We start from the raw sequence: 56,463 nt of genomic DNA, 5'->3' as shown, positions 1-56,463 counted from the left end.
TTCAGGTTTCAGGTTTCAAATATAACTAATTTTTTAGTTTAAACTAATTATTTAGTTGTTTAATTTTTAAATAAAAAAAGACCTCACGGTTTTTGAAACTTGTGAGGTCTTGAGTATGAATTCCGAATATTTACACCCAAACAGTCTTTTCTTCAATACTGCTTTTGCGAGTGCCCTCGGGCAGTTCAACATCATATTTTCCCAAATAGAAAAAACCGAGACATTGCTCCCCTTCTTCCAGTTGAATGAATTTGTCCATATATTTTATAATCCCTGGAGAAGCCCAATAAGAGCCAATTTCCATTTCGTGGGCAGTTAACCACATATTTTGGACAGCCATCGCGGTAGCTGCAATCTCTTCCCATTCGGGTAAACTTTCACCGGGATCGCGCTGCATACAGATGGCTATTACACAACCTGCTTTTACGGGGTTGTCCATAAATTTATTATATGTGAATTCTGAAAAATTCTCTGTAGTTTGTTTGTAGGTTTCTGCTATAAATTTTCCGAGTGCAATTTGTGATGTTCCGTGAAAAACCTTAAAGCGCCAAGGTTCCGTACGTTTATGTGTTGGAGCCCAATTTGCACTTTCAAGTATGGCTAAAATTTCCTCCTTAGAAATAGGTTGATTGTTGTATTGGGCGGGGAAAACCGCTCGGCGGTTCTTTATAGTTTTTGAGATCATTTATTTTTTAATTTGGCACGTGAAGATAGTAAAAGCCTTTTTGAAAAAAAACAATTTTAAGCGAATGTGGGAACATTAAAAATAATATTTTGTTGCACCAAAACATCAGTAACCATTTTCAAGTCGCCTGTGTTTGGCGCTTTTGAAATTTCATTAGAAAGCAGCGCTTCAACTTTATTTTTCATTGCATCGTTATGGTATTCCAGCAATAATTCGTTATCACCCAGTTTAACCAAGCAATCCTTTTTTCCAAAGTCAATAACCACTTGTGGATTCAACCGGAGTTGTGAATCATTTTGTGGATAAGCTCGCTGCAAGACTTTGTAAAGTGCTTCCAAAACCCTTTCTTTTGTTACGGAGGTCAAGCAGATTCTGTGGGCACAGTTCAAGATTACATCATAATTACATTTAAGGTTACAAACACCCTTTTTACCCCAAATAAGTTCATTATGTTGTGCAAAACTGCCCCAGCTTCCAGGGCCGGTTGGGCCATAAATTCCCACAGAGGGAACATTAAAAGCACCGGCAACGTGGGTAATTCCTGCATCATTGCCAATGTGGAAAAGTGCGCCAGCCATGGTCTCGCCAACCTCAACCATGCCTCCGGTGATAAATTCAACGTGGGGCATCAGCTTGCTAAAATATTGTGCAATATTTGGATCGTCTGGCCCCATAATAATTTTGCAATCTAAATTTGGGAAGATTTCGCGCAACTTTTCAATTAAAGCAGCATATTTTTCAGTGGGCCAAATTTTAAGCAGAAAACCAGCTCCGTGATGTACTACAAAGTAAGGGTTTGAAGCATTTTTATTGTTTTCAAAATAAGGATAGCTTTCCAAATGGTTGTCTATATCAATATGCAATTTTGAAACTGTATCAATATAATGCTGAATGGCGTGCTGCTTCACTTTTTTATGGGTTGGATATTTCAGCGCGTGCGGCAAATCATAGCCTCGAAAAGCTGGATAATTACCCAATTCATAAATATTATTATAATTGGATTCATCATTGCGCGCGTCGGGCTCACTCACAACTTTAACGCCTTTTAAATGTTTACCGAAAAAATCCACAAGCCTGGGTGAAACGGCAAAATGAAGCTCTTCCGAAACCTCGGCCAACTTATAAATGGCGGGAATAGCAAAGAAAATATCGCCCAAGCCACCATAGCTTTTATAAACCAAGACTTTTTTTAGTTTTTTGTTTTCAGATTTTTTTGAAGTATTTAAAATTTCTGAAATGGCGTTCCAAAAATTTTCAGGAGCTTGAAGCATTTCAGCTTTTGCCATTTCAACATTATCGGGATAAAAATCGAATGAAAAAGTGCCTATTCTATCATTTGAAAGTATTTCGCAACCTGAGAGGAATGCTTCTGCGGCAAGTCTTCCCGAGGGTTCGGGCCAAACAGGTTTACATATAAATTGCTTTGTTTTTCCAAGAATTTCAAGCACTTCAGTGTTTGGAACGGGTTCATGAAAAGTCATGTTTTTTGGCATTTCGCGGCGCAATCTATTTTTTCCGAAGACTTTAAAATTTAAATTGGGATGTTCTTCGGCATAGGTTACATATTCGTGACCACCTTTTAGAAAATTCAAATCTCCAAAAAATGGGATGGTACTTTCATCTTTTTCTTTGTAAGGTTTTAATTTATTCACATCAACGGTGGGTGGCATGATGAGATGGTTTGAAACAGCTTCTCCATAAAAATCAAAATGTGACTGGTAATGTTTTGGGGATTGAAAAACATTCAGCGCCGCATTGGAAAACAGCTTTCTAAAAAGATGGAATTTATCAGGATTGCAACAACTTCTGACGTTATAATCTACTGTGCACAAAATATTCCGGCGCACACAGAAGTTATAATCATATTCAACTTTTATAAAAGGAATTGGTAGCGAAAGTAAATATGCAATCAATTCCAATTCAAAATGGCAGCGTGAGGTGCTGTTTAAGACTACTAAATCTGCTTTTAAAATTTGGTTTTTTGTTTCTTCAAAATTTTTCAGAAAATCTACTGAAACGGAATAGTTTTTAGCTTCACCAAGCGTCATTAACTCTTTAATGGTAAGCTCTGCACCGCGTGGTGTTTCCAAAAATGTATCGTGAAGGAATAGAATTTTTTTCAAAATAGAGAAGGCTTAAAATAGGATTGGACATTTCAGAAAAGGCTTAAAGAAATGTCCAATCAATTTAAAAAACACTAACAAACAGACTATGCTTTTTCAAATATCAAAATGTCGGTTCCACTACCGCCACCACTTACGTCGCGTAGTTCAATTCGTGTTGGCAGTACGCTTATAATATCCCAATCGTCGTTAAACTCGTTAAAAGGAGTTCCGTTAAAATTCAAGGTAAGTTCATTGCCAGAGCCGTTTACGGACCAACTTCCATTATTGGTATTGCTTCCATTTGTTGCCACAACCTCATCACTAACTTTAAAATCGACGGTATAGCCATTATAGTCTGAAGTTTCATCATCACCGCTGTCTATGTAGCTTGCAACCTTCCAGTTTGTGGCAATTAAAATATCGCGAATTACTTGGGCATCGCCATAATATCCGTCATCATAGTAACCATCATCATAATAGCCATCATCATAATAGCCATCATCATAATAGCCATCATCATAATAGCCATCATCGTAGTAACCATCATCGTAGTAACCATCATCGTAGTAACCATCATCGTAATATCCGTCATCATAATAGCCGTTGCCATAATACCCATTATCATAATAACCGTCATCAAAGAAGCCATCATCATTAGATGTACATGATGAAAGTATAGCGCCAGTGATAGATATTGTTGAAACTGCAAGTAGTGCTTGCCCCGATTTTTTTATAAAATGCCTTCTTTCCATAATTTTTCACTTTGAGGTTGTTATAAATTTAGCAAAAAATAAATAAATACTTCTTTACTCCATTTATAAAATAAACATTTACTTTAGAAAATACCCTACCATCTTATCAAGAAAATTTATCTACGTGCTTTTTTCTTTTTATTCGTTTTTGAACCAACCCGAGACATGGCGCATCTAAATCCAATATAATCGGTGGCCATATATTGGGGAAGAAAACGTCTTTGGGCAGGATCAAGCCAATAATCGCCATCGCGCCATGAGCCACCTTTATAAACCCTTACTTCATCATCAATAAGCGTTGTTTTATTGGAGCTTTTGTCATATTCCCTTTGAATTACGCCAACACTATCCGCATACGTTTTTTGGACGGGGGCATTGTACATTGGGTATTCGTTTGAACTTCGGTTTTTGGCATTATACAATTTAGACCCTTGATCGCCATCTTTATAATTTCTGTTATCGCTTTTTGAAAAATTTATTCGAAGATAGGTTTCCCATTCATCAACGGGAACTTGAACCAGCTCGCCCGGCAACTGTCTTGGAATAAGTTTTCCTGTGGGAAGTGTGTCATAAATTATAGAGTCAACCGTAACTACGTTAAAAGTTCCATCAGCATTTCGGGAATCTTTTGTGTAAACATTTCCGCGGAAATAGTTGAAGTCATTATAATCATCTTCTACAATAGGCCTATAAACATCTGCGACCCATTCAGCCACATTTCCTGCCATATCATAAAGACCATAATCATTAGCTGGATATTGTTTTACTTGCGCAGTAATATCCGCATTGTCATCACTCCAACCTGCAATACCGCCGTAATCGCCATAGGATTGTTTGAAATTTGCCAATTGGTCACCGCGGGATTTTCGTTTTCCAGAACGTGTGTACTGACCGTTCCATGGATATTTTTTTCTTCCTTTATGAGTATTGTATTCTCGAATTCCGTCAAGGCCCAAAGCTGCATATTCCCACTCGCTTTCCGTTGGCAAGCGATATTCTGGAAGAAAAACACCATCTTTTCGCTGCATATATAAATCAGTATGTTTTGCGGCAATAATTGAACTATCTTTTCTAAGTTCAACCAAAATTTTGGAACGTTTTCCTCCGTTTAAGATAGAATCGTTTCCGCCGTAAGCTAAAGTTGGAGTTTTAATATAGGTTTCTGTAGAAAATATTTCGTTTCCGCTCACATTATATCGAGCATTTGGAGCCGTAAAGCTCGCCTCTTCAAGTAATTTTTCATTGACTCTATCGGTTCGCCATTTGCAAAAATTGACAGCTTGGAGCCAACTTACCCCAACAACCGGATATTCAGAAAAAGCCGGATGGCGGAGATAATTGTTGACCATAGCTTCGTTAAAACCTAGGGAATTTCTCCAAACCAAGGTATCAGGGACAGCGCTGTAATAAATATTTCTGTAGTTATCAACGTCTGGCGGGAAGACTCTTTTTATCCAGTCCAGGTATTCTGCATACATTAGGTTTGTAACTTCGGTTTCATCCATATAAAAGGACATGACGTGCTGCTGATTGGGAGTATTGTTCCAATCACCCATGGGATCATCCTGCACACGGCCCATCGTAAAAGTGCCACCTTCTATAAAAACCAATCCTGGGCCTGTTTCCTGCTCTTTGGTTTTTTTATTATAATCTCTGGCAAAACCACCCATACGACCAATCATTTTCCAACCTGTTGCCCGCGAACTGTTTTTGTAATCGCGTTTATTGGAGCAGGAAGCTGAAAAGATTAATAAAAAAATAAGAAGCAATCGGGTCATCAAACTAGTGGTTTTATGAGTGTCAAAAATAAAATTATTCCGCTTTGAAGCAAACTTATGATCGGTTGATTTTGAGGAAATCACACTAATGTGGGGATGTTCTTACCTTTTCGCGCACTATTGAAGTTGCAATAAAAACAATTTGTAAAAGAGAAGTCGAAAAACACACCTTTTTTGGAGTAACTTTAAAAGAAACCAAAGAGATAACACCCAAAAACAAAAAAAGCCTCTCCATTAGGAAAAGCTTCTCATCGGTCTATTTCTAAACCACAAGCCACCTTTAAGTGACTCAACACAACATCTTGTTGCGGTCTGGACGAGACTCGAACTCGCGACCCCCTGCGTGACAGGCAGGTATTCTAACCAACTGAACTACCAGACCAAGTTTTCAATCTAACTTTCGAAAGACCCCAACAACAGTTGGGCAAAGTGAAAATTTGTTACCATACATTTTGGAATTGCTCCCTTGCCGTATTAAGCGGTGGCAAATATACCACTCCATTTCATTTTCGCAAACTATTTTTTTAAAAAATAATAATTTTTATCCAAACTTCTGACGCTCCACTAAATAGGTTGTCAAAATCTTGTTGAAACTTTCATTAATGTCGGTCAGAACGTACTTTATTCTGTATTGTGCGCAGCGCAGTTGAAGCTCCTTAAAATATTCCTGCACCCCTTTTTCGTATTGTTCTTTAATATTATCCGCGTAAAGATTTATAAATTCGCCCGTTTCAACATCAACAAAACGCTTTGGACGATTGTTAAAATCAAAATTTACCTCCCGCTTTTTGTCGAAAGTATGAAAAAGTATGACTTCGTGTTTATTATACTTTAAATGCTGAAGTGCCTCAAAAAGTTTTTCCGCTTCGGCGTCACTTTGAAACATATCTGTAAAAAGGAAAACCAAAGAGCGGCGTTTTAGCTTTTCAGCAATTAAATGCAAGTGCTCGTATGTTTTGGTTTCGGTTTTTTCTTGGGAAGAAAGTAAAGCTTCATTCAACTTCTGAAGCAACATTTGGTGGTGTCGCTCACTTCCTTTTTCCGAAGCATAAAATTCATATTCATCACTATAAACACTCAACCCGACAGCATCGCGTTGTCGTTTCATCAAGTTCATAATTGCCGCGGATGCCAACACCGAAAAACCAATTTTGTTCAAAGAATTTATGTTGAACTGTTTCAGTTTTGGATAGTGCATCGAGCTACTATTATCAACAATCAAATGGCAACGCAAATTGGTCTCTTCTTCGTAGCGCTTTGTATAAAGTTTGTCCGTTTTAGCGAAAAGCTTCCAGTCTATATGCTTGGTGCTTTCGCCATTATTGTAGATTTTATGCTCTGCAAATTCTGCTGAAAATCCGTGAAACGGACTTTTATGGAGCCCAGAAATAAACCCTTCAACCACTTGTTTTGCAAGCAGTTCAAGATTTTTAAAACCCGTAATCTCGTTTATTTCTTTCTCTATATTCATCCAGTCACCCTGAGCGCAGTCAGAGGATTATTCTGCTTTTTTCTTCAGAATATACATAGCGGCCATATCTCCTTCAATTGTGTTGCCAGATTTATCTAGCATCCACAATTGGTTTTCGCCCACTTTATACTGAAGGGTTTGGCTTTCACCATTCAAAAGTACCTTTGAACCGGTTTCGTCCCAAACATAGGTTCCGTTTTCTTTGAAATCACTTTCGCCTTCCGTTTTGCCCATATAAGTTTGCCAAAGCGTAAAAGTGTTGTCGTTTCTAAATTCCAAAGTAGTTTTTATTCCCTCGCAATCCGCACACGGAATAGTGCCTTCGTAAACCCCAAGCCAATCCAACGAATTTTCTGAATTGTGCGAATCCATTTCTGTTGAAGAAGCTTCTACGTTTTCAATGTTTTCTTCGGAAGAGATTTCATTCTTCTCGCCATTTTTGCACCCGAATATAAACGTTGCAATAACAGCAACTAATACTATTGATTTTTTCATAATATATTATTTTAAAATTTTATCCACTATCCCGTATTCCACAGATTCTTCTGCGCTCATCCAATGATCGCGGTTAAAATCCTTCATTACTTTTTCAAATTTTTGGCCACAATTTTCAGCTAAAATCCGCGCGCTAATTTCTTTTGTTTTCAAAATTTCCTGCGCCGTAATTTCAATATCGCTGGCAACACCTCTTGCGCCACCGCTTGGCTGATGAATCATTACACGGGCATGAGGCTGAATAAATCGTTTTCCTTTTTCACCTGCTGAAAGCAAAATGCTTCCCATTGAAGCTGCCAAGCCAGTACAAATTGTTGAAACTGGGCTTTTTATTTCTTTAATTGTGTCATAAATTGAAAATCCGGAAGTAACATAGCCCCCCGGGCTGTTTATGTAAAATTTAATTTCGTCGTGGCTCAATGCATCTAGATACATTAAACGATCAACAACGTGGCGGGCACTTTTGTCATCAACCATTCCCCAAAGGAAAACCTTGCGCTCTTCTAATAATTTGCCATCTATTTTATCTTGTATTTTATTCGTTTTTTCCATAGTTTTCGGTGTGTCCCCTCGAGCGCAGTCGAGAGGTTTTTATAAGCTTGTTTTTCAAAAAGAGGTCTCGACTGCGCTCGACCAGACATTTTTACTAATATAGAAAAAGGCTCAGCAATACGCCAAGCCTTTTTGTTTTAATTTTTCTTTTTTCAAATATATTACAAAAGGGAATCAATCGCTTCTGCGTAAACGTTTTTAGGAGCAACGCCCACTTGGCGGCCCACTACTTCGCCATTTTGAAAAACCAAAACGGTTGGAATATTACGAACTCCATATTTTGCGGCAAACTCTTGGTTTGCATCCACATCTACTTTTCCTACAACGGCTTTACCGTCATATTCTTTGCTTATTTCTTCAATGATGGGCCCTACCATTCGGCATGGTCCGCACCAGGCTGCCCAAAAGTCAACCAATACCGGTTTGTCGCTTTTTAAAACCGTTTCTTCAAATGTTGCGTCTGTTATTTCTAATGCCATAATCTTTGTTTTTAATGAATGTCAAAAATAGTTAAATTTTACACGAAATCCCCTGCTCTTAATATATGTTTAGGAAATGATTGTATTGTTTATTTTTATTGTTGGTTGTTAGCTCTTGGTTCTTGGGTAAAGGAAGTTGTCAGTTTAGTTTATAACTTAACTGCTCGCGTTCCAGTTCATCCAATAATTCCTTTGAAATATTGATTTTATGTTTCCTGCTGGGCATTGTTAAATGGATTTTTTCCTCATTTTCATAAACCACAAAAAACAACTGCTTTTCACCTTTATGAGTTTTTACAAGGTTTTTAAGCGAATTGATCTTTTCATCTTTTAAATCGTTTAAAGGAATTGTGAGCGTAAGCTTTTTCCCGTGGGTTTCCATTACATCGTGAAGCAATTGAATGCTGTTATACTGAAGTCGCGGCTCGCCTTTTTTTCCAGTATCGCGATTTGTCCAACCTTCTTTCACAAAAACACGCCCATAAATGAAGGAATTTGGAACTAAGAAATGGCGCCATTTTAGATATTCTTCGCCAAAAATTTTGAAATCATAACTGTCCTCATAATCTTCAACAGTGAAAATGGCCCAGCCTTTTCCAGCTTTAGATTCGCGATGTTGCACATCACTAACAACGCCTCCAAAACACATTTCTTTATTGAGGTAATCTTCTAAATGATTAAAATGCGAAACCTTGCAATTAGTGAAACTTTTCATTTCAATTTTGAAATCATCCAATGGATGACCAGAAATATATACGCCAACCACTTCGCGTTCCTGTTTCAGTTTCTTCATCGTTCCCCATTCCTCACACGGGGGAACTTCGGGTTCGGGAATTTGCACTTCACTGGCATCGCCAAATAAACTTACCTGTGAAGAATTCTGCGTTTCTTGATATTTTGCTGCATAACGAAGTACTTTTTCAATAAACATAACGCCATCGCCATCGTCGTGCAAATATTGTGCACGATGCGTGTCAAAACTGTCGAAACCTCCAGCCAAAGCTAAATTTTCAAATGCTTTTTTATTTGCGGAACGCAGATCGATTCGCTTTGCCAAATCAAAAACAGATTTGTATTTGCCATCTTTTCTATGTTCAACAATGGTTGCTACGGCACTGCTGCCCACGCCTTTCACCGCGCCCATTCCAAAACGAACGGCTCCTTCATCATTTACGGTGAATTTATGAAACGATTCGTTCACATCTGGACCCAAAACATTTAAGCCCATTCGCTTGCATTCGTCCATAAAAAAGGTAACCTGCTTTATGTCGCTCATATTATTGCTCAGCACCGCCGCCATATATTCCGCGGGGTAATGTGCTTTTAAATAGGCAGTTTGATAAGCAATCCAAGCGTAACAAGTGGAGTGGGATTTGTTGAAAGCATAACTCGCAAATGCTTCCCAATCCTTCCAGATTTTTTCAAGTTTTTCGGCATCGTGGCCTTTTTCCGAAGCTTGGGCTACGAACTGCGGCTTCATTTTATCGAGTACCGCTTTTTGCTTTTTCCCCATTGCCTTTCGTAAAACGTCGGCTTCGCCTTTTGTGAAACCTGCCAACTTTTGCGACAGAAGCATCACCTGCTCTTGATAGACCGTAATTCCGTAGGTTTCCTTTAAATACTCCTCCATTGCGGGAAGATCGTATTCAATTTCTTCCTCGCCGTGTTTTCTACGTACGAAACTTGGAATATATTCCATCGGGCCGGGGCGATACAGTGCGTTCATCGCAATTAAATCCGCAAAGACCGTTGGCTTCAATTCCTTCATATATTTCTGCATTCCGGCAGATTCATATTGAAAAATTCCTACGGTATCTCCCCTTTGGAAAAGTTCATACGTCTTTTCATCATCGAGCGGAAAGTTGTCCGGATCGAGGTCAATGTTGTGCTTGTGTTTTACGAGTTTTACCGTGTCTTTTATAAGCGTCAACGTTTTCAAACCGAGGAAGTCCATTTTCAAAAGACCCGCACTTTCCACAACCGAGTTATCGAATTGGGTAACGTACAAATCTGAATCCTTTGCGGTTGCAACGGGAACGAAATCAGTAATATCACTCGGTGTAATAATCACGCCACAGGCGTGGATTCCAGTATTTCGAACGGAACCTTCAAGTATTTTTGCTTGGTTTATTGTTTGTGCTTCCAAATCGCTTCCTTCGGAAAGGTTTAAAAGTTCGTTCACTTTCGGAAGCTCATCGCTTCGGAAACGGCTTCGCAATTCCGCATCGCTCAAACCGAAAATCTTGTTCAGTTTGGTCATATTTGGAATCAATTTCGAAATCCGATCAGCTTCATTTAAAGGCAAATCCAACACCCTTGCAGTATCGCGAATGGAAGATTTTGCGGCCATAGTTCCGTAAGTAATAATCTGCGCCACTTGATTACTGCCGTATTTATTGATTACGTAATCCATAACCTTGCTACGGCCTTCGTCATCAAAATCGATATCGATATCGGGCATACTCACACGATCCGGATTTAGGAAACGCTCAAAAAGCAGATCGTACTTAATCGGGCAAATATTGGTTATGCCCAAACAATACGCCACCGCGCTTCCCGCTGCCGAACCACGACCCGGACCCACGGAAACGCCCATTTTTCGAGCCTCGGCAATGAAATCCTGTACAATCAAAAAGTAGCCGGGATAGCCAGTATTTGCGATTACACTTAGTTCAAAATCCAATCGTTGCTTTATTTCCTTTACCCGTTGTGAGGCAACTTCGGGAATTTCAAAATCCGTTAATGCTTCATAAGAAACTTCCAGCAATTCGGGGTAACGTTTTTTTGCACCTTCATAGGTTAAATGCCGCAAATAGGCATTTTCACCGCGCTTGCCACCGTCAATATCTTCAGTATTTAAAAACTCTTGTGGAATGCCGAAATTTGGCAGCAAAACATCACGGTGCAAACTGAAAGGTTGGATTTTTGAAATAACCTCTTCAATATTCAAAATCGCTTCGGGAAGATCCTTGAAAAGAACCTTCATTTCGTCCTGACTTTTGAAATAATATTCCTGGTTTGGCAAGCCATAACGATAACCACGACCACGGCCAATTGGCGTTGCCTGCTTTTCACCGTCTTTTACACACAGTAAAATATCGTGTGCGTTGGCATCTTCTTTCTTAATATAATAGGTGTTGTTGCAGGCTACAAGTTTTACATTGTTGCGCTTCGCCATTTCAATCAAAACATCATTGACGCGCTTTTCGTCTTCTTGCTCGTGGCGCATCACTTCCACATAAAGATCTTCACCGAACATTTCCTTCCACCAAAGCAATGCTTCTTCTGCCTGATTTTCACCAATATTTAAAATCTTTCCGGGCACTTCGCCGTAAAGGCTTCCCGTTAAAACAATGATGTCTTCTTTGTATTTTTCAACTATATTTTTATCAATCCGAGGCACGTAATAAAAACCTTCGGTGTAAGCGATTGATGCCATTTTAGCCAAATTGTGATAGCCGTTTTTGTTTTTGGCAAGCATCACAATTTGATAGCCGTTGTCTTTGTGATTTTTATTTAAATGGTCTTCGCAGACGAAAAATTCACATCCAACAATTGCTTTTATGGGTTGTGCCGAAATTTCTCCTTCGTCATTTTTTGGCAAATCTGCGAGGGATTTGTTATAATTGGAAACAGCCTGCACAAAATGAAATGCGCCCATCATATTTCCGCTATCGGTGATGGCAACTGCGGGCATATTGTTCTCAACTGCGGCGTTTACCAAATCCAACGTGCTGGAAGTGGATTGCAAAATTGAAAACTGCGAATGGTTGTGAAGGTGCACAAACGGAGCATCTTCCAAGGTGGCAATGTTTTCTTTTATTTCTTCTGAAGAAATTTTTTCAGTTTCCGAAGAATCCTGCATTTGCTTTCGGATTCTTTCCGAAGCTTTTTTGAGGTTTATGTGTTCAATTCCAATTAATTGAATTGTCTGCGGGTTTTCTTCGGAAAAATTTTCGAAGTAATCCGGCTGCACATCCAATTCTTCTTTCGTGAAAATCTGACGGCGAACCAATTCCAAAAAGCAACGTGTTGTTGCTTCAACGTCTGCCGTTGCGTTGTGGGCTTCGGCGAAAGGCTCGCTGAACAAAAATTCGTGAAGTTCGGTTAACGTTGGCAGTTTAAACTTTCCGCCGCGACCGCCGGGAATCTGGCAAAGTTGGGCGGTGGTTTCGGTACAGGTATCTAAAACTGGAATATTTGGAAGCGGATTTTCAATTCCCAATCGGAAAAATTCCGCGCCCATAATATTTACGTCGAACCCAACATTTTGACCAACAACAAACTTCGTTTTTGAAAGTGCTGCATGAAATTTTCTTGCCACTTCTTCCAAGGAAATTCCTTCGGCGGTTGCCAATTCAGTGGAAATTCCGTGAATTTTTTCGGCATCAAAAGGAATATTGAAACCTTCTGGCTGTACCAAATAATCCTGATGCTCAATCAAATTACCCATTGCATCATGCAATTGCCACGCAATCTGGATACAGCGCGGCCAATTATCGCTATCGCTCACGGGAGCATTGAAGCGCTTGGGAAGACCTGTTGTTTCTGTATCGAAGATTAAATACATTTGCAGTTATGAGTTATGAGTGTTGGGCTATGAATTAAGTTTCACATAAGTTTTAGTGAAGAGGTAAAAATAGAAAAACCTCCCGCTTTTGGGAAGTTAAATTATCACGAGTTGTTCACAATAAAAAACCGTTTCCGGGAGTTCCGAAAACGGTTTTCTTTTCTTCTTTTTCAAGATTATTTATTAGGATACTACAGCTTCAAAGTTCTTGGCACTTTGCCATGCAGTATTAATCGTGTCACGCTGGTTGGTCAAAATTTTCTGCGTTGTTGGCGGTAAGGTAGTGTCTTTAATCACTTCGTTATACTCTTCAATTGCAGCTTTTTCGCCTTTTTGGACTTCTTCTAAAATGGTTTCTTCATTATTTGAAGAAAACGCAGTTTCAATATCCATCCAAGTTCTGTGCATTGCCCCCGTGGCACTTCCACCTTTTTCAGGAGTTTCGCCATAGTTTTTAATTTCGGTTTTTAATTCGTGGCCGAAATCATATCGCTTTTGCGCTTGTTCGCTAAAGAACTGCTTCAATTTTGTGTTTTCCACATTCTCTGCAGCTTTTTTATAACCCTTTTCAGCATCATAATTTTTCTCTAACAGTTCGTTTAATTTGTTCGTCATTTTTTCAGTAAACTTCATCATCTTTCGTTTTAAATTATACAGTTGTTTTGTTCAACATCGTTCCTCTAAAGACAACTGTTCAACTTCATTCGGATATATCCTAATATACCATGAATAAAGGCGGTCAACGAATTATTAACCTAAGTTTAGTGGAAATTAACAGGGTTTAACCTTTAAAGCGGTTTTGGGGGAGAAATGTTTACTAATAAGCAACATCAAACTGGCCTTCGGATATTTCGGTTCTATTTGTAAAGAAAGAAAATGTGCCTTTAATAGTTTTATCGCCAAGGTTATGCTCAGTTATATTAATGATACCTTCCGAAGTAGTTTCAGGCCCATTGGCATCTTGATATTTAAACCTTACACTTCCGCCAGGAAATGTGTATTCCCCAACCTCGATCCCCGGTGGCACCGAAAGCACGATTGTAGCATTGGCGTTGCTTCCAGATATAATAATAGTATTTGTTGTACTTCTTGCAGACACAATTACAGGAATGAACTGATTGCCATCTACTTTCGCACTAAATGTTCCGGCATTTGTTGGGTCAGGAATTTCTCCATTGGAATAAGAAACATTATAAAATGTCCCGCTTGAAACATAAATAGTATCAATTCCCGGAAGAAAAGCGTTGAAATTAAAATTTCCGGAAAGGGTTTTGCTATTTTCGTTTAAATCTGAAATAGTAATCACTCCTTCGCCATTTGGGTCTGTAGTGTAAATATTTCCTTCAAAATCTTCATATACAGCATAATTAGGACGTCCTTCGCCAATGGCAAAATCACCGTCATCCAAACGGGAAATATGCAGTGTCAATGATTCATCATCAGTAAATCCCTGGATAGTAACAGTTCCGTCATCATTCAAAGAAGCGCGCGCATCTGCTGAAACATACAGCCTGTCATCAACTTTCGCCTGCAGGGCAACCTCATTGGTTTGAGTATCTTCGCAGGAAATAAGCGACAAAGTAGCTAAAAGTACAAATAGAAGATTTTTCATAGGTAAGCTGTTATTTAGGGATTTTGACAAATGTAAAATAAAAACTTTAATTGGTTGAATTTCAAAAAGAAAATATACTATCTTTGCCGTCCTTAATTATAACCGGGGTCGGGAACCCCAAAAATTAATTTAAACATGCCTGTAAAAATCAGACTACAAAGACACGGAAAGAAAGGTAAGCCTTATTTCTGGATTATCGCTGCGGATAGCCGTAGTAAAAGAGACGGTAAATTTCTTGAAAAATTAGGATTTTACAATCCAACAACAAACCCTGCACAGATTGACCTTGATGTGGACAGCGCTGTAAAATGGCTTCAAAACGGAGCACAACCTACAGATACTGCCCGTGCTATTCTTTCTTACAAAGGAGCATTAATGAAAAATCACCTTGCTGGTGGTGTTCGTAAAGGCGCTTTGACTGAAGAACAAGCTGAAGCAAAATTCAACGAGTGGTTGGAGCAAAAATCAGGATCTATCGATCACAAAAAAGCAACTCTTTCTGAAGCTAAGGATAAAGCGAAAGCTGAAAAACTTGCTGCTGAAAAAGCTGTAAATGAAAAACGTGCTGCTGATGCCGCTGCCGCTGCCGCGCCTGCTGAAGAAGTAAGCGAGGAAGCTGAAGTTGAAACTGAAGCTGCCGAAACTGCATCAGAAGAAACTCCTGCTACTGAAGTTGAAACAACTGAAGCAGCAGCTGAGGAAACTACTGAAGAAGAAAAAGAAGCATAATATTTATAACGATGCAAAAGGAGAATTGCTTCTACTTAGGCAAAATCGTTAAAAAATACAGCTTTAAGGGAGAACTGCTCATAAAACTTGATACAGACGAACCCGAACTTTTTACTGAAATGGAATCAGTTTTTGTGGAACAACGCAAAAACTTGATTCCATTTTTTATTGAAGAAAGCTCACTGCACAAAAGCGAACTGCTTCGCGTACGTTTTGAAGACGTAAAAAACGAAGAAGAAGCTAATGCTTTGATTGGCGCACATCTTTACCTTCCGTTGGAATTTCTTCCGAAACTTTCAGGCAATAAATTTTACTATCACGAAATAATAGGTTTTACAGCTAAAGACGAATCTTTCGGAAAAATTGGTGAAATTACCGGCGTTAACGACACTACTTCACAAGCGCTTTTTGAAATTGATCGCGACGGAAAGCAAATTTTGATCCCTATGATTGACCATTTCATCAAAAAAGTGGATCGGGAAAATAAATCTATTCTTTTAAATGTACCCGAGGGATTGATTGAAATGTACCTTTGAAAGTAAATTCCAAATGTCAAGCACCATCCCGATAGCTATCGGGAACAAATAAATCCCAAAAAGTAAATCCCAAATTCCAAAATCTTCAATCAGCAATCGTTAATCGGAAATCTAAAATCCATTGAAGCCTTTTAAATTCAAGCAATTCACTGTTGAACAAGACCGCTGCGCCATGAAAATTGGTACGGATGGAGTTTTGCTAGGAGCTTGGGTTTCTATTAAAAACAATCCATTTTCAATTTTGGATATTGGTGCTGGCACGGGAATCATTGCTTTGCAATTGGCGCAACGCTCCAATGCTGAAATGGTAGATGCTATTGAAATTGACGAAAACGCCTACGAACAGTGCGTTGATAATTTTGAAAATTCTCCTTGGGGCGACAGGCTTTTTTGCTATCACGCTTCTTTGGAAGAGTTTGTTGAAGAGATTGAAGAGAAATACGACATCATCATTTCAAACCCGCCATTCTATTCTCCCCCTCTGCCTTCAGCATCTCCCACGAAAGGGGAGAAAATAATTTCTACTTCTCGAGAATTGGCTCGATTTAACGATGCACTTCCTTTTGATGAATTGATTGAAAGCGCTTCGCAACTACTTTCGGACGAAGGAATTTTTGCAGTTATAATTCCTCGAAAAGAAGAAGAAAATTTTATTGCAATGGCTTCGGAAGTAAATCTTTTTCCAAACAGAATTTGCAGGGTTCGCGGCACGGAAACTTCCGAAGAAAAAAGAAGCATGCTTGAATTTTCTTTTGAAAAGATTTCGCCAAAAATTGAAAACCTCACCATTGAAACTTCACGCCATATTTACACCGAAGAATATCAAAATCTAGTGCAGGATTTTTACTTGAAAATGTAGGTCTTTAAGGTTGTGATTTCTACATTTGTATTCCTTTTAAATACTTATAGATGAAACCAGATTTATTCGAAGCTCCCGATTATTACAATCTTGATGAATTACTTTCAGACGAACATAAGCTGGTACGCCAAGCCGCCCGCGACTGGGTAAAGCGCGACGTATCTCCCATTATAGAAGAATACGCCCAAAAGGCTGAATTTCCTGAACAAATAATCAGCGGTCTCGCTGAAATTGGCGCTTTTGGTCCCTACATTCCTGAGGAATATGGCGGTGCCGGACTTGACCAAATTTCCTACGGTTTGATTATGCAGGAAATTGAGCGCGGCGATAGTGGCGTGCGCAGTACTGCTTCGGTTCAATCTTCTTTGGTTATGTATCCAATTTGGAAATATGGAAACGAAGAACAACGCAAAAAATATCTTCCAAAACTCGCTTCTGGTGAATGGATGGGTTGTTTCGGATTGACCGAACCAGACCACGGTAGCAATCCTGGTGGAATGACTACCAATTTTAAAGACAAAGGTGACCACTATCTTTTGAATGGCGCCAAAATGTGGATCAGCAATGCTCCTTTTGCACAGGTTGCCGTAGTTTGGGCAAAAAATGAAGAAGGAAGAATCCACGGTTTGATTGTAGAACGCGGGATGGAAGGCTTTTCAACCCCAGAAACACACAACAAATGGTCGCTCCGTGCTTCGGCAACAGGTGAACTTATTTTTGATAATGTAAAAGTTCCGAAGGAAAATCTGCTCCCAAACAAATCTGGATTGGGCGCACCACTTGGCTGTCTTGATTCCGCACGATACGGAATTGCTTGGGGCGCAATCGGTGCCGCGATGGATTGTTATGATACGGCGCTTCGTTATTCAAAAGAACGGATTCAGTTTGGAAAACCTATTGGGCAATTTCAACTTCAGCAGAAAAAACTTGCTGAAATGATTACTGAAATCACCAAAGCACAATTATTGGCTTGGCGATTGGGGGTTATGCGAAACGCAGGAACCGCAACTTCTGCACAAATTTCTATGGCAAAACGGAATAATGTTGATATGGCAATTAACATTGCACGTGAAGCTCGACAAATGCTGGGGGGAATGGGAATTACGGGCGAATACAGCATTATGCGACACTCGATGAACCTTGAAAGCGTGATTACTTATGAAGGAACCCACGACATTCACTTGTTGATTACCGGTCTTGATATTACTGGTTTAAACGCCTTTCAATAAATAATTTTCAATATAAATTTCAAAAAGGCTTCGTTCAATCGGAGCCTTTTTTGTTTCTAAGGCAAGTTGTATCTTTCACAAAACAATTTGAAACATGTCTTCAAAAACCCGAATGTATCGCGCTTATAAAACCGCTCGACGGATTTCTTTCAACGACGATTCAAAATTCATAATTTTTAGTGACTGCCACCGGGGTGACAACAGTTTTGCGGATGATTTTGCCAACAACCGGAACATCTATTTTCACGCGTTACAAGATTATTACAAAAACGGTTTTACTTATTGTGAAATTGGGGACGGAGATGAATTATGGGAGAATCTTTTTTTCAAGGATATTTTTGAGGCCCATCACAACGTGTATAGCTTAATGCAACTTTTTTTCAATGAAGGAAGGCTATACAGATTGGTAGGAAACCACGATATGGTTTATAAAAACAAAAGATATGTGGAAAAAAACCTGTTTACTTATTTTGATAAAATCACAGGAAAGGATGCGGCACTATTCCCTGGAATTGAGTTTACTGAAGGGTTGATTTTAACGCACGAAACTACTGGGCAGGAAATTTTTATGATGCACGGCCACCAAGCCGATTGGTGGAATTATGTTGGTTGGAAATTCAACCGATTTATGGTGCGCGTGCTATGGAGACAATTGCAGATTTTCGGTATTGGCGACCCCACAAGTCCCGCTAAAAATTATAAAAATCTAATTAAAGTTGAAAGACGGACCAAACGTTGGATTGTTGAAAACAAAAATCTTTTTACCATTATTGGTCATACACATAGACCGCGTTTTCCCGAGCCAGGCGACATTGCCTTTTTTAACGACGGAAGTTGCGTACATCCGCGTAGCATCACTGGATTGGAAATAGAAAATGGCGAAATTTCCCTTATAAAATGGCAGATTTCCACTACGGAAGACGGCACGCTTAAAGTTGTAAGGGTGTTGCTGGAAGGCCCGCAAAAACTGATTGATTATAAAACTGAATAGCCGCTTTTATCGTATTATTATAAAACAATTTCTGAAAAATGATGAATTTTAAAATTGCAATATTGTTAATGACTTTAGTTTCGTTTTCTTGCGCTGTTTCAAAAAAGAATATTTCTGCGGAAAAAACAACTTATAAATATTTAGCGCTCGGTGATAGTTATACCATAGGTGAAAGCGTTTGCGGTGACTGTAATTATCCGAAGCAATTAACAGATAGTTTAAACAATACCTTAAAAGAAAAAACCTCGGTAAAAATAATTGCTAAAACAGGTTGGACCACTACAGATCTGCTTTCGGCAATCGCTACTGAAAATCCTTCAAAGGATTATGACTTGGTAACCTTGCTCATTGGCGTGAACAACCAATATCAAAACAAACCATTTGCAATTTATAAAGAGGAATTCCCAAAATTGCTTGATATGGCAATCGATTTTGCCAAGGGAAAGCCTGAAAATGTGATTGTAATTTCAATTCCGGATTACGGTTTTACACCCTTCGGCCAAAAGTCTGGAAAAGCCGTTACTGTTACAAAAGAATTGGAACGCTATAATATTTATGCCGAACGGATTGCTTTTGAAGAAGGCGTTCGATTTGAAAACATTACTCCAATTACACAAAAAGGTTTGGAAAACCCCACGTTAGTTGCTTCGGATGGTTTGCACCCTTCAGAAGTAGCTTACAGAAAGTTTGTTGAACAGCTATTTCCGTTTGCGAAAAGTGTTCTAAAATAATTCAAAAGAAGTTATAGCGAGTTTATAAATTTTAACAAGTCTTCCCTTTCCGAAGCAGAAAGATTCTTGAATTTATTTTTTGAAGCTTCAGCTTCGCCACCGTGCCACAGTATTGCTTCCGTAACATTTTTTGCCCTTCCGTCATGCAGAAAATCGGTGTGGCCGTTTACAACTTTTGTTAAGCCAATTCCCCAAAGGGGTTTTGTTCGCCACTCTTTTCCATCCGCTAAAAAATCAGAGCGATTATCTGCCAAGCCGTCGCCCATATCGTGCAGTAACATATCGCTGTAAGGGTAAAAAGTTTGATTGGCTACCTCAGCCACTGAAAAACTTCCAGAAATCATTTTAGGAATATGGCATTTTGCACATTCCATTTGCTCAAAAAGCGCCGAGCCACGAATAACTGAATCATCATCCAAATCGCGTGGAGCGGGAACGCCCAAAGTCTGACAGTAAAAAGTGATTTCGTCCAGCAACGCTTGTGAAATCTCGGCATCGTCATTCAGTCCGTCATCGCCATTAGTTTGTCCGTAACCAGTTTCAAAAGGAAAAATTGGGTTTGTTACGCCCATATCGCCCACATAAGCGCCAGCACATTGCTCCATCACGGAAGCAGTGTTTGCTTTCCAACCAAAACGTCCCAATCGCACCTCGCCGGAAACATTATCGTACACATAATTTGCTTTGCCCGAAATGCCATCACCATCAGCATCGTTAATATCTTCGTTATTTAAAATATAATATTCCGGAATTGCTTCCAAAAGTCCAAGTCCGAAAACAGGCGATGCCAAACGCGGCGAAAGCTGTGCCGATTGTGGGAACGGAATATAAGTATCAATTAATGAGTAATTTGGTTTTTGAAGGGTTACCTGCGTTCCATCGGCCAAAGTTTCTACTATTGGTGTGTAATCTACCTTGAATTTCGCCTCAGGTTCAAAACCAAAAATAGCTTGGTTCTGAATTTGATCTCCAAATCCAGGAACAGAAATAGGCGCATTGTAATTTCCAACACCGGGCATACTGGTTCTTAAGAAGAAACCGCTCAAACTATTAATATCTGTGGGGAAAGCACTGCGACCGTCCTTTGGATGGCAAGAAACACAGGAAGAGTTATTAAAAATTGGCCCAACACCTCCATTCACTGGCGCTGGCGCAGTTACAAAAACCGTTTCAAATTGAAAATCGCCATCTAAATGAAAATCCAGTTTTCCGCCAGAAAGATTAGCGGCGGGCGTACTAAAAGCGTTACTTGAAGTCAAAAAAACTGTGGTTTCTCCGCCTGCCATAAGACGCTCCTGTAAATTCGGCAAAGGTTCATATACTGAATCAGAATCCTTGGCACAAGATGAAAATAGAAGAACGGATAGTAAAAGGCAATAATAACGCTTCATAGAAAAAAATATAAAAACGGGCCGCCTAAAAATGGCAGCCCGTTATGGAATTAGTTGCTAGTTCAAATTTGAAATAAGAGGCAAAAGCTGAGATTGCAATTTATTCAAAAGAGCCAATACTTTTGATTGTGCAAACTCTACTTCTGCGCGATTGTCAAAAATTGCTTGTGTGAATGTTCCGGGGATTGCTTCAATAGCTACAATAGCTTCAGTGATTGACATTTTTATTTCAGTGTCAAGTGCAGCATTTTGAATACTCACAATGTTAGTAAGCCCACTACCTTGAACCCCATTGAAATCGCCCAAATAGATGTGTTCAATACTGCGAATGTTGTTTGCGAAATCCAGTTTAGAGTTGTTGCTGAAACGCGATTCCTCTGCTTCTGGTCTTGGCCCACCGTTGTTTCCGTTAAGTGGCTCCTCAATTTTTCCGTTTGCAACTTCATCTGCAATAATTTCAATGCCTTCAGCAATTTCAGAAAGTGCATTTATTTTTGAAGTATATACAGATCCGCTTTCCCCAGCATTTATAAAGTTTGCGGCAAAATTACCTTGAGATGGCAGCCATCCAAAATACAATTGTTCAGTTTTTGAACGCAAATCGGAAGCAGCGGCTTTTATGTATTCAATTTCGCGAGCAGTAAGATCGGCGGCTGTTTTATCGCCGTCCAAGCCCCAAAAAAAGTATTCTAACGTATGGAAACCTCTTGCTTCGTTATTACTTTCAAGCAAGGATTGTGTAATGGGGTTGCCACTGTTTAACACATTGTTGATGGCGTTTACGTCAACAGGCCAGGAATCTATCGCAGGATCAATTCCTTCGGTATCTACGGGACCATAAAGAAATCCTTCTGATTCTTCCCAAGGGGCACGAGTGTCCTGCCATTTGTTTTTCGCGTTTTCCAAAGCAGCTTCATCACCAACGGTCATTGCATTTGCAGCCTGCTCCAAAGCAAGGGAATTGGTGTAAAGTTGGTTATATGTTTCCGTAATAACTTTTAAGGAAAGATCAGTTAAAACCTGTTCGTAAAGTTCGTTATTGTTTTCCTGTGTTTCCTGTGGCGGGTCGTTATCGCTACAACTGTTGAATCCAAAAGGTATAATGGTTGCCAAAGCGATGATCAAAAGTGATTTTTTCATTGTTTGTTGATTTTTATTGAATGGTTTAAAATTTAAAGCCAATGCCGGCTGAGAATGTTTTTTCGTGTTGTTTTTCACCAGTAAACTGAAGCGTTGCTGGATCATAATTTTCAGAACCCAATTTTCTATCTGAATAATGTGCTTTTACTACTATTTGTGGATGCACAAACCAGTTTATTCCTCCAGTAATTGTGCTTCGCTCCCAACGTGGATTTTTAACTATTGCGCCTTCCACGTCCTGCATGGTATCGTAATAGTCATAGCGAAGGAAAGGAAAAAGCATTTGTTTAGTATTGCTTAAGAACAAAGGCAAAACATTATAGCCAGCTTCTACCGAAACACCCAATGCGTTTTTGCCGACAGGTGTACGTTTTACCCCTAAATTGTTTGAAAGATTTGCGTTTTTTTGTGAAACGATGTCTGAATTTTCAAGATTGCCATATAATGCAATGGCGTTAAAACGAAGATTTTTTTCGTTATAACTCACGTGACCCTCAACCATGGTTACATAAGCACTCTCTTCCATATCGTTTTTTGGGCGATTGGCGGCGGCGTCATTTACGTAACCCGCAACGCCTATAAAGGTATCCTCGTGTGTTCCGAAATGATAATCAACTCTTCCAGCAAAAGCAAAAGATTCGGCGTTGTTCATTTCGAAACGTTGTTGGTGCCCACCTTTGATCCAGCCTCTTGAAGAAAATCCAGAAGCGTCCAACCCACTCACTATATAGGCTTTATAACTGAATCGCTTTGCAAAGGTTCCATAAAATTCAAGTCCGTTTTCATACCAGCCCAATGGAATGATTTCATTTTCCATTTCCTGTCGGTATGTTGTAAAATAAGATGTTGGCTCGTCAAGTGTTTGGTGAAGACCGAAGTACACTTTCATTCTACCGGCACGAACATTAAAATATGGCGCAATTTTAAAATCTATATATAATTGTTCCAACTTTACGGATCCACCCTTTTCAATTTCTTCATCAAACTCACCGAATTCTTCCTGTGTGTCATATCCAATGGAAGCGCCTGTTCCACCGTGCTCAAATTCTATTTCTGATTTTAAACTTATTTTGTCCGTGAAACTATAGCCCAGGTATAGGTTCAGCCTTTCAAGATCAATTTTATCCTTAAGTGTAGGATCCGTATCAAAATCAAAATTGTAATAGTTGATTGCGCCGTAGCCCTTTAAACTGAAATTTTTAAAGCTAAAAACTGGCATTTTCTGCAGATTGGTATCGGCCTTTAGCTCTTCCCGCAGTTCTTGCTTTATTTCCTCTTTTAATTTTTCAACTGTAATAGAGTCGTTCAATGTTTGTGAAAATACTGCGCCTGTAATCAATAGGCTAAGCGATAAGATTAATCCCTTCATTTTTTTAATTTGGGAGCAAAATTAATCTTATTTAGACTTAATACAAATTAAAATGAATATTTTTTGAAGAAATTATCGAATAAAAAATTAAACTTCGGGAGCTAGCTCAACTTCCAGACCGTCAAGTTCTTCGTGTATGAAAATCTGGCAGCCAAGACGGCTATTTTCCTTTACATTATAGGCTTCGGAAAGCATTAAATCTTCATCATAACTCATTTCGGGAAGTTCGTGATCGCTTAAAACGTAACATTGGCAGGAAGCGCACATCGCCATTCCACCGCAGATACCGATTGTTCCTTCAGGAGCCAATTCGTAGGAACGAACTATTTCCATTAGGTTCATATTCATATCGGTCGGGGCGTCAACTTCGTGTTTTACGCCTTGACGATCTGTGATTGTTATTTTAATATCTTTCATAAAAAAGTCGATGAGTCGATGAGTTTATGAGTTTAGAAGACCTCACTGGTTTTGAAAACCTGTGAGGTCTGTAGCTTTGTTAATCAATAGATTTAATTACCGCTTTTGGAGCCTCTTTTTTACTGCCATCAAAGCCTTCCACGCCACCCACGGTTGTATATTTCATAACATAACGTTTATCCGGGAAAATACGTTGATAGGCGCTTTGACACATTAAAGTTGCTTCGTGAAAACCGCAAAGTATCAATTTCAATTTTCCGGGATAGGTATTTACATCGCCGATGGCATAGATGCCGGGAATGTTGGTTTGATAATCTAAAGTATTGTCAACTTTTATTGCGTTTTTTTCAATTTCGAGCCCCCAATCTGCAATGGGTCCGAGTTTTGGAGCCAATCCGAAAAGTGGAATAAAATGGTCGCATTCTCGGTTGAAAACTTCTGCGCCTTGTTTTATGACCACCTCTTCCAAATTACTATTTCCCACCAAACCGATAACTTCAGCTGGGGTAATTAATTCAATCTTGCCAAGGTTTTTCAATTCCTGCACTTTTTCAACACTGTCCAAAGCACCTCGGAATTCATTTCTTCTGTGAACCAATGTTACACTTTTTGCAACATCAGTCAAAAAAATACTCCAATCCAAAGCAGAGTCACCGCCACCGGAAATAATTACATTCTTATTTCGGTATAACTCAGGATCGCGGATAATATATTCCACACCTTTATCTTCAAAATTTGAAATATTTGTAATAGGTGGCTTTCGCGGCTCAAAACTTCCCAAGCCGCCTGCAATTGCAACTATTGGCGCGTGATGTTTTGTTCCTTTTTCCGTTGTAACAATAAAAGACCCATCATCCAGTTTTTCAATGGTATCAGCACGCTCACCCAAGGTGAAACCTGGCTGAAAAGGTTCAATCTGTTTCATTAAATTGGTTACCAATTCACCCGCCAATACTTCCGGGAAACCAGGAATATCGTAGATGGGTTTTTTTGGATATATTTCGGAACACTGCCCGCCGGGCTGCGGAAGTGCGTCAATTAAATGACATTTCAATTTTAGTAATCCTGCTTCAAAAACGGCGAAAAGCCCTGTTGGACCTGCGCCTATTATGAGAATATCTGTTTTAATCATAAAAGAGGCTCTCTTAATTTTACTTCAAAATTAGTTGTGAAATTGTTTAAAATAAATGACGGATGTCATTATTGTGAAACACTAACAACTTTTTCAATTTGTGGCGCATATTTTTTTATGGTCATTTCAACGCCGCTTTTTAGCGTCATTTGATTGACAGAGCAACCTACGCAAGCACCTTGCAACTGCACATTTACCACTTTTCCTTCTTCAATGGAAACAAGTGAAATATCTCCTCCGTCATTCTGTAAAAATGGACGAATCTCATCCAATGCTTCCTCTACTTTTGTTGTTAGTTCCTGCGTTGTCATATTATTTTTTTACGGCGCTGCAACCTGCCATTGTTGTGATTTTTATTGCTTCAGTAGGCGGAAGGTTTTCGTTTCTGCGAACGGTTTCTTCCACTACATTTCTTGTAATTTCCTCAAAGGCTTCTTCTGTTTGGGTAGCGGTTTGTAGAGCTGCTGGTCTACCAGCATCACCTGCTTCGCGAATGCTTTGCACTAAAGGAACTTCTCCTAAAAATGGCACTTCCAAATCTTCAGCAAGATGTTTTGCGCCTTCTTTTCCAAAGATATAGTATTTATTTTCAGGAAGTTCTGCTGGAATGAAATATGACATATTTTCAATTATTCCCAAAACGGGAACGTCAATATTTTCCTGTCTAAACATTGCCACACCCTTTCGGGCATCTGCCAAGGCAACATTTTGGGGCGTGCTAACCACAACCGCTCCCGTGATTGGTAACGACTGCATAATGCTCAAATGAATATCGCCAGTTCCGGGCGGAAGATCTATCAGCATAAAATCAAGCTCTCCCCAAGCGGCGTCAAAAATAAGTTGATTCAACGCTTTTGCAGCCATTGGTCCACGCCAAATTACGGCTTGATCAGGTTGTGTGAAAAAGCCAATTGACAAAATTTTTATTCCATAATTTTCAACGGGCTTCATTTTGCTTTTACCACCAATATTTACTGAAAGTGGTTTTTCCATTGCCACATCGAACATAATTGGAATGGACGGCCCATAAATATCGGCATCCAGAATACCAACTTTGAACCCCATTTTGGAAAGTGTAACCGCAAGATTTGCTGTTACAGTCGATTTACCGACGCCTCCTTTGCCAGAAGCAACGGCAACAATATTTTGAATTCCGGGAATTGGTTTTCCTTTTATCAAATTTGGATTTTGAGGTTTTGCGGGAGCTTCAACCTTAATGTTTACTTGTACTTTGGCATTGGCATCCACTTTTTCGTGAATGGTTTTTATTACATCTGCCTCGGCTCGTTTTTTTATGTGAAGTGCTGGTGTGGAAAGTTTCAGATCCACGATAATTTCGTCTGCAAAAGTCACTACATTCTGCACAGCACCGCTCTCTACCATATTTTTTCCTTCGCCAGAAACTGTAATGGTTTCAAGGGCTTGAAGGATATCTTGTTTTGAAATGCTCATTTTATATTTGTAATATTTAGATTGATTCTAAAGTGCAAATATACTAAAATAAGTTGGCAGTATTCAGTGGCAGTTTGCAGTAAGTTTTATTGGAATTATTTCCTATTATTTGTAAGTTTTTAAAAAATTAGGAAATAATCACAGCTCCTTCATTGGATCCCAAAAAAGCTTTTCAAAATTTTGGATTTTATTATCAACTACCTCAACCCCTTCGCTTTCCAAAAGCTGTTGCATTAAATTGGTGCCTTGAAAATGGTGTTTTCCCGTCAAGAGACCATTTCTATTTACAACGCGGTGTGCGGGTACATCTTTTTTTCCGCTTCCGTTCATTGCCCAACCTACCATCCGCGCACTTCCGGTTGCGCCTAAATAATTTGCAATTGCACCGTATGAAGTTACCCTTCCATAAGGAATGAGTGCCGCCACTTGATAGACTTTTTCAAAAAAACCTTCGTCGGACATCTTTAAAATTCCTTTAAAATTTTCAATAGCGTTATTACGGAAATTACAGCAGTAATAATTCCTATAACATAATTCATATTTAGGCTAAGTTTGCTAGAATGCTCTTTAGGCCTAAAAAATTGGACATATAAAGACAGACTCGCATAGGTTCCTAGACCAGATGCAATTACGGCCAAAATAAGTTCAGGTTGGGAAAAAGAAAACATCCCGAATGCGGAAAAAGTGATGCTGAGATATATCCAATAAGGAATAGGTAAAATATTCAGTAATGCAATAAAAATACCCAAAAAGAAACGGTTTCTTTTTGAATTTTCATTGTGATCGCGAATTTCCCTGCGGGTGTCCTTCGCAATGAATATAAAGTAAATGGTAAGGCTAATAAAGATTCCCAAAGCAACTTTTTGAAGCATGCTGACCACTTCAGGGTGTTTTCCTATGTAGCCTGCAAAAAGTAGCGCAATAAAGGTTTGAAGCATCACAGTAATACAAACGCCAATCGAAAAAAGGAAGGCTCTTTTTCTTCCTTCTTTCATACTTATTTTAGCGGCATACATATTTATCAACCCTGGCGGAAGTACCCCAATAAATGAACCGAGAAAACCTAAAAGTAAATTGTAAAATATTGCCATTTAGGGCAGTTGTTTTTGTGAATATACTGAATTTATAACTAACGGAATTTAAACCGGATATAGGTTATTTTTTTCCCGATTTCAAGATATTGCTTTTCATAAAAAGTTTGAATTGAAGTCACAGCCTCCGGAGCGCCTTCGCTGCCATAAACATCGTGGTGTGCATATTCAATGGTTTCACCTAAACCGTGAAGCAGGCCAAGTGTATAGCCGTGCATAAATTCGCTATCGGTTTTAAGGTGAACAACCCCATCTGGCTTTAGTATTTTCTTGTATTTCTGAAGAAAATCCTCATTCGTCAAACGGTGTTTTGTGCGCTTGTATTTTATTTGTGGATCTGGAAAGGTAATCCAAATTTCATCCACTTCGTTTTCACCAAAAATATGATCCACGAGTTCAATCTGGGTTCGCAAAAAGCCTACGTTCTGCAAGTTTTCTTCCAAAGCAATTTTTGCTCCTCGCCAAAAACGGGCACCTTTAATATCTATTCCCAAAAAATTTAATTCAGGATAAGCTTTTGCGAGGTTCACGGAATATTCGCCTTTGCCACAACCCAATTCCAAAATCAACGGATTGTTATTTTTGAAGAAATTTTTTCGCCAGTTTCCTTTTAGTTTCAGTGAATCGTCCAGCACTTCCTCCCGCGAAGGTTGCACTACATTTGAAAATGTTTCATTTTCCCTAAAACGTCTCAGTTTATTTTTGCTACCCAAAATTTTAATTTTTGGTAAAATTAAGGAAATATACCGCCGTGGCAATTATTGCTACCTTTGTTTTTATGCTTAAAAAGAAAACGATATTGGTAGCGCCATTGCATTGGGGTTTGGGCCATGCTACGCGCTGTATCCCAATAATTCGTGCTTTGTTGGAGCATAATTTCAATGTTTTGTTAGCATCAGACGGAGGTGCTCTTTTGTTGCTGCAGAAAGAATTTCCAGAGTTGGAGTCTATTGAACTTCCTTCCTATAATATCACGTATCCAAAAAAAGGAAGCCATTTTAAGTGGAAGATTCTTTTAAAACTTCCGCAAATCAAGAAGACGATGAATGCTGAGAAAAGCATCGTAAAACAACTTGTGGATACTGGAAAAATTCAGGGAATTATTAGCGACAACAGATTTGGCGTAAGAAACAAAGAAGTTCCCTCAGTTTTTATTACCCACCAATTAAATGTTTTAACAGGAAGCACAACCGCCATAACAAGCAAAATGCACCAAAAAATTATTAAAAAATTTGATGTTTGTTGGGTTCCCGATATTGAGGATTTGGTGATGAACCTAAGCGGAAAGCTGGGCCATTTAAATCAAGTAAATTTTCCCATAAAATATATGGGGGTTTTAAGCAGAATGCAAAAAGAGGAACTTCCAAAAAGCATAGACATTTTGGTTTTGCTTTCAGGACCTGAGCCTCAACGCACCATTTTAGAAGAAAAATTGAAACAATCATTAAAGAATAGTGGAAAGAAAGTATTAATGGTTCGCGGAATTGTTGAAGCAAAACAACAATGGCAAAATTTCGAAAATATTAAAATGGTAAATTATATGAAAAGCGAAGAGCTTGAAGAAACCATAAACCAAAGTGAAATAGTTATCTCCCGCTCTGGTTACACAACTATCATGGATTTGACAGTACTTGAAAAGAAAGCATTTTTCATCCCTACTCCCGGCCAGTACGAGCAGGAATATTTGGCAACGCGTTTAAAGGATCTTGGGATTGTTCCATCCTGCAAACAGAAAAAATTTAAACTAAAAAAACTCGAAAAAGTTTCTGTTTATAAGGGCTTGAAGACTTTATCCCAAAAATCTGTTGATTTTTCGGAATTATTTGCCCTTTTCGAGGGTGAATGAAAATTCAGAACCAATTCCCAACTGGCTTTCCACATATATTTTTTCGTTGTGGGCTTCCACAATATGTTTTACTATGGAAAGGCCCAAGCCACTTCCGCCTTCTTTTCGGGAGCCACTTTTATCCACTCTATAAAAACGTTCAAAAATACGGGGCATATTTTCTTTTGCAATCCCTTCACCGTTATCGGTAACCCGGATAAGCACCTTGTTTTTTATAATATTTTCAATGCTTACTTCCGTAGTTCCGTCTTGTTTTCCGTATTTCAATGAATTAACTACTAAGTTCGACAAAACTTGCTCAATACGCTCCCTATCTGCGTTTACCATAATTGGCACAGAATATTCTTTGTCAAAAACAAGGGAAATATTTTTTTTGGCGGCCTTCATTTCAAGTAGATCAAAAATATTCTGAACCAATTCAATTATATTCAAATTTTCTTTGTTCAAAACAAGTCCTCCCACTTCCAGCTTGGCAATCATATCAAGTTCTTTCACAATATATGTGAGCCTTTCTACGCCTTTACTAGCCCTGCGTAAATATTCTTTTCGAACTTTTTTGTCCTTCATTGCGCCGTCAAGCAACGTTAGAATGTAGCTTTGAACCGTAAACAAAGGGGTTTTTAGCTCGTGGGAAATATTTCCCATAAATTCCTTCCTATAGTTTTCGCGAACGTTTAAGGTTTCAATTTCCAACTTTTTAACGTTCACATAATTCTCAACCTCGCGCGTTAGCACTTCCATATCTGTAGTAACCGATGGTTTGGGAAAATCCTTTTCATTTAAAATACGGACGTCTTTATATATTTTTTTTATTCGGAAGTAAATGAATTTCTCAACCCGATATTGAAGAATGAAGAACGATAGCAGCAATGAAACCAAAAAGAAAAGCAATAGCCAAGCAGAAATAATTTTGAGAAAGGCATACAGGAAAATGCCCATTGCCATTGTTGAGCACAGCGCAATTAGGAACGCGGTTGAAGCTGCAAAATTATATCTTGTGGAATATGCCATTAACTGCTAAAGTACAAACTTATAGCCTACGCCTTTAACCGTTTTAAATTTATCATCGCCAATTTTTTCACGGAGCTTTCTGATGTGGACATCTATGGTTCTTCCGCCAACAATTACATCATTGCCCCAAATAGTGTCCAAAATGTCTTCGCGTTTAAAAACTTTTCCAGGTTTTGAGGCAAGCAGTGCCAATAGTTCAAATTCCTTTCGCGGCAGCACCATTTCTTCTTTGCCCAGCAGGATTTTATATTCTTCCCGGTTGATGGTTAAATTTCCGAGTTTTATTTTTTCCTCTTCTTCTTCCTCTTTAAACCTTCGCAGCAATGCTTTTACTTTGCTAACAAGAATTTTTGGCTTGATGGGTTTTGTTATATAATCGTCTGCGCCAGCCTCAAAACCTGCCATTTGTGAATAATCTTCTCCGCGTGCGGTTAAAAAAGTAATTACTGTTTCAGCGAGTTCCGGGATGTTTCTAATTTTCTCGCAAGCTTCAATTCCGTCCATCTTTGGCATCATTACGTCCATAATGATTAGTTGTGGCTTTACCTTTTTTGCTTGCTCAATAGCTTCCAGTCCATTTTCTGCGGTTTCAACCGTGTAGCCTTCCGATGTAAGATTGTATCGGACAATTTCAAGAATATCCGGTTCGTCATCAACTAGTAAAATTGTAATATCCCTTTTTTTCATATTAAATTTTCATCTTTTTTAACGGTATCAAAGATACTATTATTTAACCTCAGGAAATGTTTAGCACACTTATTGTTAATGTTATAGTAACGGTTTATTAATATTGAAACTCACGACCAATTGCATCAATTTTAGACGTAAAACGCAATTAAAAATATTATTAGTATTCTGTTTTTAAAGCTAAAAATTATTTTTTAACTTTAAGTAAATAACATAAAAACAGATGGTTATGAAGAAAATTACACTTATTGCAAGTTTGTTGTTCTGCACCATTTCTTTTTCGCAAATACGAATAAATGAAGTGGATGTAGATCAAGATGGAACGGATGCTATGGAGTTTATTGAAATTCTATCCGATTCCCCAAATTTTTCTCTGGAAGGTTACATTGTAGTGCTCTACAATGGCTCAGACGACGAAAGCTACAAAACGGTAGATTTAACGGGGTATGTTACGGATGCCAATGGTTTTTTCATCCTTGGCGGAAGCGGAGTAGCAGGAGTTGACATTGCCATCGGCACGACCAACACTATACAAAATGGGCCCGACGCCATAGCTGTTTATCAAGACGACGCAAGCAATTTTCCAAATGGAACACCCGTAACGAATACAAATTTAATCGATGCAATTGTTTACGGAACCAACGATGACGATGACGCAGAGCTTTTGGCGGGGCTGGACCAAACCGTTCAATATGATGAAGATTTGAACGGAAACTCCGAGACAGAATCAATTCAAAATGACGGTGCAGGTAGTTTTTGTATCAATCTTCCAACGCTTCGTGATGTAAATTCATGTGTTTTGGGCACTAACGAATTTCAAGGTGATAATTTCAAAATATATCCAAACCCAGCAACAAATGGATATCTGTATGTAACCTCAAAATTAAATGGAGCTAAAAATATTTCCGTTTTTGACGTTCTGGGGAAACAAGTTTTAAAAAATAAACTGAACGGGGAAAGGTTAGACATTTCATCATTGAAAAGTGGCGTTTATTTTTTGACAATTGAACAGGGAAAATCTTCAACTACCAAAAAATTAATCATTAAGTAATTGCCGAAAAATCATTTTTTAAAGCTCCTGTTTTCAGCAGGAGCTTTTTTATTTGCCTATTTTTGAAGCGAAAATTCGTTACTGAATAAAATGCTTGAAAAGGAAATTTTTAATATCGCTACTTCCGAAGATTTTGAACGTCTTGCTTTGGAAGTATTCCGTTTTCAGTATGAAAATGTTTCGGTTTACCGCCAGTTTTGCAATCATTTAAAGACGAATGTTTCGGAAGTAAAAAATATTGAAAACATCCCTTTTCTTCCGATTCGATTTTTCAAAAACCATAAAATAGTTGCTAATAATTTAGAAGAGGAAACCATTTTTACCAGTAGTGGCACAACGGGGAGCATAACCAGCAAACATTATATCTCCAATGTAAAAATATACGAAAAAAGCTTTCTGAAAGCTTTTGAAATGCAATATGGCAATCCCGACAATTTTTCGATTTTAGCTTTGCTCCCGTCTTATTTGGAGCGCGAAGGCTCCTCCCTGATTTATATGGTTGAGAAATTGATTGAAAAGAGCAACAATCCAAATAGCGGGTTTTATTTATATGAAATGGACGCTCTTATCGAAAAGCTTGAATTTTTGGAAAAAAGTGGAAAGAAATCAATTCTTATAGGTGTTTCATATGCGCTTTTGGATTTAATTGAAAAAAGAAAATTCCAACTAAAAAATACAATTGTGATGGAAACCGGCGGAATGAAAGGCCGCAGAAAGGAAATGATAAAGGAAGAACTGCACGGAATTTTAAAAAAAGGTTTTGGGGTTGAAAAAATCCACAGCGAATACGGAATGACGGAATTGCTCTCCCAAGCTTATTCAAAGGGTGACGGGATTTTCACATGCCCGCCGTGGATGAAAATTTTAACGCGCGACCCCGAAGATGCTCTTTCATATACTTTTGGAAAAACCGGAGGAATAAATGTAATTGATTTGGCGAATTTGAATTCCTGTGCTTTCATCGCTACCCAAGATCTTGGGAAAACCAATATTGATGGCTCTTTTGAAGTTTTAGGCCGTTTTGATGCCAGCGACGTCCGTGGCTGTAATTTGATGGTTTTATAAAGAAATATTTAACAGAATACAGCTTTTAATACTGTAAGTTTTTTAATAATCCTTCGACCAAACAACCGTGAAAAAGTGATGATTTTTCATAATTTGGTTGGTTAGTTAATTGAGAAATCCCCGCGCAAACTTTGCCGGGGATTTTTTTCCATTTATAAAATAAATTTAGACAGCTTTTATAATAAAGTAATTTTTCTTTCCTCTTTGAAGTAAAACAAATTGTCCGTTAATCAAATCATTTTCAGAAACGGTAAAATCATCTGAAACCTTTTCTTTGTTCACGGAAATTGAATTTTCCTTTAAAGCCCGTCGCGCTTCGCCATTCGATTTTAAAAAACCTGTTTTTTCAGCTAAAGCGCCAATAATATCAATTCCGCCTTTCATTTCTTCTTTTGAAATCTCTGCCTGCGGCACGCCGTCAAAAACATCGAGAAACGTTTTTTCATCAAGCGTCTTTAAATCTTCCGATGTGGAATTTCCAAACAAAATCTCAGAAGCTTTTACGGCCTTTTCAAACTCTTCCCCACTGTGAACGGTGGTTGTAACTTCCTGTGCCAATCGCTTTTGGAGCAGGCGCATGTGCGGGGCTTCTTTGTGTTCAGCAACCAGATTTTCTATTGTTTCCTTATCCAAAAAGGTAAAAATCTTTATGTATTTTTCGGCATCTTCATCGCTGGTGTTCAACCAATATTGGTAAAACTTGTACGGAGAAGTTCTGTTGGCATCCAGCCAAACATTCCCGCCTTCGCTTTTGCCAAATTTGCTGCCGTCACTTTTTGTAATCAGCGGGCAGGTTAGCGCATAGCCTTTTCCACCAGCAATTCTTCGTATTAGCTCCGTTCCGGTTGTAATATTTCCCCACTGGTCGCTGCCGCCCATTTGAAGGGTGCAGTCTAGGTTTCTATATAAATGAAGGAAATCGTAACCTTGAATCAATTGATAGGTAAACTCAGTAAATGAAAGTCCATCCGCGCTTTCGCCACTCAATCGGGTTTTCACGGAATCTTTCGCCATCATATAGTTTACTGTGATGTGTTTCCCCACATTTCTGATGAAATCAAGAAAGGAAAACTCTTTCATCCAGTCATAATTATTTACCATTACGGCTTGGTTTTCCGCTCCCGAAGAAAAATCCAAAAATTGGGAAAGCTGATTTTTTACACATTCCTGATTGTGGCGCAGCGCAGCTTCATCAAGCAAATTGCGCTCGGCACTTTTCCCCGACGGATCGCCTATCATTCCCGTTGCCCCGCCAACCAATGCCACTGGTTTATGCCCACATCGCTGATAGAAAGACAAAAGCATTATAGGAACCAGATTGCCAATATGCAACGAATCTGCGGTTGGGTCAAAACCCACATAGGCAGCACGCATGGTTTCCATTAAATGTTTTTCGGTTTCTGGCATCACGTCGTGAATCATGCCTCGCCATTGTAGTTCTTCGACGAAATTTTTCAGCTTCATTTTTTAAATTTTTACTCCGCAGCAAAGGCTTTGGAGAATGAGGCTGCAAAGATAGGGTTATCAATTCTGAAATCAGAATCCAGAATTCAGAATTATACGTTGAATTTCGATTTCGATTTCAAAAAGAGTATTTTCGCTAAATGATTTTAGTAACCGGCGGCACAGGTTTGGTGGGTTCCCACTTGCTTTATTTTCTTTTAAAGGAAAAGGCACAGGTTCGTGCAATCCACAGAAAAAATAGTGACATAAATTCTGTGAAAAAGGTTTTTGAACTGTACACTTCTGAAGTGGATTCACTATTCAATAAAATTGAATGGGTTGAAGCGAACATTACAGATATTCCTGCATTGAAGCTCGCTTTTGAGAATATTACAAAAGTGTACCATTGCGCAGCTTTCATAAGTTTTGATCCCTCAAAATACAAAGTGCTCAAAAAAGCAAATGTGGAAGGCACCGCAAATATTGTGAATCTCTGCCTTGCAAATAATGTTGAAAAAATTTGTTACGTAAGCTCTGTAGCCACTTTTGGAAACCCGCTAAATGGTGAATTTATTACCGAGGAAACCCAATGGAATCCGGAGGAAAAAAACAGTGTGTATGGCATTACAAAATTTGGTGCCGAAATGGAAGTTTGGCGCGGAACACAGGAAGGTTTGGATGCAGTAATCGTAAATCCCGGAGTTATTTTGGGAACTTCGCCAGACGGTGGTGGCAGTGGCATAATCATCACGCTTGGCTCGAGCGGAATTCCTTTTTATCCTTCGGGAGGAATTGGTGTTGTTGACGTTCAAGATGTAGCAAAAGCGATGCTATTGCTGATGGAATCAAAAATAAAAAACGAGCAATTTATTTTGGTGGGCGAAAATATTTATTACGAAGAATTGCTCTCAAAACTGGCGCCATTATTTGGAAAAAAACCACCTTCCAAAAAACTTTCAAAATCACTTATGTTTTTTCTGAGCAGTGCAGATTGGCTATTGGCCAAACTTTCTTTAAAAAAGAGAAAATTGTTTAAGGCAACCGTTCGCTCTATGTTTAAAACATCGTTTTATGACGCTTCCAAAATAAAAAACAATTTGGCTTTTAAGTTTACTCCTTTAGAAGAGACATTGGAAAGAGTAGCAAAAGAAACAAAAAAAGCGTCAAATTAAACTGTCTTTTGCAGGTTCGGCATTTAATTTTATTGCGTCATTCTTTTTGCCAATACTATCCTTTCGGCTTTTTTCGATTTCGCGAAGACTGTCCATTTTTTTCTGCATTCTGGCAAGCCTGGCCTCCACTTTTTTAAAAATTTCCATATAAACATTTACATCTGCGGCGTAAAACTCATTGCTTTGGGCAAACTGAAGACTGTCCACCCCAAAATTTTTATAAACCAATGAATCCATTCTAATCCCCTTGGAAACTATGGATTTATTATCCACACTTCGCGCAGCATTGGCAAGATAGGCTTCAGTTAGCATATCCACCATTTTATCTTTTGGGATTAGATTTTCTGGTTTTTCAGGCTGCTTCACTTCTTGACAGCCAAAAAAACCAAATACAAAAACCAGAATGATTGCCCAGTGTTTCATTATCTGTTAAAAGTAAGTCTTTCGGGATTGCTTTTATTTGGGAATTTTGAATTTTCATAAACCACAATTCCGTTTACTAATGTATGCGTAACGCGGGATTTAAAAATAGTACCTTCAAATGGCGACCATCCGCATTTGTAAAGTAGGTTTTCCTTTTTTACCGTCCAAGGTGAATTGAGATCCACCAAAACCAAATCGGCTTTGTATCCTTTTCGAATATATCCGCGTTCCTTAATTTGAAACAAAATTGCTGGATTGTGCGCGGTTTTTTCCACGATTTTTTCTAAGGAAATTTTTCCTTTGTGATACATTTCCAAAAGTGCGACCATAGCATGTTGTACTAAAGGCCCGCCCGAGGGAGCGTTCAAATAGTTATTGTTTTTCTCTTCCAAAGTGTGCGGCGCGTGGTCTGTGGCAATCACATCAATACGGTCGTCCAGCAATGCTTTCAACAGACCATCCCTATCTTTTTCAGATTTTACGGCTGGGTTCCACTTTATTTTAGTGCCTTTGGTTTTATAATCGGCATCTGTAAACCACAAATGGTGGATGCAAACTTCGGCAGTAATCTTTTTCTCCGAGAGCGGTTTTTTGTTGCTGAAAAGATGTGTTTCCTTTTCTGTTGAAAGATGAAAAACGTGAAGTCTTGCACCTGTTTTCTCGGCAAGTTTTATTGCTCTTGAAGAAGAAATATAGCAAGCTTCCTCACTTCGTATTATTGGGTGAAGTTCAATCGGGATGTCTTCGCCATATTCAGCTTTGTATTTTTCCAGATTCTTTTTGATAGTGGTTTCATCCTCACAATGTGCGGAAATAAGCAATTTGGTTTTGCTGAAAATTTCCTCCAAAGTCTTTGGATTATCTACTAACATATTTCCCGTGGAAGAACCCAAAAACAATTTAAGTCCAGCCACTTTTTTTGGATCAACTTTTAAAATTTCGTCCAAATTATCATTGGTTCCTCCAAACATAAAGGAATAATTGGCCCATGAAGTTTTTGAAGCGATGTCAAATTTTTCTTCCAACAATTCAATGGTTGTGGCTTGCGGAACGGTATTCGGCATTTCAATGAATGAAGTGATTCCTCCTGCAACCGCCGCTTTCGATTCGGTTTCAATAGTTGCCTTGTGCGTTAATCCGGGTTCGCGAAAATGCACTTGATCATCAATCATTCCGGGCAATAAGTAGCTACCATCTGCGTCTATGACTTTTGTCTCGGCAGATTTCATGCTGATGGTTTCAGAAATTTCCGCTATGCGGCCGTCCTGCACAAGCACGTCGCCTTTAAAGATTTCTCCTTCATTTACAATATTTGCGTTCTTTATTAAAACTGCTTTCATTTGCCGTTTATATTCTTTTTTTAAGGACAAATGGAACATCTGTCATTTCTATTTTACTCACTATTAAAACTTAATGAAACGATGTTTCATTAAATCTTTTCCTATTAAATACACTTTTAAATTTCATTGCAATCACTCCAAAAATAGCTTCGGAAATAATCCCCGAACTCATTTTTGATTCGCCTTTTGTGCGATCCGTAAAAATAACGGGCACTTCCTTAATCTTAAATTTACTGATGTGCGTCTTGAATTTCATTTCAATCTGGAAAGCGTAGCCCACAAAACGAATGTTGTCCAAGTTTATTTTCTGCAACACATTTCTTTTATAACATATAAATCCGGCGGTGGTGTCATAAATATCTATCCCCATCACAAACCGAACGTATTTTGAAGCAAGCCAAGACATTAAAACCCTGCTCATTGGCCAGTTTACCACATTTACACCTTTCACGTATCGCGACCCAATGGCCACATCGTTCCCATCTTTGTGACAGGCATTGAACAACCGGATCAAGTCGTTTGGGTTATGTGAAAAATCAGCGTCCATTTCAAAAATATAGTCGTAATGATTTTGAAGCGCCCACTTAAAGCCAGCGATATAAGCCGTTCCCAAGCCTTTCTTTTCAGCTCTTTTCAGTAAAAAAAGTTTTCCGGGATATGTTTCAAAATTAGCCTCAACCGTGGTTGCGGTACCGTCCGGAGAATTGTCATCCACCACCAAAACGTGAAACTCACGCTGTAACGAAAAAACAGTGCGAAGCAACCGCTCTATATTTTCAATTTCATTGTAGGTTGGCACCACTACGATTGCCTTGGACATACTCCTATTTTAGCGCAAATGTACCTTTTTTTGAACAAATAAATGTGAAGTAAAATCTAATTGATGGCCTAAATAGAAAATTTATTTTACTGTACCTTTACCAAAAAAATTGAAAGTGGATTTTAGTGAAAGACTTATCGAATCAACCGATTGGGCTACCTATTTGCTTTTGGCATGCTTCATTCTTTTTGCGCTCTCCAAATATTTTTATCCGAAAAGATTCCACGAATTTTCCATGTTGCCATTAACCAATCAATATTTTTTTGTGCACGGAAAAAACGACGAGATAAACCATCCGTTTAACGTTATGCTTTTTGCGGCACAGGTAATCTGTGTTTCTGTTTTTCTGTTTCTTCTTTTTAAGGTTTTCAACCCTGCGGAAGTCCAAAAAAACGAATGGCTCTTTCTTCAAATCTGCACCGCATATTCTGTTTTTGTACTCATAAAATTCTCTTTGGAAAAAATTATCGCAAACATATTTTCCTTGGATGACCTCATCAACAATTATTTGTATCAAAAACTCAGCTATCGGAATTTTTTGGCTATTTTATTATTCATTGCCAATCTTTTCTTTTTATACATTTATAAGCCACAGCCATTGGCATTGCTCATTTTTTGTGGCGCCATCGTAACATTGAACGCTATTGCGCTGCTTTACAGCTATAAGAAAAACGGAAAATTGATATTACGCAATTTCTTCTATTTTATTTTGTATCTTTGCGCACTTGAAATTTCACCCTATATTATTCTGTATAAAACGTTTGTTTGAAAAGATAATATTTAAAAAAATCAGGAATATCTATGAAAGTGAAAACTATTTTGGTTTCCCAGCCAGAGCCTAAAATTGAAAATTCGCCTTATTTCGACCTTATCGAAAAACAAAAGGTAAAAATAGATTTCCGCCCTTTCATTCACGTGGAAGGCGTTTCAGGTAAGGATGTGCGCTCCCAAAAAGTTGATCTTACTAAATTTTCGGCTATCATTCTCACAAGCCGAAACTCTGTTGACCATTATTTCCGCATCGCTGAAGAACTGCGTTTTAAGGTGCCGGACACCATGAAATATTTTTGCTTGAGTGAAGCCGTAGCTTACTATCTTCAAAAATATGTGGTCTACAGAAAACGAAAAATTTATGTTGGTAAAAGAACCTTTTCGGAACTTGCGCCACTTATCAAAAAATACAAAAACGAAAAATTCCTGCTTCCCACCTCAGATAAGTTGAAACCAGAGGTGCCAATAGTTCTTAACGAACTAAAAGTGGATTGGAAAGAAGCAACTTTTTACAAAACAGTAATAAGTGATCTTTCTGATTTGGCCGATGTTTATTATGACATTTTGGTTTTTTTCAGTCCAAGTGGAATTGAATCTTTATTTGAAAACTTTCCGAATTTCAAACAAAATGATACCCGAATAGCCGTATTTGGCAACACCACTGTAAAAGCCGCTACAGAACAAGGCCTGCGCGTGGATATTCAGGCCCCAACTCCTGAAACACCTTCAATGACGATGGCTTTGGAAAAGTACATCAAAGAGGTTAACAACAAAAAATAAAATCGATTAATTGCAATTAAAAAAGGCTTGCCAATTGGCAAGCCTTTTTGTTTAAACTGTAATTTGAAATTATTCGCTGGCCGGAGCTCCCGAAAGAATTTCATCATTTGCATAGGATTCAAACTTCGCAAAATTCTCTTTAAAGGAGTTTGCCAATTCTTTAGCTTGAATATCGTAAGCCTTTTTGTTCTTCCAAGTTTCCTTTGGGTTTAATACTTCGGTAGGAACATCTGGACAGGATTTTGGCATCATCAAATTGAAAACGGGATGCTTTTCAAATTCCACATTTTTCAACTTTCCTTCCAAAGCTGCAGCAATCATTGCTCGGGTGTATTTTAATTTCATTCGGCTTCCAATTCCGTAAGGGCCACCGGTCCAACCTGTGTTTATCAACCAAACATTCACCCCGGCATCTTTCATTTTTTTGCTCAACATTTCAGCATATTTCGTTGGGTGAAGTGGCATAAAAGGTGCCCCGAAACAGGCCGAAAAATTAGGCGTTGGCTCGTTGATTCCCTCTTCCGTTCCGGCAACTTTGGCTGTATATCCACTTATGAAATGATAAGCAGCCTGCCCCGGAGTCAATTTTGAAATTGGAGGCAAAACACCAAAAGCATCTGCCGTTAAAAAGAAAATATTCTTTGGATTGTGACCAATAGAAGGAACTTGAATGTTCTTAATATGATATATAGGGTAACTTACGCGGGTGTTTTGTGTAATGGATGTATCCGCAAAATCCACATCGCCATTTTCGTCCATCACCACATTTTCTAGGATTGCGCCTGGTTTTATTGCGTGATAGATATCGGGTTCGTGTTCTTCGGTAAGGTTAATCACTTTTGCATAACAACCTCCTTCAAAATTGAAGATGGTATTATCTGGGGTCCAACCGTGCTCGTCATCGCCTATCAATTTCCGATCCGGATCGGCAGAAAGGGTTGTTTTTCCAGTTCCGGATAATCCAAAGAAAACTGCTGTTTCACCGTCTTCGCCAACGTTTGCGGAGCAGTGCATTGGCAACGTATTTTTATCAACCGGCATAATAAAGTTAAGCGCAGAAAAAATACCTTTTTTAATTTCACCAGTATAACCAGTGCCGCCAATTAAAGCAATCTTTTTGGTAAAATTCAGAATCGCGAAGTTGTGCTGACGTGTTCCGTCAACCTCTGGGTTTGCCATAAACCCTGGCGCATTTACAATAAGCCAATCTGGGCCAAAATTTGCCAATTCTTCTTCCGTAGGGCGAAGAAACATATTGTGGGCAAACATATTGGACCACGGTGTTTCGGTAATTACACGAATGTTAAGTTTATAATTTTCATCAGCGCAAGCATAACTGTCGCGCACATAAATTTCCTTTCCTGAAAGATAATCTACCACTTTATCATAAAGCGCATCGAACATGTTTGGTGGAAATGGAATATTTATGTTTCCCCACCACACTTTGTCGCGGGTAACATCGTCTTTTACTATAAATCTATCTTTTGGCGATCTACCGGTGAATTCTCCGGTGTCTATAGCGAGGGCGCCACTACTGGCTTCTTTTCCTTGGCCTTTTTTTATTGTTTCTTCGTGAAGTTGTTCTGAAGAAAGTTGATACTTAACTTTTGCATTTTTGATTCCGTATTTGTCAACTGAAATCGATTTCGCAGTTTGGTTATTACCCACCATAACTTGTTTTTGTTTTGTAGGGTACAAAAATAATAAATCTTGGACAGACTTCGGAATTTATAAAGAATTTATCGCTTCTTTAACGTAAGTAGTCCGTAAGCCAACAAAAACCAGCCTATTATAAAAAGTAAACCGCCCAAAGGAGTTATAAAACCTATCTTGGAAGCTTCAAAAGGAAGAAAAGAATTCATCGAAAGCAAATAAATGGAGCCCGAAAAAAACAAAATTCCTATAACAAAGAGCCAAAAAATCTTTTGTTTTAAGTTTTGCGAAATGGAAGGCACCATTCCCAAAATAAAAATTCCCAAACCATGATACATTTGGTAGCGAACGCCCACTTCAAAAGTAGCAAGCGCATCTGCATCCAGCATTTGCTTTAAACCATGCGCCCCAAAAGCGCCAATTGCAATTGTTGCTGCAATAATAAATGATCCCGTAGCCGCTATATTTTTATCAAAAATCGTCATTTTTAAAAAGTAGAATTAGTAATTTCGTCATTCATAAACATACCTCCAAAGTTAACAAAAAACTCTCCCAATGAGAAACATATTGATTATAGGCGCAGGAAGATCTGCCACAAGCTTGATACGCTATTTGCTCGACAAAAGTGATGAGGAAGAACTTTTCATAACCATTGGAGACCTTTCAATACAAGCTGCGCAAAGATTTACAACGGGTCACCCCAATGCACGTGGAATAATGCTAGACGTTTTTAATGACGTACAGCGAAAAGAGGCCGTTGAAAACAGTGACTTGGTAATCTCGATGCTCCCGGCCCGCTACCATGTTGAAGTGGCAAAAGACTGTATAGAATTTGGAAAACATATGGTTACGGCCTCTTACGTAAGCAAAGAAATGCAAGCGCTGAACCACAAAGCCCAATCAAAAGGGTTGGTTTTTATGAACGAGATTGGCCTTGACCCAGGGATTGACCACATGAGCGCCATGCAAGTTATTGATAGGATTCGCGCCAAGGGCGGAAAAATGTTGCTTTTTGAATCGTTTTGCGGAGGCTTGATTGCCCCTGAAAGCGACAACAATCTTTGGAATTATAAATTCACCTGGAATCCACGAAACGTTGTTTTGGCAGGACAAGGCGGCGCTGCGGAATTTATTCAGGAAGGCAAATACAAGTATATTCCATATCACCGACTTTTCCGAAGAACCGAATTTATCAATATTGAAGGGTATGGCAAGTTTGAGGTGTATGCCAATCGAAATTCCTTACAATACCAGTCAGTTTATGGATTGGAAAATATTTTAACGCTGTATCGTGGCACCATTCGCCGTGTGGGTTTCAGCCGCGCCTGGAATATGTTTGTTCAGTTGGGAATGACCGATGACAGCTACACCATTCCCGATTCTGAAAATATGAGCTATCGCGAATTTGTGAATCTTTTCCTTCCCTATTCGCCTTCAGATACGGTGGAATTAAAACTTCGCCATGCTTTGAAAATTGATCAAGACGATTTAATGTGGGAAAAGTTGGAAGAGCTGGATCTTTTCACAAAAACAAAAACATTGGGAATAAAAGATGCTACTCCGGCAATGGGCCTCCAAAAAATACTTGAAGACAAATGGACGCTCGCGCCTCACGACAAAGATATGATCGTGATGTATCACAAATTTGGGTACGAAATTGACGGAAAGCAATACCAGATTGACAGCCACATGGCTTTGATTGGCGAGGATCAAACCCACACCGCTATGGCAAAAACCGTTGGGCTTCCCGTGGCGATTGCAGCGTTAAAAATTCTGAATGAAAAAATAACTACGCCCGGCGTACAGCTGCCAATGGCGAAAGAAGTTTACGAGCCAATTTTAAAGGAATTGGAAGAACACGGAATTATTTTTAAAGAAGAAGAGGTGAAATATGCTGGCTATAATCCAGATAATGTTCACTGAGAAGTGAGAAGTGAGAAATTAAAAAAGCCCGCAAGTTTTGCGGGCTTTTTTATTCGTAAATCAATAATCAAAATTGACAATCGTTAATCCTTTTATCGTCTTCCCAAGAAAATTGAAATGAAATATAGCAAGGTTGCCAAAGAACCAAGCGCTGCAACAACATACGTTCTCGCCGCCCATTTCAATGCGTCTTTTGCGCCTGCGTGTTCCTGTGGCGTAACCATATTGCTACTTTCTAACCAAACCAACGCACGTTTACTGGCGTCAAATTCCACTGGAAGTGTTATAAAAGCAAAAGCAGTAGTTACTGCAAAAAGTAAAATTCCTACTCCGAAAATCCAAGTCCCAAAAGTGGAACCAGTCGCGAAAAGAATAATACCCGCCATAATCACAAAATTGGAAAGTTTGCTCGAAACACTTACCGCGGGAACGATAGTGGAACGCAATTTCAACCAACTGTAAGCTGTGGCGTGTTGCACGGCGTGGCCACATTCGTGGGCCGCAACCGCTGCCGCAGCAGCATTTCGCTGCATATAAACTGGCTCGCTCAAATTAACCGTTTTCTTTGAAGGATCGTAATGGTCCGTCAATTGACCCGGAACCGAAATAACCTGCACATCGGTAATTCCGTTGTCGGCGAGCATTTTTTCGGCAATTTCCTTTCCGCTCATTCCATTTTGAAGATGGATTTTGCTGTATTTTTTAAACTTGCTTTTTAGTTGGTGGCTAACGTACCAACTCACCAAAAAGATAATCCCTGCAATTATATAGTATCCAAACATAGTTTCTCTTGTTTAAAGTTTGTTGTTTATAGTTTTTCTCTGTGCTCTCTGTGTCTTTGTGGTAATTTTTAAAAACCACAAAGACACAGAGGACACAGAGATTTTTTCAATCACAATATAGCAAATAGCGTGCAAATTTTTAACCAACAATATTCACAATTTTTCCAGGTACGATAATCACCTTTTTCGGCGTTCTTCCCTCTAAATATTGGGCTGTCTTTTCATGTGCCATTACGGCAGATTCTATTTCTTCTTTTGAAATATCCAATGGCAATTCCAACGTAAAACGCATTTTTCCGTTGAATGAAATAGGATATTCCTTTGTGCTTTCCACCAAATATTTCTCCTCAAATTTTGGGAAAGGCGCTGTGGAAATACTTTCCGAATGGCCCAATTTCTCCCAAAGCTCTTCCGCAATATGCGGCGCATAGGGCGAAATAAGAATTGCCAACGGCTCCAAAACTTCGCGTGAATTACATTTTTCTGCTGAAAGCTCGTTCACCGCAATCATAAAAGAGGAAACCGAAGTATTGAAACTGAAATTCTCAATATCTTCCTGCGTTTTTTTGATGGTTTTATGCAATGTTTTAAGACTTTCTTTTGAAGCATTATCTTCCGAAACAATGAACTCTTGCTCCCCTCCTTCGGAGGGGTTGGGGGAGGCTGAATGATACAATTTCCAAAGTTTTTTAAGGAAACCGTGTACGCCCGTAATGCCGGCGGTGTTCCACGGTTTTGCCTGTTCCAGCGGGCCGAGGAACATCTCGTACATTCTCAACGTATCGGCGCCGTATTGATTGCAAATATCATCGGGGTTTACCACATTGTATTTGCTTTTGGACATTTTTTCTACTTCGCGGGAAACTTTAAAAGTGCCATCTTCTTCAGTTATAAATTCTGCATTTTTATACTCTTCTCGCCAGTTTTTGAAAGCTTCGATATCTAGTTCATTTGAATTATTTACAAATGAAACGTCTGAATGAATTAAATCTAATTGAGCATTTAAAAATTCGATTCTTATTTCAGTCTTAAAACTTGGCTTTGAAGCTTGTTCCAATTTATTATTGAAATTTTCTAGAGCAATAATTTTAGCTTTTTCTTGTAGAATTTTCAATTCATCTTGCATTTTTAAAGAGACAAAAAGTTCTGCTTTTTCTGAAATCAACTCCATTATTGGATTATCTTTTAAGAGAGGCTCTCTTTGAATTTCCACTTCCTCTATATTAAAAACACTTATTTTGAAATACCCAGAGTATCTTCCTACAAACGCACTCTCCCCCAAAATCATCCCTTGGTTTATCAGCTTTTTAAAAGGTTCGTCTACGGGCACCAAGCCGCGGTCGTGCATAAATTTTACCCAAAAACGGCTGTACAATAAATGGCCGGTGGCATGCTCGCTTCCGCCAATATATAAATCCACGTTTTTCCAATAGTTCAATGCTTCTTTTGAGGCAAAAACTTCGTCGCGCTTTTCATCTTCCATATATCGGAAAAAGTACCAACTACTTCCCGCCCAACCCGGCATGGTGTTCAATTCCAATGGAAAAACAGTTTTGTGGTCAATCAACTCACAACTCACAACCGACAACTTTTCAACATCCCAAGCCCAATCATCGGCGCGGCCCAAAGGCGGTTCGCCTTCTTCGGTGGGGAGATATTTTTCAACTTCGGGAAGGCGCAACGGCAAACATTCGGTTGGGATTACGTGCGGCATTCCATCTTTGTAATAAATCGGGAAGGGCTCGCCCCAATAGCGCTGGCGACTAAAAACGGCATCGCGCAAACGGTAGTTTATTTTGCCTTTGCCAATCCCTTTTTCCTCCAAGGCAGCTATTATTTTATCGGTTGCTTCGGAATAATTTAAATCATTTAAAAAATCGCTGTTCGTGATGATTGTATTTTCCTTATCAGAATAGGCTTCTTCAGAAATATCCGCATCCTTAAATATATTCGGAATAGGCAAATTGAAATGTTTAGCAAAATCATAATCGCGCTGATCGCCACAGGGAACGCTCATCACAGCGCCCGTTCCGTAGCCCGCCAAAACGTAATCGCCAATCCAAATTGGAAGCGGTTCTTTTGTAAAAGGATGCTCGGCATACGCGCCCGTGAAAACGCCGGTAATGGTTTTTACATCTGCCATTCGTTCGCGCTCGCTGCGTTTTGCGGTGGCTTCCACATACTTTTCAACTGCTTCTTTCTGTTCGGCAGTGGTGATTTTTGAAACCAAATCGTGTTCGGGTGCGAGCGTCATAAAACTCACTCCGAAGATTGTGTCGGGTCTTGTTGTGAAAACGTCTATGGAATATGACTTCTCGACTGCGCTCGAAGGGACATTTTCAACTTTGAAAGTTACAGTTGCCCCTTTACTCCTACCAATCCAATTGGTCTGCGAATCCTTCAATGGTTGCGGCCAATCAATTTTATCGAGTCCGTCGAGCAAACGCTGGGCGTAGGCCGTGATGCGCATACTCCACTGTTTCATCTTTTTTCGCACAACCGGATAGCCGCCGCGTTCGGAAACGCCGTTTACTATTTCGTCATTTGCCAAAACGGTTCCCAGTTGCGGGCACCAGTTTACTTCGGTTTCGGCCAAATAGGTCAATCTATATTTTAAAAGGATTTCCTGTTTTTCTGTTTCCAAAAAACCAAGCCATTCCGAAGCTGTAAAATGCGCAATTCCCTCATCGCAGACTGCATTTATGTGTACATTTCCTTCCGAAGAAAAAATTGCGCGCAGTTCTTCAATGGAACGGGCTTTATTTAAATCTTTATCGTACCAACTTTCAAAAAGCTGGATGAAAATCCACTGCGTCCATTTATAATATTCTGGGTTGCTGGTGCGCACCTCGCGGCTCCAATCGAAGGAAAAACCTATTTTGTCAAGCTGTTCGCGGTATCGGGCAATATTTTCCTCAGTTGTTTTTGCAGGATGCTGCCCTGTTTGGATGGCATATTGCTCTGCCGGAAGTCCGAAAGAATCATAGCCTTGCGGATGCAACACATTATATCCTTGGTGGCGTTTGTAGCGCGCATAAATATCACTGGCAATGTACCCGAGCGGATGCCCCACGTGAAGGCCGGCGCCGGACGGATAGGGAAACATATCCAAAACGTAATATTTCGGTTTGTTGCTATCGTTCTCGGCCTTAAAAGTTTGATTTTCGGCCCAATGTTTTTGCCACTTTGCTTCTATCTCGTTGAAGTGATATTTACCCATCTTCTTGTTTTTCTTTTGAAAATTATTTCCACTGGTGGAAAGAGCCGCAAATTTAAGGTTTATTGGAAGAAGTAAAACCCTATATTTTAAAAATTTGGATGCAGTAGATTTCCGGAATAAAGCACCCAAATCATCGAAAGAATTGCGGAAATGTTGATGGCGATTCCAAAGATTTTCATTTGCTTTACCGAATAGGGTTTTTCTTTGAAGAAAACGAAAATATCCAAAATAAGCCAAAGCGAAAAAATCGCCAAAAAGCCCGACAATACCCAATCATCAAACCAGAATTTCAGGATATACGCTTCAAACAATAGTAGAAAAAGCATTAAAAACTTCGCATTTTTTCTTCCTATTAAAACTGCAGTGGTTTTCTTTCCGACCAACTTATCGGGTTCAATATCCATAATTTCCCCAGCAATATGGGCTTGAAAAGCAAAGAGTGTGAGGTAAAGCATTGTTTGCCATGGAAGCATTTCCAAATTGTTCAGCTGAATACTGAAAAGTGCCGTGAAAACATATCCAACCTGTATTAAAATCTCAAACGGCGGGCGTTCTTTTAGTCGAAACGGTTTGTAGTTGTAAATGATATTAATAACAATCATAAACAATAAAAGAATGAAAAGTTCGCCGCCGCCAACGTAAGCGAAATATGCCAAAAAGGGCACCATTACACAGCAGATGTGCCACGGTACGTTGGTTAGTTCTTCTTTGCTCAATTTGGCACCAAAAAGATAGTTTCCCTTTCGCGGGTTTAAGGAATCTGCTTTACCATCAGTAAAATCATTCAATCCGTAAACCAAGAAATTCAAAGGAAAAGTAACAAAGAAGAGTCCAACCCAAAAAAGTGGTTTTTCCCAAAAGTTTGAAGCTAGTTGGAATGGAACCAAATAAATCCAAACTGTTGGAAACCAAAGTCCCGGTCGGGAAATTTTTAGGGATTTTAGCAAATTTTTTATGATAATACCGAAATTTAGGGCACCCCAAAAATAATCTTATTATAACAAATTGGAAACTTTCGGCGTTGTTTAACACAAGATGCAAAATTACTTGTATTTTTACGGCAAAATTCACCAAACCCTATGAGTTCTTCTTTTGAAAAATATCAAAAACGCAGGTTGATTTCTTCCTATTTTTCAGTAGTTATTAGTATTTCACTGGTTCTTTTTCTATTGGGCCTGTTGGGATTGTTGGTTTTGAATTCAAAAAAAGTAGCCGATTATTTTAAGGAACAAATAGCGATTACCGTTTTTTTGAAAGACACGGCGAAGGAAGTTGAAATTACGCAACTCAAGCAAAGTCTGGCTTTGGCGGAATATACCAAGTCTGCAACTTTTGTTTCAAAGGAAGATGCCGCAAAGGAACATCAAGAAACTTTGGGCGAAAATTTCATTGAATATCTGGGCGAAAACCCACTTCAAAATAGCATTGACGTTTATATTTTGGCAGATTATGTTACGCCCGCAAAAATGGAGGAAATCACCAACGAACTGAAAAGCAAGGATTTTGTGGACGATGTTATTTATGACAAACCTTTGATTGCGCAACTCACCGAAAACGTGAAACGCATCAGTTTTTGGGTTTTGGTAGTCAGCGGAATTTTTACGTTTATTGCCGTATTGCTTATAAACAGTAGCATTCGATTAAGTATTTATGCGAAGCGATTTACCATAAAAACAATGCAAATGGTTGGAGCGACCAAGAAATTTATTCGCCAGCCTTTTGTTTGGAAAAGTGTTCGCCTCGGCATAGTTGGGGCCATAGTCGCTATGATCGGGATGGCATTGGTGTTGTATTACCTCAACGAAAGTTTCCCACAATTACAATTGCTGGGAGATCCGGTTTTACTAACTATCCTTTTTGCTTTTATACTTTTAATGGGCGTTATTATTACTTGGATAAGTACTTTTATCGCAACACAGCGTTTTTTGAATTTACGCACGGACGATTTATATTATTAGATTTGAAAAACCTGAAACTTTAAACCTGAAACCTGAAACTCTGAAATAATGGGAGAGAAAAAACGCAAAGAAGAAACAAAAACAGAATTTGTTTTTGATAGAAAAAACTACAAGTTCATGCTTATTGGCGTGGCATTTATAGTTCTTGGGTTTATACTGATGACCGGTGGCGGAAGCGATGACCCCAACGTTTTCAATCCAGAAATTTACAATTGGCGACGTATCCGTTTGGCCCCAGCTATGGTGCTTTTAGGTTTTGCAATTGAAGTCTATGCCATTTTATTAAAACCAGATAGCAAAGAAGAAAATTAGTGGATACTTTACAAGCCGTTGTCCTTGCCATTATTGAAGGTTTAACCGAATTTTTGCCCGTTTCTTCTACGGGACATATGATTATCGCTTCCTCCTTTTTTGGGATTGCTGGTGATGACTTTACCAAACTTTTTACCATCGTTATCCAACTGGGAACTATTATGAGCGTTGTGGTTTTATACTTAAAACGTTTCTTTCAGAGCATGGATTTTTATTACAAACTTTTTGTGGCTTTCCTGCCTGCCGTATTTTTAGGATTGCTTTTAAGTGATTTTATTGATAGCCTTTTGGAAAACCCCATTACAGTTGCTATTTCGTTAATACTCGGTGGATTTATTCTTTTAAAAGTTGATGATTGGTTTGGCGATGGCGAAGAAACTGAGATTTCTTATTTAACCGCTTTAAAAATTGGCTTTTTTCAATGTTTGGCAATGATTCCGGGCGTTTCCCGAAGTGGAGCAAGTATTGTGGGCGGTATGAGCCAAAAACTTTCGCGAACAGTAGCTGCTGAATTTTCTTTCTTTTTGGCTATTCCAACGATGCTGGGCGCAACGGTAAAGAAAAGCTATGATTATTACGAAGCAGGCTTCCAGCTTTCTTCGGAACAAGTGAATCTTTTGATTATTGGAAATGTTGTCGGTTTTATCGTGGCTTTGATTGCTATAAAATCCTTTATAAATTATTTGAGCAAACACGGGTTTAAAATATTCGGTTATTATAGAATTATTGCCGGAATCGCTGTTTTATTGATTCACTTTTTTATTCAGGAACTTACCGTAATTTGATGACTGCTGAAGATTACAAAGAAGGCCAAGTAATTTTGATAGACAAACCTTTGGAATGGACTTCATTCCAAGCGGTGAATAAGGTGCGGTGGCTCATTCGAAAATCCTTCAACATTAAAAAGATAAAAGTTGGGCACGCTGGCACGCTCGATCCTTTGGCTACAGGGCTTTTGATTATTTGCACGGGTAAATTCACAAAAAAAATAGATACTTTTCAAGCACAGGAAAAAGAATATACCGGAACTTTCACTTTGGGTGCAACTACGCCCAGCTATGATTTGGAAACCGAAATTGACCAAACTTTTGATATTTCCGAAATCACTTCAGAAAAAATATACGAGGCCACAAAGCAATTTTTAGGTGAAATTCAGCAACAACCGCCTGTTTTTTCTGCTTTAAAAAAAGATGGAAAACGTTTGTATGAATTTGCGCGAAGTGGCGAAGAGGTGGAAATTCCCTATAGAATAGTAACCATTTCAGAATTTGAAATAACAAACATCGAGCTTCCAAAAATAGATTTTCGCGTGGTTTGCAGTAAAGGCACTTATATTCGTTCGCTTGCGAATGATTTTGGAAAGGCTTTAAACAATGGAGCGCATCTTTCCGCTTTGCGAAGAACAAAAATTGGCGACTTTTCTGTTGAAAACGCTGTTGGTATTGAAGCCTTTGAATCTTCGCTTCCAAGTTAAAATAACGCTAATAGCTTCTTAATTTTCAGCGTTTTTGTGGAATTTTGCACAAAATTTCGGTACTTGCAATAATGAACTTCAATTATTCATACAGAGCTTTTCTTATAACTTCACTGCTTACGGGCATTTTAGTGTTATCATTATATAGCATTAAACTGTCCAAGGAAAAAGTGGAAACCAATGAGGAAACCTATGATGTGGTTATGGCTCCCGAGGAATTGCTCCCCGAAGATCTTGCCATTGCAGAGCTTACGCCGGAAAAAGTGAAAGTGGAAACCAATCGTGCCTATAATGAAGCCGAAAAATTTATTTCTTCCGTAGAAAATGAAAACCAGGAAGAAACCGAAACTACAGAAGGCAAGCTTCAAGAAATGAACGAAGCAATGGAAAATTCAAAAAGTGATAACGGCAACGGAACTTCCATTGCTGAAAAAACTGAAAAAGAAAAAAAGAAGAAGTTTTCCAACAGTGAAAGCGGGAAAGAAGGTGAAGCTGTCGTAAAAAGCGGCAATAGAAATACCACAATTAGCTATCAATTGGTGAACAGAAAAGATATCGACCTTCCCAATCCGGTTTATACTTGTTACGGTTCTGGAAAGGTTGTTATAAATATTGAAGTCAATAATTTTGGGAAAGTAGTGAAGAATTCATACAATAAAACTTCTTCCACAACTTCAAACGAATGCTTGATTGACGCGGCTTTGGAATATGCAGAACAAGCGCGTTTCACCACCGATGCTTCAAAAACGAAACAATTGGGCACGATTACATTTAATTTTCCCGGACAACAATAATTAGTATTCAGTAATCAGTAATCAGTATTCAGTAATCAGTATTCAGTAATCAGTAAAAATTATGTCTTCAGAAAAAGTGCGCTGTGGTTGGTGCGGTACCGATCCGCTTTACGTAAAATATCACGATGAGGAATGGGGAGTTCCGGTTAAGGATGATAAAACACTTTTTGAATTTTTAATACTGGAAACTTTTCAAGCTGGACTTAGTTGGATTACCATTCTTCGGAAAAGAGAAAATTTCAGGGAAGCTTTTGACAATTTCGACTATAAGAAAATAGCGAAATACGACCAATCAAAAATAGATTCCCTACTTCAAAATGAAGGGATTATTCGCAATAAATTGAAGGTTCACGCTGCAGTTACAAACGCACAGCTCTTTATGGAAATCCAAAAGGAATTTGGCAGTTTTAGTAATTACATTTGGGAATTTGTAAACCATAAACCCATTAAAAATGTCTGGAAAACGCATACCGATGCTCCAGCGATTACAGCAGAAAGCGATGCCTTGAGCAAAGACCTAAAAAAGCGCGGTTTTAAGTTCGTAGGCAGCACGGTGGTTTATGCACATATGCAAGCCACTGGAATGGTTAATGACCACATTGAAAACTGTTTCCGCTATCACGAAGTGTGATTATTTTAAAAAGGAAGTTTTTAGGGAAGCTGTGGAGTTTGCAGCCGCAACGGCTTTCAAAGTCTGATTGTATTGATGCGCTAATTCCGGATCTGTATTTTTTTCTTCAGCAAACAATTTTTGAAACCAAGCCAATGCCTTTCCGTATTCGTTTTTGAAATAATATGCCGTTGCAAGTTTTTTATAAATGAAGGGTGTTCCGTAGCCTTCCACAACCACTTGTTCATATACACGAACCACATCAATATCCTTATTGACATCAGTTTTATGCGTGCTGGTTTGTGAAAAAGAAACGGCTGAAATACTTGCAAATACTAAAAGAGCAAGCAGATTTTGCTTAGGAATCATTAGGGATAATAAGTTTAAAACGAACGCCTGCAGTTTTAGTGGGATTGCAATAGTTCGTGAGGTTTGTTGTTCAGAAAAACTTAAAAAAACACAATATATTGCCAGCCCCGAAAAATTTAACAAAATCGGCGGTTTTCTTATTCAAAAGAAGAGGTTGTGCGCTTTAAATTTTAACTACAGCAGCTGAATTTTTATTTGCTTTTATAGCTTTTAAAGTTTGCTGATAACGCTGTGCAATTTCAGGATCCGTATTTTTTTCGGCTTCAAAAAGCTTTTCGAACCAGATTAAAGCTTGGTTGTATTCATTCCTGAAATAATACGCATTCGCCAAGTTTTTATAAATAAATGGCGTGCCGTAGCCTTCCTGAACAACTTGTTCGTAAACGCGAACCACATCAATATCTTTATTGACGTCGGTTTTGGTGTTTGATTGTGAAAAGGAAATTGATGTGATTCCTGCAAATAGCAGGAATGCAAGTAGGTTAGACTTGAATTTCATTTGGGGCTAAATTTTAAGTACAAACAACTGCAGTAATGTAGGTTTACAGTTGGATGTGTAGGTTAATATTGTAAAAAAACAAAAAAATCCACAATAAATTGTGGATTTTGAAAGAAATTTTATTTTCTAAGTAAAAGATTTACAGTTTAATAACTTTTTTATGAACCTTTCCGAAGTCACCTTCAAAAGTAACAAGTAAAGTTCCCTGCCAGTTTTGGTTCAAGTCTAAAATTACTTTTCCGTTACCATTTTCAATAGTTGTTTCATATAATTTTTGGCCCAAAACATTGTGGATTTTTACATTTATGGAGCCTTGAATAGCATCTAGATTAAAGGAAACTTTCCCGGTAGTTGGATTTGGATAGGCAGCTGAAATATGGTTCTGAGCCCATTCGTCTACAGAAAGGGTTTCCACTTGAATGGTCCAATAGCCTTCGGGCGCAACAATGGGACGGGTTAATTCCTTCCCAGAAAAGGCCTTTGCCCAAATGTAATATTCTATGTTTACTGGGTTATTTGGAATCGTTAAATCTGCGGTCCAATAATCAGAGTTTGAGGGCGCCATGTCAATTTCGTTGAAAGTATTTGTACCCTCTTCCCTCCAAAAAACCTTGGCTTGTTCTATAAATGAAACGTGTTTTATAAAGGCATCAATTGTTACTGTACTTCCGGCATTGGCCTCATCAATTGGTTGGTGAACTATCCAAAGCGGTTCCGCAACGCCAATAGTGTGCGTAATGCAATGAATAGCACCCAAAGAATTTATCAAATTTTCACCTGGATTATCTACATCAATCCCCACAACATTGTAACCCGGCAACATTTCCTGGTATTGAGCTAAAGCTGGCGCATCAACTTCGGGACGGTAGGTGGGTACCATAATGGTTTTGTTCACGAAAACCGCATTGCTGTAGGTATTGTATGGGCCGCCTGTATTTGGGTAATTTCCGCCGGTACTCGGGGGTGCATCAATCCATTCAATATCATATGGCGTTCCAAATGGCGATTCAAAATTATCCAGAACATACTGGATGTTTGCTTCAATCTGGGGACCATCGGCTACTCCGGGAGGATATTTGCTTACGAGGATTGTCTCTTCATCAAGCAATTTCATGTGCATATCAATATGGTGGATTACGTCATAAGGCAATGTATTCATTTTAACGAAACGGTTAATTCCCATATATTCCTGCATAATCCCGTCAATTTGGGCTTCGGTTTTAACGCTTACACCATAAGGATTTCCTGCAGAGTTTTCATCTAAAATTAAATTTGATGCAAAAGCATTTCCCATCCCGTCACTCATATAATTTCCACCCGTGTTTACCAAATCGTTGGTGCCCGAATTGGTTGTATAAAGTGGGATGCCAGCTTGTGCTGCGTGGGCTACAGGCATTACATCATCATTTGGGCGAGGGCGGTTATAAATCCAATCAGTCAATGCAAGTTCGCCCACATCGTCCGAATAAATTGTGTTTCCCGCATAATCGCGAATCCAAATACTGTCCCACGGCACATTTAAAAATGTAACATTCGTTATATCTACACCGTTTGTGGTTAAGTAGTTAGAAACCGAAGCTTGGTTTTGAGTTGTAATGATCACTTTGCATTCCTGAACCCCGGCCTGAACTATTTGCCGAAGAATATTTGGGTAGGAAGGATTCCACGTAACCAAAAGATATTCCACCTCTTCCCATTCCGCTGCAGCGCGAACCGGGCCAGAAGGCGGAGGGGAAAATCGCGGATTTGTAAATTGAAATTCCGAAACCAGTGCTTTTTCTGTTTCGGTTAAATTGTGAGGGAGATTAGGTTTTTCCTGTGAAATGGCAAAAGAGGTCTGCAATGCCATCAACAATACCAAAAGGTATTTTGTGTAGTTATTTTTCATCTGAATAGTGAATTGTGGATTACGAAGATAGAATTTTAAATTATTGTATAGTTAACTGTTCCCCATAATTTTATAATACCAATAGCTCAAAAAACTCCTCTCTATCAATCTCCTCCGCCCCCAAACTTTCCAAATGTTCATTGTAAATCTGGCAATCAATAAATTTATAATTTTTACTTTTCGCGTATTCCGAAAGATGGTAAAAAGCCACTTTTGAAGCATCGTTCACCAAACTGAACATACTTTCCCCACAAAACACTTTTTTCTGCGGAAGATCAATTCCGTAGAGCCCACCAACAAGTTTTTCATCTTCCCAAACCTCAACGGAAACCGCGTGGCCGGCACTGTGCAATGCAATATATGCTTGCTGCATTTCTTCTGTAATCCAAGTTCCAGCTTGTCCTTTTCGCAGAACGGTGGCGCAGTTTTTAATAACTTCAGGAAAATTTTGGTTGAAGGTAACTTTGAATTTTTCACTTTTTAATGTCTTCCGAAGACTTTTGGAGACCTTAAATTTTTCGGGAAATAATATCATCCGCGGATCCGGGCTCCACCAAAGTATGGGCTGATCGTCTTCAAACCACGGAAAAATTCCTGAATGGTATGCAAGCAGCAAACGTTCCGTTGAAAGATCACCGCCAATGGCGAGCAAACCATCGGAAGTGGCTTCCGTAGGGTTTGGGAACCAAAGTTTTTCGGTTAAAAAATTCATGGTTCAAAATTGCTGAATTTTTTTCATTAATAACAATTCGTGGACGATTATGGGTTTTTGTTTCTGGGTTTTGGGTTTGTATGAAAGGACAATGGTTTTTTTGCAAGATATAATTGACATTGTTCAAGATACAATTGGCAATGCGTAAGATATAATTGGCAATGTGCAAGATACAATTGGCAATGCAGGAGTTGCAAATAGCGTTGCAAGAGATGCAATTGGCAATGCAGGAGTTGCAAATAGTGTTGTAAGAGATGCAAATAGCGTTGCAAGAGATGCAAATAGTGTTGTAAG

Annotated in this window: 55 protein-coding genes and 1 tRNA gene; 19 read left to right on the top strand and 37 right to left on the bottom strand. The window is 38.8% G+C overall.

What is annotated here, in order from left to right:
• Window positions 1-130: 130 nt before the first annotated feature.
• From A7A78_RS07670 to A7A78_RS07615, 12 genes are all read right to left on the bottom strand, one after another.
• Complete coding sequence (locus A7A78_RS07670) at window positions 131-685, bottom strand: nitroreductase family protein (RefSeq protein ID WP_068761869.1); 555 nt, start codon at window positions 683-685, stop codon at window positions 131-133.
• Between the two features lie 56 nt (window positions 686-741).
• Window positions 742-2,808: a glycosyltransferase family 9 protein gene (locus tag A7A78_RS07665; protein WP_068761868.1), complete on the bottom strand. Its 2,067-nt coding sequence runs from the start codon at window positions 2,806-2,808 to the stop codon at window positions 742-744.
• An 86-nt stretch (window positions 2,809-2,894) separates the two neighbouring features.
• Window positions 2,895-3,542 carry a hypothetical protein gene (locus tag A7A78_RS15210; RefSeq protein WP_207489342.1) on the bottom strand — a complete coding sequence of 216 codons (648 nt, stop codon included), beginning with the start codon at window positions 3,540-3,542 and terminating at the stop codon, window positions 2,895-2,897.
• A 116-nt stretch (window positions 3,543-3,658) separates the two neighbouring features.
• Window positions 3,659-5,320 carry a gliding motility lipoprotein GldJ gene (gene gldJ, locus A7A78_RS07655; protein ID WP_068761867.1) on the bottom strand — a complete coding sequence of 554 codons (1,662 nt, stop codon included), beginning with the start codon at window positions 5,318-5,320 and terminating at the stop codon, window positions 3,659-3,661.
• A gap of 308 nt (window positions 5,321-5,628) precedes the next feature.
• Window positions 5,629-5,702, bottom strand: a tRNA-Asp gene (locus A7A78_RS07650).
• Window positions 5,703-5,861: 159 nt separating this feature from the next.
• Window positions 5,862-6,791 (bottom strand): DUF58 domain-containing protein, encoded by a 930-nt coding sequence (locus A7A78_RS07645; protein WP_068761866.1) that lies wholly within the window; start codon window positions 6,789-6,791, stop codon window positions 5,862-5,864.
• A 27-nt stretch (window positions 6,792-6,818) separates the two neighbouring features.
• Window positions 6,819-7,286, bottom strand: coding sequence for a copper resistance protein NlpE (locus A7A78_RS07640; protein WP_068761865.1), 468 nt, complete (start codon window positions 7,284-7,286; stop codon window positions 6,819-6,821).
• A 6-nt stretch (window positions 7,287-7,292) separates the two neighbouring features.
• Window positions 7,293-7,838: a ClpP family protease gene (locus A7A78_RS07635; RefSeq protein WP_068761864.1), complete on the bottom strand. Its 546-nt coding sequence runs from the start codon at window positions 7,836-7,838 to the stop codon at window positions 7,293-7,295.
• Window positions 7,839-7,999: 161 nt separating this feature from the next.
• Window positions 8,000-8,317: a thioredoxin gene (trxA, locus tag A7A78_RS07630; RefSeq protein ID WP_068761863.1), complete on the bottom strand. Its 318-nt coding sequence runs from the start codon at window positions 8,315-8,317 to the stop codon at window positions 8,000-8,002.
• A 139-nt stretch (window positions 8,318-8,456) separates the two neighbouring features.
• On the bottom strand, window positions 8,457-12,887 hold the full coding sequence (gene dnaE, locus A7A78_RS07625) for a DNA polymerase III subunit alpha (protein ID WP_068761862.1): 4,431 nt from the start codon (window positions 12,885-12,887) through the stop codon (window positions 8,457-8,459).
• Between the two features lie 183 nt (window positions 12,888-13,070).
• A complete protein-coding gene (locus tag A7A78_RS07620; protein WP_068761861.1) occupies window positions 13,071-13,520 on the bottom strand; it encodes a ferritin-like domain-containing protein in 450 nt (149 codons plus the stop codon).
• Window positions 13,521-13,704: 184 nt separating this feature from the next.
• Complete coding sequence (locus A7A78_RS07615) at window positions 13,705-14,499, bottom strand: DUF6252 domain-containing protein (RefSeq protein WP_068761860.1); 795 nt, start codon at window positions 14,497-14,499, stop codon at window positions 13,705-13,707.
• 135 nt (window positions 14,500-14,634) lie between these two features.
• On the opposite strand from A7A78_RS07615, the gene A7A78_RS07610 reads away from it, so the two are divergent.
• The 6 genes from A7A78_RS07610 (at window position 14,635) to A7A78_RS07585 (ending at window position 19,574) form a co-directional block, all read left to right on the top strand.
• Entirely contained in the window at window positions 14,635-15,228 is a 594-nt protein-coding gene (locus A7A78_RS07610; RefSeq protein WP_068761859.1) for a 30S ribosomal protein S16, read from the top strand.
• A gap of 11 nt (window positions 15,229-15,239) precedes the next feature.
• Window positions 15,240-15,764: a ribosome maturation factor RimM gene (gene rimM / locus A7A78_RS07605; RefSeq protein ID WP_068761858.1), complete on the top strand. Its 525-nt coding sequence runs from the start codon at window positions 15,240-15,242 to the stop codon at window positions 15,762-15,764.
• 121 nt (window positions 15,765-15,885) lie between these two features.
• Window positions 15,886-16,623, top strand: coding sequence for a tRNA1(Val) (adenine(37)-N6)-methyltransferase (locus A7A78_RS07600; protein WP_094746074.1), 738 nt, complete (start codon window positions 15,886-15,888; stop codon window positions 16,621-16,623).
• A gap of 50 nt (window positions 16,624-16,673) precedes the next feature.
• Window positions 16,674-17,852 (top strand): acyl-CoA dehydrogenase family protein, encoded by a 1,179-nt coding sequence (locus tag A7A78_RS07595; protein WP_068761857.1) that lies wholly within the window; start codon window positions 16,674-16,676, stop codon window positions 17,850-17,852.
• 94 nt (window positions 17,853-17,946) lie between these two features.
• Window positions 17,947-18,843 carry a metallophosphoesterase family protein gene (locus tag A7A78_RS07590; RefSeq protein ID WP_068761856.1) on the top strand — a complete coding sequence of 299 codons (897 nt, stop codon included), beginning with the start codon at window positions 17,947-17,949 and terminating at the stop codon, window positions 18,841-18,843.
• Between the two features lie 38 nt (window positions 18,844-18,881).
• Window positions 18,882-19,574, top strand: coding sequence for an SGNH/GDSL hydrolase family protein (locus A7A78_RS07585; protein ID WP_068761855.1), 693 nt, complete (start codon window positions 18,882-18,884; stop codon window positions 19,572-19,574).
• Window positions 19,575-19,585: 11 nt separating this feature from the next.
• Here the strand turns inward: A7A78_RS07585 and A7A78_RS07580 are convergent, their stop codons facing one another.
• From A7A78_RS07580 to trmB, 10 genes are all read right to left on the bottom strand, one after another.
• The gene (locus A7A78_RS07580; RefSeq protein WP_068761854.1) at window positions 19,586-20,965 is read right to left on the bottom strand and encodes a di-heme oxidoreductase family protein; all 1,380 of its coding nucleotides are present in this window, start codon (window positions 20,963-20,965) and stop codon (window positions 19,586-19,588) included.
• Window positions 20,966-21,022: 57 nt separating this feature from the next.
• Window positions 21,023-22,105 carry an imelysin family protein gene (locus A7A78_RS07575; protein WP_068761874.1) on the bottom strand — a complete coding sequence of 361 codons (1,083 nt, stop codon included), beginning with the start codon at window positions 22,103-22,105 and terminating at the stop codon, window positions 21,023-21,025.
• Between the two features lie 25 nt (window positions 22,106-22,130).
• Window positions 22,131-23,474: a porin gene (locus A7A78_RS07570; protein WP_068761853.1), complete on the bottom strand. Its 1,344-nt coding sequence runs from the start codon at window positions 23,472-23,474 to the stop codon at window positions 22,131-22,133.
• Window positions 23,475-23,561: 87 nt separating this feature from the next.
• Entirely contained in the window at window positions 23,562-23,891 is a 330-nt protein-coding gene (locus A7A78_RS07565) for a 2Fe-2S iron-sulfur cluster-binding family protein (protein WP_068761852.1), read from the bottom strand.
• Window positions 23,892-23,970: 79 nt separating this feature from the next.
• Entirely contained in the window at window positions 23,971-25,023 is a 1,053-nt protein-coding gene (locus A7A78_RS07560) for an NAD(P)/FAD-dependent oxidoreductase (protein WP_068761851.1), read from the bottom strand.
• Window positions 25,024-25,091: 68 nt separating this feature from the next.
• Window positions 25,092-25,334, bottom strand: a complete 243-nt coding sequence (locus A7A78_RS07555) for a NifU family protein (protein ID WP_068761850.1) — start codon at window positions 25,332-25,334, stop codon at window positions 25,092-25,094.
• A gap of 1 nt (window position 25,335) precedes the next feature.
• A complete protein-coding gene (locus A7A78_RS07550; RefSeq protein ID WP_068761849.1) occupies window positions 25,336-26,475 on the bottom strand; it encodes an Mrp/NBP35 family ATP-binding protein in 1,140 nt (379 codons plus the stop codon).
• 138 nt (window positions 26,476-26,613) lie between these two features.
• Window positions 26,614-26,937, bottom strand: coding sequence for an MGMT family protein (locus tag A7A78_RS07545; RefSeq protein WP_068761848.1), 324 nt, complete (start codon window positions 26,935-26,937; stop codon window positions 26,614-26,616).
• Between the two features lie 2 nt (window positions 26,938-26,939).
• The gene (locus A7A78_RS07540) at window positions 26,940-27,566 is read right to left on the bottom strand and encodes a LysE family translocator (protein WP_068761847.1); all 627 of its coding nucleotides are present in this window, start codon (window positions 27,564-27,566) and stop codon (window positions 26,940-26,942) included.
• A 38-nt stretch (window positions 27,567-27,604) separates the two neighbouring features.
• Window positions 27,605-28,279, bottom strand: a complete 675-nt coding sequence (gene trmB, locus A7A78_RS07535) for a tRNA (guanosine(46)-N7)-methyltransferase TrmB (RefSeq protein ID WP_068761846.1) — start codon at window positions 28,277-28,279, stop codon at window positions 27,605-27,607.
• Between the two features lie 11 nt (window positions 28,280-28,290).
• Here trmB and A7A78_RS07530 point away from each other — a divergent pair, with 11 nt between their 5' ends.
• Complete coding sequence (locus tag A7A78_RS07530; protein ID WP_341271719.1) at window positions 28,291-29,412, top strand: glycosyltransferase; 1,122 nt, start codon at window positions 28,291-28,293, stop codon at window positions 29,410-29,412.
• On the opposite strand, the gene A7A78_RS07525 is transcribed toward A7A78_RS07530, so the two are convergent.
• Both A7A78_RS07525 and A7A78_RS07520 read right to left on the bottom strand, forming a co-directional pair.
• The gene (locus A7A78_RS07525) at window positions 29,386-30,423 is read right to left on the bottom strand and encodes a sensor histidine kinase (RefSeq protein ID WP_068761845.1); all 1,038 of its coding nucleotides are present in this window, start codon (window positions 30,421-30,423) and stop codon (window positions 29,386-29,388) included. The two genes, A7A78_RS07530 and A7A78_RS07525, sit on opposite strands and share 27 nt — an antisense overlap.
• A gap of 6 nt (window positions 30,424-30,429) precedes the next feature.
• On the bottom strand, window positions 30,430-31,110 hold the full coding sequence (locus A7A78_RS07520; RefSeq protein ID WP_068761844.1) for a response regulator transcription factor: 681 nt from the start codon (window positions 31,108-31,110) through the stop codon (window positions 30,430-30,432).
• 229 nt (window positions 31,111-31,339) lie between these two features.
• Here A7A78_RS07520 and A7A78_RS07515 point away from each other — a divergent pair, with 229 nt between their 5' ends.
• A complete protein-coding gene (locus A7A78_RS07515) occupies window positions 31,340-32,161 on the top strand; it encodes a T9SS type A sorting domain-containing protein (protein ID WP_242649261.1) in 822 nt (273 codons plus the stop codon).
• A 90-nt stretch (window positions 32,162-32,251) separates the two neighbouring features.
• The gene (locus A7A78_RS07510; RefSeq protein ID WP_068761842.1) at window positions 32,252-33,226 is read left to right on the top strand and encodes a LuxE/PaaK family acyltransferase; all 975 of its coding nucleotides are present in this window, start codon (window positions 32,252-32,254) and stop codon (window positions 33,224-33,226) included.
• 165 nt (window positions 33,227-33,391) lie between these two features.
• Here the strand turns inward: A7A78_RS07510 and tyrS are convergent, their stop codons facing one another.
• Entirely contained in the window at window positions 33,392-34,690 is a 1,299-nt protein-coding gene (gene tyrS / locus A7A78_RS07505) for a tyrosine--tRNA ligase (protein ID WP_068761841.1), read from the bottom strand.
• A gap of 140 nt (window positions 34,691-34,830) precedes the next feature.
• On the opposite strand from tyrS, the gene A7A78_RS07500 reads away from it, so the two are divergent.
• A complete protein-coding gene (locus A7A78_RS07500) occupies window positions 34,831-35,841 on the top strand; it encodes an NAD-dependent epimerase/dehydratase family protein (protein ID WP_068761840.1) in 1,011 nt (336 codons plus the stop codon).
• On the opposite strand, the gene A7A78_RS07495 is transcribed toward A7A78_RS07500, so the two are convergent.
• From A7A78_RS07495 to A7A78_RS07485, 3 genes are all read right to left on the bottom strand, one after another.
• Window positions 35,833-36,264 (bottom strand): DUF4296 domain-containing protein, encoded by a 432-nt coding sequence (locus tag A7A78_RS07495; protein ID WP_068761839.1) that lies wholly within the window; start codon window positions 36,262-36,264, stop codon window positions 35,833-35,835. The genes A7A78_RS07500 and A7A78_RS07495 overlap by 9 nt on opposite strands.
• Window positions 36,264-37,604, bottom strand: coding sequence for a dihydroorotase (locus A7A78_RS07490; RefSeq protein ID WP_068761872.1), 1,341 nt, complete (start codon window positions 37,602-37,604; stop codon window positions 36,264-36,266). The genes A7A78_RS07495 and A7A78_RS07490 overlap by 1 nt, the downstream gene beginning before the upstream one ends.
• A 70-nt stretch (window positions 37,605-37,674) precedes the next feature.
• Window positions 37,675-38,424 (bottom strand): polyprenol monophosphomannose synthase, encoded by a 750-nt coding sequence (locus A7A78_RS07485; RefSeq protein ID WP_068761838.1) that lies wholly within the window; start codon window positions 38,422-38,424, stop codon window positions 37,675-37,677.
• Between the two features lie 115 nt (window positions 38,425-38,539).
• Here A7A78_RS07485 and A7A78_RS07480 point away from each other — a divergent pair, with 115 nt between their 5' ends.
• Window positions 38,540-39,193: a DUF4271 domain-containing protein gene (locus A7A78_RS07480; RefSeq protein ID WP_068761871.1), complete on the top strand. Its 654-nt coding sequence runs from the start codon at window positions 38,540-38,542 to the stop codon at window positions 39,191-39,193.
• Window positions 39,194-39,225: 32 nt separating this feature from the next.
• Window positions 39,226-39,975 carry a uroporphyrinogen-III synthase gene (locus A7A78_RS07475; protein ID WP_068761837.1) on the top strand — a complete coding sequence of 250 codons (750 nt, stop codon included), beginning with the start codon at window positions 39,226-39,228 and terminating at the stop codon, window positions 39,973-39,975.
• A 69-nt stretch (window positions 39,976-40,044) separates the two neighbouring features.
• Here the strand turns inward: A7A78_RS07475 and pckA are convergent, their stop codons facing one another.
• Window positions 40,045-41,646, bottom strand: coding sequence for a phosphoenolpyruvate carboxykinase (ATP) (pckA, locus tag A7A78_RS07470; protein WP_068761836.1), 1,602 nt, complete (start codon window positions 41,644-41,646; stop codon window positions 40,045-40,047).
• Between the two features lie 68 nt (window positions 41,647-41,714).
• Window positions 41,715-42,113 carry a DUF423 domain-containing protein gene (locus A7A78_RS07465; RefSeq protein WP_068761835.1) on the bottom strand — a complete coding sequence of 133 codons (399 nt, stop codon included), beginning with the start codon at window positions 42,111-42,113 and terminating at the stop codon, window positions 41,715-41,717.
• Window positions 42,114-42,183: 70 nt separating this feature from the next.
• On the opposite strand from A7A78_RS07465, the gene A7A78_RS07460 reads away from it, so the two are divergent.
• On the top strand, window positions 42,184-43,551 hold the full coding sequence (locus A7A78_RS07460) for a saccharopine dehydrogenase family protein (protein ID WP_068761834.1): 1,368 nt from the start codon (window positions 42,184-42,186) through the stop codon (window positions 43,549-43,551).
• Window positions 43,552-43,643: 92 nt separating this feature from the next.
• Here the strand turns inward: A7A78_RS07460 and A7A78_RS07455 are convergent, their stop codons facing one another.
• The 3 genes from A7A78_RS07455 to A7A78_RS07445 all read right to left on the bottom strand — a co-directional run bounded on the left by A7A78_RS07455 (window position 43,644) and on the right by A7A78_RS07445 (window position 48,500).
• Window positions 43,644-44,333, bottom strand: a complete 690-nt coding sequence (locus tag A7A78_RS07455; protein ID WP_068761833.1) for a zinc metallopeptidase — start codon at window positions 44,331-44,333, stop codon at window positions 43,644-43,646.
• Window positions 44,334-44,472: 139 nt separating this feature from the next.
• Entirely contained in the window at window positions 44,473-47,553 is a 3,081-nt protein-coding gene (locus A7A78_RS07450) for a leucine--tRNA ligase (RefSeq protein WP_068761870.1), read from the bottom strand.
• 86 nt (window positions 47,554-47,639) lie between these two features.
• Window positions 47,640-48,500, bottom strand: coding sequence for a UbiA family prenyltransferase (locus tag A7A78_RS07445; RefSeq protein ID WP_165593554.1), 861 nt, complete (start codon window positions 48,498-48,500; stop codon window positions 47,640-47,642).
• A 132-nt stretch (window positions 48,501-48,632) separates the two neighbouring features.
• Between A7A78_RS07445 and A7A78_RS07435 the strand changes: the two genes are divergently transcribed.
• The 6 genes from A7A78_RS07435 (at window position 48,633) to A7A78_RS07410 (ending at window position 52,722) form a co-directional block, all read left to right on the top strand.
• Window positions 48,633-49,511, top strand: a complete 879-nt coding sequence (locus tag A7A78_RS07435) for a cell division protein FtsX (protein ID WP_068761830.1) — start codon at window positions 48,633-48,635, stop codon at window positions 49,509-49,511.
• Between the two features lie 48 nt (window positions 49,512-49,559).
• Entirely contained in the window at window positions 49,560-49,823 is a 264-nt protein-coding gene (locus A7A78_RS07430; RefSeq protein ID WP_068761829.1) for a DUF3098 domain-containing protein, read from the top strand.
• A complete protein-coding gene (locus A7A78_RS07425; RefSeq protein WP_068761828.1) occupies window positions 49,823-50,608 on the top strand; it encodes an undecaprenyl-diphosphate phosphatase in 786 nt (261 codons plus the stop codon). Before A7A78_RS07430 ends, A7A78_RS07425 begins: the two co-directional genes overlap by 1 nt.
• Complete coding sequence (truB, locus tag A7A78_RS07420; RefSeq protein WP_068761827.1) at window positions 50,608-51,297, top strand: tRNA pseudouridine(55) synthase TruB; 690 nt, start codon at window positions 50,608-50,610, stop codon at window positions 51,295-51,297. The genes A7A78_RS07425 and truB overlap by 1 nt, the downstream gene beginning before the upstream one ends.
• 71 nt (window positions 51,298-51,368) lie before the next feature.
• Complete coding sequence (locus A7A78_RS07415) at window positions 51,369-52,091, top strand: hypothetical protein (protein WP_068761826.1); 723 nt, start codon at window positions 51,369-51,371, stop codon at window positions 52,089-52,091.
• 61 nt (window positions 52,092-52,152) lie between these two features.
• Window positions 52,153-52,722 (top strand): DNA-3-methyladenine glycosylase I, encoded by a 570-nt coding sequence (locus A7A78_RS07410; protein ID WP_068761825.1) that lies wholly within the window; start codon window positions 52,153-52,155, stop codon window positions 52,720-52,722.
• On the opposite strand, the gene A7A78_RS07405 is transcribed toward A7A78_RS07410, so the two are convergent.
• The 4 genes from A7A78_RS07405 to aat form a co-directional block, all read right to left on the bottom strand.
• On the bottom strand, window positions 52,723-53,070 hold the full coding sequence (locus tag A7A78_RS07405; RefSeq protein ID WP_131811115.1) for a hypothetical protein: 348 nt from the start codon (window positions 53,068-53,070) through the stop codon (window positions 52,723-52,725).
• 163 nt (window positions 53,071-53,233) lie between these two features.
• A complete protein-coding gene (locus tag A7A78_RS07400; RefSeq protein ID WP_068761823.1) occupies window positions 53,234-53,569 on the bottom strand; it encodes a tetratricopeptide repeat protein in 336 nt (111 codons plus the stop codon).
• 139 nt (window positions 53,570-53,708) lie between these two features.
• Entirely contained in the window at window positions 53,709-55,457 is a 1,749-nt protein-coding gene (locus A7A78_RS07395) for an agmatine deiminase family protein (RefSeq protein WP_068761822.1), read from the bottom strand.
• 70 nt (window positions 55,458-55,527) lie between these two features.
• The gene (gene aat, locus A7A78_RS07390) at window positions 55,528-56,169 is read right to left on the bottom strand and encodes a leucyl/phenylalanyl-tRNA--protein transferase (protein ID WP_068761821.1); all 642 of its coding nucleotides are present in this window, start codon (window positions 56,167-56,169) and stop codon (window positions 55,528-55,530) included.
• Window positions 56,170-56,463: the final 294 nt, after the last annotated feature.

Origin of the sequence: Aequorivita soesokkakensis, from assembly GCF_001641085.1 — a bacterium.
In the GTDB taxonomy this organism is placed as follows: domain Bacteria; phylum Bacteroidota; class Bacteroidia; order Flavobacteriales; family Flavobacteriaceae; genus Aequorivita; species Aequorivita soesokkakensis.
This window is presented reverse-complemented; position numbering and strand designations above follow the sequence as displayed.

Excerpts from the sequence above, each read along its gene's own strand:
- A7A78_RS07670 (WP_068761869.1), bottom strand. The coding sequence starts at position 685 with ATGATCTCAAAAACTATAAAGAACCGCCGAGCGGTTTTCCCCGCCCAA.
- A7A78_RS15210 (WP_207489342.1), bottom strand. The coding sequence starts at position 3,542 with ATGGAAAGAAGGCATTTTATAAAAAAATCGGGGCAAGCACTACTTGCA.
- gldJ (WP_068761867.1), bottom strand. The coding sequence starts at position 5,320 with ATGACCCGATTGCTTCTTATTTTTTTATTAATCTTTTCAGCTTCCTGC.
- A7A78_RS07645 (WP_068761866.1), bottom strand. The coding sequence starts at position 6,791 with ATGAATATAGAGAAAGAAATAAACGAGATTACGGGTTTTAAAAATCTT.
- A7A78_RS07640 (WP_068761865.1), bottom strand. The coding sequence starts at position 7,286 with ATGAAAAAATCAATAGTATTAGTTGCTGTTATTGCAACGTTTATATTC.
- A7A78_RS07635 (WP_068761864.1), bottom strand. The coding sequence starts at position 7,838 with ATGGAAAAAACGAATAAAATACAAGATAAAATAGATGGCAAATTATTA.
- trxA (WP_068761863.1), bottom strand. The coding sequence starts at position 8,317 with ATGGCATTAGAAATAACAGACGCAACATTTGAAGAAACGGTTTTAAAA.
- dnaE (WP_068761862.1), bottom strand. The coding sequence starts at position 12,887 with ATGTATTTAATCTTCGATACAGAAACAACAGGTCTTCCCAAGCGCTTC.
- A7A78_RS07620 (WP_068761861.1), bottom strand. The coding sequence starts at position 13,520 with ATGAAGTTTACTGAAAAAATGACGAACAAATTAAACGAACTGTTAGAG.
- A7A78_RS07615 (WP_068761860.1), bottom strand. The coding sequence starts at position 14,499 with ATGAAAAATCTTCTATTTGTACTTTTAGCTACTTTGTCGCTTATTTCC.
- A7A78_RS07610 (WP_068761859.1), top strand. The coding sequence starts at position 14,635 with ATGCCTGTAAAAATCAGACTACAAAGACACGGAAAGAAAGGTAAGCCT.
- rimM (WP_068761858.1), top strand. The coding sequence starts at position 15,240 with ATGCAAAAGGAGAATTGCTTCTACTTAGGCAAAATCGTTAAAAAATAC.
- A7A78_RS07595 (WP_068761857.1), top strand. The coding sequence starts at position 16,674 with ATGAAACCAGATTTATTCGAAGCTCCCGATTATTACAATCTTGATGAA.
- A7A78_RS07590 (WP_068761856.1), top strand. The coding sequence starts at position 17,947 with ATGTCTTCAAAAACCCGAATGTATCGCGCTTATAAAACCGCTCGACGG.
- A7A78_RS07585 (WP_068761855.1), top strand. The coding sequence starts at position 18,882 with ATGATGAATTTTAAAATTGCAATATTGTTAATGACTTTAGTTTCGTTT.
- A7A78_RS07580 (WP_068761854.1), bottom strand. The coding sequence starts at position 20,965 with ATGAAGCGTTATTATTGCCTTTTACTATCCGTTCTTCTATTTTCATCT.
- A7A78_RS07575 (WP_068761874.1), bottom strand. The coding sequence starts at position 22,105 with ATGAAAAAATCACTTTTGATCATCGCTTTGGCAACCATTATACCTTTT.
- A7A78_RS07570 (WP_068761853.1), bottom strand. The coding sequence starts at position 23,474 with ATGAAGGGATTAATCTTATCGCTTAGCCTATTGATTACAGGCGCAGTA.
- A7A78_RS07565 (WP_068761852.1), bottom strand. The coding sequence starts at position 23,891 with ATGAAAGATATTAAAATAACAATCACAGATCGTCAAGGCGTAAAACAC.
- A7A78_RS07560 (WP_068761851.1), bottom strand. The coding sequence starts at position 25,023 with ATGATTAAAACAGATATTCTCATAATAGGCGCAGGTCCAACAGGGCTT.
- A7A78_RS07555 (WP_068761850.1), bottom strand. The coding sequence starts at position 25,334 with ATGACAACGCAGGAACTAACAACAAAAGTAGAGGAAGCATTGGATGAG.
- A7A78_RS07550 (WP_068761849.1), bottom strand. The coding sequence starts at position 26,475 with ATGAGCATTTCAAAACAAGATATCCTTCAAGCCCTTGAAACCATTACA.
- A7A78_RS07545 (WP_068761848.1), bottom strand. The coding sequence starts at position 26,937 with ATGTCCGACGAAGGTTTTTTTGAAAAAGTCTATCAAGTGGCGGCACTC.
- A7A78_RS07540 (WP_068761847.1), bottom strand. The coding sequence starts at position 27,566 with ATGGCAATATTTTACAATTTACTTTTAGGTTTTCTCGGTTCATTTATT.
- A7A78_RS07525 (WP_068761845.1), bottom strand. The coding sequence starts at position 30,423 with ATGGCATATTCCACAAGATATAATTTTGCAGCTTCAACCGCGTTCCTA.
- A7A78_RS07520 (WP_068761844.1), bottom strand. The coding sequence starts at position 31,110 with ATGAAAAAAAGGGATATTACAATTTTACTAGTTGATGACGAACCGGAT.
- A7A78_RS07515 (WP_242649261.1), top strand. The coding sequence starts at position 31,340 with ATGAAGAAAATTACACTTATTGCAAGTTTGTTGTTCTGCACCATTTCT.
- A7A78_RS07510 (WP_068761842.1), top strand. The coding sequence starts at position 32,252 with ATGCTTGAAAAGGAAATTTTTAATATCGCTACTTCCGAAGATTTTGAA.
- tyrS (WP_068761841.1), bottom strand. The coding sequence starts at position 34,690 with ATGAAGCTGAAAAATTTCGTCGAAGAACTACAATGGCGAGGCATGATT.
- A7A78_RS07500 (WP_068761840.1), top strand. The coding sequence starts at position 34,831 with ATGATTTTAGTAACCGGCGGCACAGGTTTGGTGGGTTCCCACTTGCTT.
- A7A78_RS07495 (WP_068761839.1), bottom strand. The coding sequence starts at position 36,264 with ATGAAACACTGGGCAATCATTCTGGTTTTTGTATTTGGTTTTTTTGGC.
- A7A78_RS07490 (WP_068761872.1), bottom strand. The coding sequence starts at position 37,604 with ATGAAAGCAGTTTTAATAAAGAACGCAAATATTGTAAATGAAGGAGAA.
- A7A78_RS07485 (WP_068761838.1), bottom strand. The coding sequence starts at position 38,424 with ATGTCCAAGGCAATCGTAGTGGTGCCAACCTACAATGAAATTGAAAAT.
- A7A78_RS07475 (WP_068761837.1), top strand. The coding sequence starts at position 39,226 with ATGAAAGTGAAAACTATTTTGGTTTCCCAGCCAGAGCCTAAAATTGAA.
- pckA (WP_068761836.1), bottom strand. The coding sequence starts at position 41,646 with ATGGTGGGTAATAACCAAACTGCGAAATCGATTTCAGTTGACAAATAC.
- A7A78_RS07465 (WP_068761835.1), bottom strand. The coding sequence starts at position 42,113 with ATGACGATTTTTGATAAAAATATAGCGGCTACGGGATCATTTATTATT.
- A7A78_RS07460 (WP_068761834.1), top strand. The coding sequence starts at position 42,184 with ATGAGAAACATATTGATTATAGGCGCAGGAAGATCTGCCACAAGCTTG.
- A7A78_RS07455 (WP_068761833.1), bottom strand. The coding sequence starts at position 44,333 with ATGTTTGGATACTATATAATTGCAGGGATTATCTTTTTGGTGAGTTGG.
- A7A78_RS07450 (WP_068761870.1), bottom strand. The coding sequence starts at position 47,553 with ATGGGTAAATATCACTTCAACGAGATAGAAGCAAAGTGGCAAAAACAT.
- A7A78_RS07435 (WP_068761830.1), top strand. The coding sequence starts at position 48,633 with ATGAGTTCTTCTTTTGAAAAATATCAAAAACGCAGGTTGATTTCTTCC.
- A7A78_RS07430 (WP_068761829.1), top strand. The coding sequence starts at position 49,560 with ATGGGAGAGAAAAAACGCAAAGAAGAAACAAAAACAGAATTTGTTTTT.
- truB (WP_068761827.1), top strand. The coding sequence starts at position 50,608 with ATGACTGCTGAAGATTACAAAGAAGGCCAAGTAATTTTGATAGACAAA.
- A7A78_RS07415 (WP_068761826.1), top strand. The coding sequence starts at position 51,369 with ATGAACTTCAATTATTCATACAGAGCTTTTCTTATAACTTCACTGCTT.
- A7A78_RS07410 (WP_068761825.1), top strand. The coding sequence starts at position 52,153 with ATGTCTTCAGAAAAAGTGCGCTGTGGTTGGTGCGGTACCGATCCGCTT.
- A7A78_RS07405 (WP_131811115.1), bottom strand. The coding sequence starts at position 53,070 with ATGATTCCTAAGCAAAATCTGCTTGCTCTTTTAGTATTTGCAAGTATT.
- A7A78_RS07400 (WP_068761823.1), bottom strand. The coding sequence starts at position 53,569 with ATGAAATTCAAGTCTAACCTACTTGCATTCCTGCTATTTGCAGGAATC.
- A7A78_RS07395 (WP_068761822.1), bottom strand. The coding sequence starts at position 55,457 with ATGAAAAATAACTACACAAAATACCTTTTGGTATTGTTGATGGCATTG.
- aat (WP_068761821.1), bottom strand. The coding sequence starts at position 56,169 with ATGAATTTTTTAACCGAAAAACTTTGGTTCCCAAACCCTACGGAAGCC.